Source organism: Vibrio sp. R15-SG3-ISO1A, assembly GCF_059833955.1.
Genome location: NZ_JCBDGH010000090.1, coordinates 1 through 57671, shown reverse-complemented (window position 1 = coordinate 57671; position 57671 = coordinate 1). Strand labels below are relative to the sequence as shown.

Sequence of the window (57671 nt, the reverse complement as noted above, 5' to 3'; positions counted from 1 at the left end):
AGCGGTCTAATCGGTGTTGGTATAAGCGATGAAACGCGTGAACTCTCATACAATGTTTGGCAAGGTCAAATTAGGGAGCTAGAGTGTACCTAGCATGATGGGAGATTCAATCAAAACTCACCCCGATGTAGAAGTAGAAGTAGAAAATGTAGAGGACGCCATGCAAGACCCACAATTTATTCGACTCAGCGTATTTATCGGTGTACTGCTCGCGTGTGGGCTGTGGGAGTTGTGTGTGCCGCGTAAAACCTTGACCCAGAGTAAAGCGGTGCGTTGGCTCAATAACCTCACGCTTGTGGCGTTTAACTCTGTTGTTCTTAGCCTATTGCTGCCAACCCTCGCTTTTGGCGTTGCTTTGTACGCGCTCGAGTATCAATTTGGCGTCATGCATTGGCTGGAGGTACCTGCTTGGCTCAATGTTGTCCTATCTGTGTTACTGCTCGATTTAGCCATTTATATTCAGCACCGCCTGTTTCATCGCATCCCTTTGCTGTGGCGATTGCACCGCATGCATCACGCGGATCAAGACATCGATGTCACCACCGGGGCGAGATTTCATCCGCTAGAGATTCTTCTCTCGATGCTGATTAAAATGGCCTTGGTATTGAGCCTGGGCGTGTCGCCGATTGCTGTAGTGGCGTTTGAAGTGCTGCTCAATGCGAGTGCGATGTTCAACCATAGCAACGCCAAGCTGTGTCTTGATTGGGAGCGAAAGCTGCGTCACTTCATCGTCACACCAGACATGCATCGAGTGCATCATTCAGTCATCCCTCGTGAGACACACTCCAACTTTGGCTTCTTTCTTTCAATATGGGATAGAGGGTTTGGCACTTACATCGACCAGCCCGCTTTGGGCCACGATGAAGTGAAGATCGGTTTACCGATCTTCAACCAAGCACGCGAGCAGTGGCTCGATAAAATGCTGTCTCAGCCCTTTCGCCGCCCCAAAACCTAACTATCGATATTTCTCTCGCTTATTTTTCTCAGGACAAGCGGTACTTATGCAACATTGTCTGTTGTTGGCCCGCAATGTCGGCCACTTGTTCTGAGCTTTCAACCATCGATTCCAGCTGCAATTTGGTCTGTTGACCCTGATCGGAAACCTGAGTAATGGATTGGCTCACATCAGCGGTGGCGCGCTCTTGCTCTTCAGTGGCTACCGTGATCTGCTCGACGCGCAATTTGATTTGGTTAACCGCTTGTTCGATGTCGGCAAAGGTGTGTTTCACCGTTTCACTCGACGCCAGTGCGTGGGTCATTTCCGCTCTAGTATCAGCAACGGCTTGGCGCGACTTCTCCGCCGCAGAGACCAACTCCCCCATACGCTGACTAATTTGCGTGGTTTGCTTAGAAGTATCGCTGGCCAGTTTCCTCACTTCATCTGCGACTACCGCAAAGCCTCGCCCTTGCTCACCTGCCCTTGCCGCTTCTATTGCAGCATTGAGTGCCAGCAAATTGGTGTTTTCTGCAATTCCGGCGATCATATCCACCATTTCACGAATCTGTTTGACGCGATTATCTAACTCGACCATCGAAGATTCGTTCAGGTTTAATGTCTGTTCTAGCGATTGCAATCTGGCTTGATTATCGACAATAGCGCTGACGCCTTGACTTGAAAACTGCGCGGCGGCTTGAGACTCGCCGTAAGATTCATTGGTCACCTGCGCGATTTCACGAATCGATGCCTCTAATTGGGTCACTGTGGTCACCATGCTCGCCAACGCTTCGTTTTGCTGAGTCAAACTTTGATTGGATTGCTCAGCGGCGTCGTGACTGATTTCAGCGGTTTGATATAAGGTTTCGCAGTTGCGTGTCACTGTCGAAATAGACTCATTGGTTGATGCAATGACTTGATTGAGCTTACGGGCGATCTCTTTAAATTCAAACGGCCCGACTGAAGTAATCGATTGAGAAAAGTCATGCTCTGTGAGTGTGGTAAGGCTAGCGAGTATATTCTTCAAGCCGCGACTTGTCCAACTGCGTAGTGCCAACCAAGAGACCACCACCAATGTCACCAAGAGGGCACTACTTAACAGCATGGTCGAGACAATTTGACTCATCGCCGTGTTAACCACCGCCTGGCTATCGTTCATTAGCCCCTCGGATGTGTCTGAAAGCTGATTCAAAAGAGTAACGGTTTGATTCGCCAATACCGCTGCTTTTGCTACGTTCGCTCTTTGCGTATCGGCCAGTTCAAGTTTGTCGAGGATCTGTTGTAAGACGCCACCGTCTTCAAATCCCGCTAAAACCATCTCATACGGCGCGATCAAGCTGGCAAATTCAACCACATCCGGGTGCCAGTCAGCGAAGTCATCGTACGCTAAGGTGATGCCGGCGATCCGGTTGCGCATCTCTTTGTATTCGTCCATCGCCTGATCCAAGTTGTCTTGCATCATCAGCACGAGAAAAGTGCTCTCCATTGAACTGGCACTGGCAATAAATCGGTTCGCCGCATCACTTGATTCTGGGTTATCTATCGCCAAAAATGAGCTGATTCGGTTCATTTCAGGACCGATTGAACTTAATCCATAACGAAAACCGCTGACGTCTGTGTTGATCTGCGCTTGACGCTGAAGAAGGGCCGCTTGTGTTGCGAGAATTTGTCGCGTCAATTGACTCAGCTGATCAATATTGTCCGCCAGCGCTGTTTGCTCTTCAGTGGAAATGGCTTGATCAAACTCGTTGGCAATAGTGAATACATCTTGCGCATATTGGTGTGATTGACTAATGCGCTGTTCAACCTGCTCTTGAATCTGCGTCAACTCCGTTTGGCTTTCGACTTGTGTGCCATAGCTCAGTTGCTTGAGCTGGTCTAAAATGGTTTGTGTTAACTTAGCGTTTGTCATCGCTAATGGCAGCGCTTGGTTTGATAAGCGGTGAAATTGTGCGTCCACTCTCTCTAAGCCTTTCACACTGGTGACAGACTGGACGATCACCAGTATGGTGATGGAGAGAAACACCGCACTGATGGTTTGAATCAGTGATAACGATTTACGATGTTTAGTGTGCGCAGTCGCGGGTTTGTTTTGAGTCATAGTTTGGAACCGACTTCATACAAAAGTTTAGATGCGCGTAGTGTATGACGTGATTATGACAACCACGTGTCAGGAGTGAATGTGAAGAAAGTCGTAAGGATACCCACCAGCACAATAGCGACAACATTGATGGCGCTAGCGCTTTTCGCCTGCAGCAGTGCGCCCCAGCGCTCGGCGCAGGCACCGCTTAACCAGCCGTTAAGCGCACACGAACAAACCGTTAATCAGTCATTTATGCAAGTTTATGAGCAGTGGAAGGGGGTGCCCTATCGTTTAGGCGGCAGCTCATACTCTGGGATTGATTGCTCGGCGTTTGTGCAGATAGCCTATCGCGACGCGCTTGAATTGAGTCTTCCGCGTACCACCAAAGCTCAGGTGAAACTCGGCGCACAAATAGACTACCAAGACGCTCAAGTCGGTGATTTGGCGTTTTTCAAAACCTCGTGGAATGTGCGTCACGTGGGGGTTTATGTGGGTAACAAGCGATTCATGCACGCCTCGACATCCAAAGGCGTGATCATTTCTCGCTTAGATAATCCATATTGGGCCTCGAAGTTCTGGCACTTTAGACGCATCGAAACGCCGCCAGCGTAGGCATGGCGTCTACTCAAGACAATATAAATTGGATATGCCAAAACAACAAAACCGCCCTATTTGGGCGGTTTTGTTTATTGTCGCTACCGACAGGCTCGAATCGTTGCGTTAGTCGTATTTGGCGACAGCGCTATCGAACAAGTTTTTCAACAGAGCAATAAACTCATCAAGGAAAGTGATTTGCTCATTGGTCGCCGGTTTAGTCCACACACCCGCCAACACTTCACCTAAATCTTCAACAACAGAGTCAGCTTCTTTGAGTAACTTGAAACGGACACTGGAGTGGAGTTCAGGATTTTGCTCAAAAATGGCCATGATGTTACTTGCCACCATATCGGTCACCACGTCTTCCACGCTCTCTGTTCCGGTATCACCATCAGCCGCTGTGAAAATATCAATATTAAGTGCTAAATGTTCAATTAATGCTAAGTAACCATCTGTGTCAACGACCACAATCCACCCTCTTACTTATGTCGTTCCATACAGTAATAATACTAAGTCATTTTTTTACCCTTTCACAACCAATTCAGGCTAAGAATCCATGCTTATGTTGTTTTTTTGCACCAAGCTGGAATTCACTGTTCGATTAGAGCACGGTCACACTTTCGTTAACCGTACGTTTAAAGTCTCGAAATGATTGAAATTTTTGCACTAGAAACCAGTAATTGTGCGTCAACTCTTCTAAACTGGATTTATAGCAACGAGTTGAGGGCAGATTATGTGGCAAGCGATCTCTAAGCACCTTTCCGATACCCTAATGTTCAATTTCGAAATCCTCGAAAAAACACGCATCAGCGGCGGCGATATCAGTGATTGCTATATGATCTCTGATGGCGAGCAACGTTATTTCGTCAAAGTGAACACTCGTGAATTTTTGCCTAAGTTCGAAATTGAAGCGGAAAACATCCGTATTATGCGGGAGAGCAATACCGTTTTTGTCCCAGAGTTGATCGCCGTTGGCAAAAGCAAGACTCACGCCTTCATCATCCTCAACTATCTGCCGACTAAGCCGCTCGACGATGCCGAAAACAGCTACAAGTTTGGTCAGCAACTGGCACGTTTGCATCAGTGGGGCGAACAAAAAGAGTATGGCTTTGATGTCGATAACTATATTGGCGCGACCTTGCAACCCAATCCGTGGACGAAAAAATGGAACCACTTTTTTGCAGAGCAGCGTATCGGTTGGCAACTGCAACTGATGAAAGAGAAAGGGATTAATTTGGTCGATATTGATGAATTTACCCAAGTCATCCGCGACCGCTTAGCCAATCACCACCCTAGCCCTTCGCTACTTCATGGTGATTTGTGGCATGGTAACGCATCGCTCTCTGTGTTTGGTCCGATTTGCTACGATCCGGCATGCTATTGGGGTGATCACGAGTGCGATATTGCCATGACTGAGTTGTTTGAGGGATTTCAGCCTGAGTTTTACCAAGGTTATGAAAGTATTTTACCGCTCGATCTTGGCTATTCCGAGCGTAAAGAGATCTACAACCTCTACCACCTCTTAAATCACTACAACCAATTTGGCGGGCACTATCTCGAGCAAGCACAAAAAAGCATCAACACGATTCTCAGCTACTGATCTTGACTAATCTCTACGCCTCGACGTTACGTGTAGAGAAGATACGTTAAATCTAACCAAAAGGCCGCGTAGATAAACTCTGCGCGGCCTACTTCTTTGGTGGGATTTTTCCTTAGTAGGTCAAATTTTTTACTTAATTCACGTCAAACAGCAACAAGTCAGCGTATGCTTTATTCATCGCCAAGGCGGTTTTGTTGCAAGGAGTCTGTTATGCGTGAATACACCGAAAAACGTATCTCTTGCCCTCATTGCGGGCACCATATTGCCATTACGCTCGACGCGTCCAATGGCAGTCAAAACTTTTATGATGACTGCCCTGCCTGTTGTCACACGATTCATCTCAATATGATGGTCGACGAGTTGCACGATACGGTTGAGCTCCAAGTCGACGCCGATGATGAACAGATTTTTTAACGCTCGAGCCTAAAGCACAGCACGGATTGAACGCAACGAGCGCTCAGGACTGGTCATCCACGATCGCCTAACGAGGTTAGGTACGACTTGCCAATACGCGCTCGACGGTATCCACAATCGCTTGGGTTTGCGGATCAAACTCAACATTGATGGCATCACCCACTTGACGGCGGCCAAACAAGGTACGCTGCATGGTTTCCGGGATCAGGTGCACCGAAAAGCGCGAATCTTTAACCTCACCAATGGTCAGCGAACAACCGTCTAGACCAATATAGCCTTTGGCTAATACGTATTTGAGCCACTCTTCAGGCAACTCAAACCAGATAGTACGATTGTTAGGCGTATCAATGATCTCAACGATCTTGGCCATTGCACTGATGTGACCCGACATAGAATGACCGCCAATTTCATCGCCAAACTTAGCCGCCCGTTCGATATTGACTTGGTCGCCCTCGTTCAACTCACCAAGATTGGTCAAACGCAGCGTCGCCTGCATTAAATCGAAACTGATGTTTGCACCGTCGATGTGTGTGACCGTCAAGCAGCAGCCGTTATGCGCGACCGATGCGCCGATAGCCAGTCCTTCTCGCATCGTCTCTGAAAGTGCAATCACATGAGTTTGAAAGTTCTCTTTTTTTTCAATGGATACAACTTGCGCCGTTCCTTGTACAATTCCCGTAAACATACTCACTTCCACCTGTTTTGTCGGGCTCACCTTGCTCAGTGTGCAAGATAAGACAGTATTGATACGTATTTTGATGGCGCTTAGTGTGACACTTCTTTATCATCGCGCACAAGCGTACTATTCACTTCTATTATAATAACGACCGTAAGTTGGAGATTTCCGTGCAACGTTATCAATCAGAGGCCAAAGCCCTCATCAAGTTGGCCACACCTGTCTTGATCGCCTCCGTCGCTCAAACCGGAATGGGATTCGTCGATACCGTGATGGCCGGGGCTGTCAGTGCCACCGATATGGCGGCGGTGTCGATTGCCGCCAGTATCTGGCTACCGACCATCTTGTTTGGTATCGGTTTGCTTATGGCGTTGGTGCCGGTTGTCGCGCAGCTCAATGGCTCTGGTCGTCAGCACAAAATCCCATTTGAAATTCATCAAGGCATCATTATGGCGCTACTACTCAGCGTGCCGACTGTGATCGTGTTGCTGCAAACACAAACCATTTTAGGCCTAATGGACATCGAACCCGTGATGGCGTCCAAAACCATCGGTTATATGGATGCGGTGATGCTTGCCGTTCCGGCCTTTTTGCTGTTTCAAACCTTGCGCAGTTTTACCGATGGCATGTCGTTAACCAAACCCGCGATGGTGATTGGCTTTCTCGGGCTTTTACTGAATATCCCTCTCAACTGGATTTTTGTCTTTGGTAAATTTGGCGCCCCGGCGTTAGGCGGCGTTGGGTGTGGCGTTGCCACCGCGATTGTCTATTGGGTCATGTTTGCCATGTTGCTTTTCTACGTCGTGACCTCGAAACGCTTAGCGCATATCAACGTGTTTGGTCAGTGGTGCGCGCCTAAGCTGGCTGCTCAAGTCCGCTTGTTAAAACTTGGCTTTCCCGTCGCTGCCGCGATGTTTTTTGAAGTTACACTGTTCGCGGTCGTCGCGCTGTTGGTTGCCCCTCTTGGGCCCTTAGTCGTCGCCGCTCACCAAGTGGCGATCAACTTCAGTTCGCTGGTCTTTATGTTGCCCATGAGCATTGGCGCTGCGACCAGTATTCGCGTGGGTCATAAGCTGGGTGAAGAGAGTGTGGATGGCGCCGCAGTGGCTTCTCGTGTCGGCATTATTGTCTCAGTGACACTGTCACTAGCCACGGCCGTCCTCACTGTCGTCTTTCGTGAACAGATCGCACTGCTCTACACTCACAACCGTGCGGTGATCGATCTTGCCCTGCAACTGCTGCTACTCGCGGCGATTTACCAAGTGACTGACGCCATTCAAGTGGTCGCTGCGGGTGCGCTTCGTGGCTATAAAGACATGTCTGCGATTTTTAACCGTACCTTTATCGCCTACTGGGTGTTAGGGCTACCCACCGGTTACATTCTCGCGATGACCGGTTGGATTACCGACCCCATGGGCGCACACGGCTTTTGGATGGGATTCATTGTCGGTTTGTCCTCCGCTGCGTTGATGCTGGGTCTGCGCCTCAAGTGGATGCACCGCCAACCTGAACAGTTGCAGTTAGAGTTTGCATCGAAATAAGGACGTGTTTGCTTATCACCTGTTTTCTTCTTAAGACCAGCTACATGCTGGTCTTTTTGAACCATACTTGGGCTCATACGTAACAACTTATCAATCAAACCACCAGACAGTAATCCATGACTCCTCGCTATGATGTCAATGAAACAGCAAAGAACAATCGGACAATGCCCCTATCCCTGGGCCCTCACATCCGAACACTCATCATAGGGTTGGTGGTGATAGGATGGCTCGCGCTTTTATCAGGCTGCGACTTTGGCGCGCATTCTACCGGTGGACGATTTGACGACTATTTAAGCCGTGTTGCGAATGTTCAAGATAAACCCGCGCTGGATCCGCCAGATGCGGTTTATTGGTCGCTCCCCGCGCAATCAGACATTCGAATCGACATCGCTGCCACAACCATTGGCTTGCTCGACAGCTATGAGTTAAGAAAATGTGGGCTCTTTCATCTGATCGCTGAAAAAAATTCGTCACTAGGCAAAGTGCAAGACGAGTTCGCCAATTTCGATTATCAAACAGAGTTATTAAGAGGTATTCAACGCTGCATCAACGCTGAGTCTCTTTCTCCTGCGCTCATAGCAACGCTCTCGACACTCTTACCTAGCAAAGAGGCGCAGCTTAGAAGCCATTGGTTTAACTTGCTCTACACCAGCGATGCGATGCGGCGCCAACTTCAAGTTCAAGATTGGCTCTCACCGAGTAATGGATTTCCTGACGAGCGTTTTGTCAGTGCGTTGCAAACCTTGGCAGGCATTTCCGAATTGATTGAACCACGCAGTGCGTGGCAATACGCCCATCCAATCCGACCTCATCAAGAGGTGCTGGACAAGCAATTGTGGTTGGGGAATCTACTGTTTTCTCTGCAAAACAGTAGATTGTGGCTCGATACCATCACCAAGCAGTTACATCAGAATGATGATGTGATTGTGTGTGGCGCCGGCCGTGACACCACTCGGTATCGCTATCTACGTAACGTATTCCAATCTATCTATATAGAGAAAATTCAACCCGAACTGAGCTATTACGATAAACTCTACTACGCGCTAGAACCTCATCTCACTTTTCTCACTGAAGTCCCCCTTGACCCGGCGTACCCTATTGACACGGCCTACCAAGCATATCGCCAAGCCACGCTAGAACACGTCAAGTATTGGCAGCAGCTTTTTGCGCGGTGTGGGGACTCTCCACGCTGATAGCTGGCTGGAAAGTGAGACCTCTTACTCTTGGTGGACGCGAATAAAACGCGCGAACTTGGGCACACCATTTTGGGTGAGTCCGTTGTAGCGAAAGGTAACGGTACTGCCAAGTGGTGGTGGATTGCGGCGCTGTTCATCGTTAAACCCGCTACCAATGTAAAACTCTATGCCGTTCGGCATCTTGACCAGCAGCGCGCCGAGCATGCCTTTGTATTTTCCCTTACCCACTTTATGACCAAGCACTTGCGCTTCGGTGTCTTGATATTTTTTCAGTTTGAGCAGGTCTGTGCTGCGACCGGCTTGATAACGACTGGTGATTTTTCTTAGCATTACCCCTTCGCCGTTATCACTATCAATACTATCTAGGTAGCGCAGCAGTTCATCTTCATCGCCTATCGGCGTGTGTTCAACATAGCGGATGTGAGGCCGATCAATGGTCTCGACTAAGGCAATTAAGTTGTAATAGCGTTTTTGATAATTGCCTGCCGAGGTCGGCAAATCAAACAGCATAAAGTCGATCTGTTTCCACGCTGCGTCGTGAGGTGTGGTATCCATCACTGTCTGTTGCACGATGTGAAAGCGCCCTCGCCCTGCCCACAACTCGCCCTCCACTGGATAATCCGGTAGTGACTCGGTAAACCACGCTGGCGCATGGATCGGATTGCCACTTCGAGTCAGCAAGGTATTGCCCGTCCACATCGCGCGAATCCCATCGAGTTTTTCACTTTTCCAATACGCCTCAACATCGACATTTGCATCATAACTGTTGGCGAGTGGCATTTGCAGCCAGGGATCCGCACCTGTGGGTTCACTCGCTTGGCTTGTCAGTGCCGTGACGATGGCCAAAGCCGTTAATGTGTAACGTAAATGCATAACATTCATCCATGTAAAAGCGTTACGCACATCATTGTTCAGCCTACAAGCTTATGCAACTGTGAACAAAATTCGTTCGAGCCACTTCATGTTGACCTAAACTTAGAACGTTATCAATTGCAGTTGAATTGCTTGTCAAAATGACAAAAGCAAATTTCTCAAAATGAGAAAATGACAGAAGATCAACTTAACTCATTAAAATATATAAGAAATAAAATTGGCACGCTCCATGCTCTACTACCGATAAGCCAAACACAACCCACACACTTATCGAGGGATTGACCATGGAAATGCAAACTCTAGAACTCAACGCCAATACTATTTCACTGATTATTCACGGCAACATGGACGCAGAAGGCAGTCGCAGTGCGCAGCCTTACATTGACTCCATTATCGACGATGAGAACAAAACGGAGATCGAAGTGGACTTTAAAGACGTGCAGTTTCTCGACTCTTCAGGCATCGGCGCGCTGGTGTATTTGTACAAGCGTTTAGTCGAGCGTAATCGCCAAATGCGTATTGAAAATGTCAGCGGGCAGCCACTGGAAATCATGAATCTGCTGCGCATTAGCCAGGCGATTCCTGTGAATTCAAAGCTGCATTAATGTCGCACTACCCGAGCAATAAGACTCTAACAAAACAGGAGCGTCGGTATGGCAACCCAACTTCGTACTTTGGCGGTGATTGCCACCACAACCTTAATATTCGGGTGCAGCAGCTACCCAGATGAAGGTCAAGGTGGCTTGGCCGAGCAATATTTGCAATCGAGCTTTTCTCCAGTGATGCCAGATGAGCCACTTGGCCCAGAGCATGGGCTGAGGTTCGACTGGCAACTTGCCAAACTGCACCTTGATTCCCTGATTCGAGAAGGCGCTCGCTGGTGCTTTCCTGCGGCGGTGGTTCAAGCGGTTGAAAAACAGAATCGAATCGCACGTGAGCTTGAGGGCGGACTTTTGGTCGACGCCGCCAACGATTTGGTGATTCAGCGCAAACGTCTCAATGAACTTGAGCAGCGTTTAGATTATGTCACTGCTCAAGCGAACTGTGTGCCTCCTCAGGACGAACAGCAATTTCAGGAGCATTTGAGCACTGTGGAATCACTGTTCGATCTTCTCAACGTCGACAACCAATTCGCCCACAACTCTACAGAAATCAACCCCAAATACATGGGGCATCTCGCGCAAGCCGCGAACGTTCTGCGCACTCATCCAACCTTGACGCTGCGCGTGACCGGCCATGCCGATGCCGATGGTTCCAGCCAATACAATGAAACGCTCGCAATGGGCCGCGCGAAACAAGTTAAACGCTATTTAACCATTTTTGGCTTAGAGCCCAACCGAGTTCAAACTCAGTCGGTCGGTGACACCCTGCCCCTTTTCGAAGGCGATAGTGCTGGTGTCAAACTCACCAACCGCCGCGTAAGTGTCGAAGTACTTGACGCAGAAGAGGTGACGCAAGGAGGCCTGCATGGCATGGAGTAAATGGCTTATCGCACTATGTCTCGCATTTAGCGTTCAAGCTTGGGCGGTAGAGCGCGTGCAAGTAGGCGATCTCATTCAAGTCGACTTACCTGGAGAAGAGACGCTCAACAAAGGCTTCCAAGTGGACAAACGGGGGCGAATCTCTCTGCCTGAAGTGGGCGCACTGTATGTGGCAGGCTACAACGAAGCGCAGCTCGAATCCGCGGTGCGACAATCGCTTGAGCGGGTGTTTCGCGATCTTTCCAACCTCACGGTGTTTATCGCTGAGCAACAGATCCTTGTCTCAGTACAAGGTTATGTCAACTCACCCGGCGAATACACTCTGGCAAAAAGTGCCGATGTACAAATGGCCATTTTCGCAGCGGGCGGTCTACGTTCTGGCGCTCAGTTGAACAACATGTTGCTTAAGCGCGGCGCTGAGAAACAGTCGTTTAATTACAAATCTTTTCTTGATACGGGCGATGAAAGTTTGCTGCCCGAACTGGCATCCCTTGACACCATTTTTGTCCCAGCATCTCCGCTGGTAGGTAACATAGAACAAGAGTTCGATGCCGCCAAGCTCGCCAATTCCGGTGACAGCGCCGACGCGCGCACCGCCATCAAGGTGTTTGGCGAAGTGAATGCACCGGGCTCGTTTAGCTACAAAGCACAAACAGATCTGGTTGATATTCTAATGCGTGCTGGCGGCGTGACTCGCTATGCCTCTGTTGAGCAGATCCGCGTCATCAGTGAAAACTCGCCGCAAAAATTTAATCTCAAAGCCTATCTCGACAGCGGCGACACCTCGCTGCTCCCTACGATCAATCCAGGCACGACCATTTTTGTACCCAAGCAAGAAGAAGAGATTCGTGCGGGGGCCAACGTGGTTTACATCATGGGCGAAGTGGCAAGTCCCGGCGCGTACGAAAGTAAAAACGGCGCCTCTTTTATGGATATTTTGGCCAATGCAGGCGGACCAACCCGCTTTGCCGAGTCTCGCCAGATCCGTCTCATCAAAGCCAATGGCGATGTTGTCAAATTTGACCTAACGGCGTTTACAGAAGGTTTAAATCCGCAAGCCATGCCTGCCATTGAGTCTGGCGACGCCATTTTCGTACCGGAAAAAACCGATATGAATGAAAAGTCGTGGCTTAAAATAGCGCCTAACCGTGCGGTGAGCGTGATTGGTGAAGTAGTGAGACCGGGGCGCATCGAATGGTCAGACGAAATGGATTTGATGGACTTGCTTGCCCATGTCGGTGGCCCGACATTGCGCGCCGACACCTCAAAGATTGAAGTGGTGACCGCCGATGGAACGTTGCATAAATTTAACCTTGATACCTTCATTCTTGAAGGCGCGCCAAGTCAGGCACTGCCTCGCATTAGCGCCGGTTCGATTGTGCGTGTACACGATCTTCCGCAAGATCCCAGTGACAACAAGTCGCAATGGGTGCGCCAGAGCTCCGATGCCTCTATCTATGTATTTGGCCAAGTCAACGCCCCCGGTCGCTACCGCTTTACCAAAGAGATGCATTTTCTTGATATTCTCTCCGCGGCTGACGGCCCAACCAAAGACGCCGATATTCACAACATTCGTGTCACCCACAGAGACAAACGCTACGCTAAAGTGAGCAAACTTAACCTTTCGCTTTACTTTGAGACGGGCGACGAAAGCCTGCTGCCTAATGTGACGATGGGTGACACTATTTATATCCCCGAGAAAGATAAAGTGTGGTTGGATACGCCCAAAGAGTCCACCGTGCGCGTGCTTGGGGCGGTCAATAGCCCGGGTCGCTATGTGTTTGACGACAACATGACCATTCTTGACCTACTGGCTGAAGCCGGCGGCCCGTCAGACAGAGCCTATCTAGAGAAGATTTCCATCGTCAACATGTCCTGCTGTCAGGGGCAAGCAAGAACCTTTGACCTGGTTGATTTCAGTAAAACCGCCAATATCTACCAACTGCCTGTATTGCGCGCGGGTGACACCATCTATGTGCCCGATCGCAATGAGAGCTTTCTTGAGAAAGCACGTGTGGGTTTAGAAGATATTCTGCGACTCACAACAACCATAGTATTGATAGGAGCGCTGTAATGACGATTCCTGCGACTCATGCTGAAATTGAGCAACTCTATCTCGCCGCTGAAATGCAAGGCTGTCGCTCGATCTGTATTACCTCGTGCAATTCAGGTGACGGCGTCACGTCTGTTGCAACAGCTTTGGCAGAGCGCTATCTGCTCTCCGGCCTCAAAACCTTGGTGGTGGATTTAAACACCTTCCACCCCTCGCTTATCCCGAGCCTATCAGCGATAGACAATCAAGATATGCCCGGCATGTTGCTTGAACACGAAGTGAGCCACAAGCTGTTTACCGGTGTGCCAGCCCCCACCACCACCGAGGCACTGCTCGAGTATCGAGACCCGCGCTGTATGAAAGCGCTCATGACGCAATGGCTGAGCTGTTACGACCGCGTGGTATGTGATACCTCGCCAATATTACTGATTAACCGAGGGAATATTCCCGCGCAAGTGGCCGCCACCGCCTGCGATCAAACCGCGATTGTGGTGCTCGGTGGCAGCACCACCACCGGACAACTTGAGAAAGCGACACAACTGCTAAGCAACGAATCCATTTCGCTGCTTGGCAGCGTGTTTAATTTAAAAATTCAACCGACACTCGCGCAAGAAATGGTGCGAGAGCTCAATCGCATTCCTTTCCTTACCCCAAAATTTCGCCGCTATCTGCAAAATAAACTCTTTAGCAACGAGCTGCTCAATCAGCATTGATTCATTCTCTGCTTGCTGAAAGCGCGATCGACGTAACTCTTTCGTTAAATTAAACCGCTGACGGAATATTTTCGACTATTCTTAATGTATATCAGCCGGTTAGAAGGAAGCGATGTGAGTTTAATCGATGAGAGTATCATTAAGCAGATGATCCAAGATACCAGTGCAGATGTGGTGCCGATGCTGATCGACCACTTTGTTGAAGAGACCCAATCACGCATTCAGCGCATCATGCAAGCGGCCAACGACAACGACAAATCTGTACTTGAATTTGAAAGTCATACTCTGGGCAGTGCCTCGTTAGCGCTCGGCTGTCGGCGTCTCTCCAACCTTGCACGAAAAATCGAGCACCTCTGTCTGGATGATAAAGCCGCACCTGCGTTCGCGCTGTGTCCTGAGCTCAACCAGCTGACACAGGAATCGATCCAAGCCCTACAAGAACGACAACAACAGGGCTTTTGAGTGCTCGCTTCACACCAAGCGCTCAGTACTCGCAGCCAATACCAAGGACTTAACCAAGGAATCAATCATGCGATCTAAAGTACTTCTTATCGAGGATTCAACGTCCCTCGCGATTTTGTATAAGGAATACGTCAAACATGAAGACTTTGATATGTTTCATGTTGAGACAGGGCGGGACGCAATGGCGTTTATTGAGCGCCACGCGCCCAATCTGGTGATTCTCGATCTCAAATTGCCCGATATGGATGGTGAAGACATTTTAGATTGGATCAATGAAAAGCAGATCCCAACATCGGTGGTGGTGGCCACCGCGCATGGCTCCGTCAATCTTGCGGTGAGCCTAGTGCAAAAAGGCGCGAAAGACTTTTTAGAGAAACCGATCAATGCAGACCGACTGATCACTTCCATCAATCTGCACATCAAGCAAGCCAAGCTTGAGCACCTTGTTGAAGACATTGAAGCCAAGTTCGACCGACCTCAATTTCATGGTTTTATTGGCTCTAGCTTGCCGATGCAAGGCGTCTATAAAATCATTGATTCGGTCGCCCCCACCAGCGCGAGCGTGTTTATCGTCGGTGAGAGTGGTACGGGTAAAGAAGTGTGCGCTGAAGCCATTCACAATGAAAGCAAACGACGCGACAACGCCTTTATTGCCATTAACTGCGGCGCGATACCCAAAGATCTGATGGAAAGCGAGATTTTTGGCCATGTCAAAGGCGCCTTTACTGGCGCGACGGCGGATCGCAAAGGCGCCGCGTCAATGGCCCACGGCGGCACCCTATTTTTGGATGAGCTGTGTGAAATGGAGCTGGAAATGCAAAAGAAACTGCTGCGTTTTCTGCAAACGGGCACCTTTACGCCCCTCGGCGGTAGCAAAGAGATGAAGGTGGATGTCCGAATCATCTGCGCGACTAACCGTGATCCTCTCAAAGAGGTTGAAGAAGGCCGCTTTCGAGAAGACCTTTACTACCGTGTCCATGTCGTGCCGATTGAAATGCCGCCGCTGCGCGAACGAGGCAACGATATTGTCACGCTCGCCAAACATTTTCTCACCCTCTATGCCAAAGAAGACGGCAAAAAATTCACCTCTATTCGCCGGGAAGCCGAAACGGCGCTCAAGCGCTACGCCTGGCCGGGCAATGTGCGTCAATTGCAAAACATCATGCGTAACATTGTAGTGCTCAATGACGATACCCAATTGCAATACGATCATTTGCCAGAGCAAATTACCCGCGGTAAAACCGCCGCACGAGTTGCCACGCCCGTGCATGTCTCTAGCCCTGCCGCCACGCAAACTGTGCCGCCCTCACCTCAGCCAGAACTCGGCGTCGCCGCACAAAGCGCTGACGAGCCTATCACTCATGTTGAAGATAAACCAATCTCCATCCGGCCCATGTGGCAAATCGAGCGAGAAGCCATTCAGCAAGCGATTGAGTATTGTGATGGCAACGTGCTCAATGCCGCTGTTTTGTTGGAGTTGAGCCCTTCGACCGTCTATCGCAAAAAGCAGGCATGGGAAAATGATGAGCAGCAAGAGCTCACCTAAAACCGTCTGGTTGATGATCGATTCACTCACCTACGGCGGCATCGAAACCCATGTCTTGCAGCTGGCGACCGGACTTATCCGCAATCACGTACCGGTTCGCGTGTTCTTGGTCAGACGCTATGGTTCAGCCAGCCCACTCGAACAAAAACTTCGTGATATAGGTGTCGACGTCGACTGTCTCTCAGACAGCGGTCAGTCGCCCCTGTTTGCCTTAATTGAAAGAGTAAAACAGAACGCACCGCAGTGCGTGCATTGCCACGGCTACAAAGCAAGTTTAATGGGGAAAGTGGCGAGGTTAATCACGGGCGTGCGTCAACTCTCCACCTACCATGCTGGCGAAGTGCCCAGTGGTAAAGTGTGGCTCTACGATGCTCTAGACCGCTACAGCGCGTTTATGTCTCACCACACACTCTGTGTCAGCGATGCAATTCGCGCTCGCATCCCGTTTCGTTCTAAGTTACAAAACAACTTTATCGACACGCAAGGTATTGCGGCTTCAGTCGGTCATCAAATCGCCTATGTCGGTCGGCTCAGTTTTGAAAAAGCGCCAGATCGCTTCGTCGGCCTTGCCAAAGCACTTCCTAATCACCATTTTGATGTTTACGGTACTGGGCCAGAAGAGGCCAAAAGCCAGCAGCCGCGACTCGCTAACCTCACCTTTCATGGTCATCAAGCTGAGATGAATAGAATCTGGCCCGACATCGGCGTATTGGTCATTCCTTCGCGCTTTGAAGGATTGCCCATGACAGCGCTGGAAGCGATGGCACGGGGAATCATCGTCATCGCAATGGATGTCGGTAATTTGAGCCGACTGATTAAACACGGTAAAAATGGCTTTCTCGTTAGTGATCCTGCCCAATTACCCGATACGCTGTGCCAAGTGCTGGCACTTGATAACGCGCAAGAGCAGGCTCTGCGTCACAGCGCCGTAGAGACAGTTCGTCGCCACTACTCCCTGCGCGCGGCATTGCCGACGCTACTCAAACTCTACTATGGACCTCACTACCAAAGTGATTGTCAATTTGAGAATTTAAACTGAACCTCATCCTACGCAGATAAATAACCAATAAATTCAATTATTTACACACAAAGCACAGTTGGCACCCTCCTTGCTATATGGTTGTTATGCTCATTAACCGCTAAGGAGAAGCCCCATGGCCAAGCGTATTCTTTTTGTTCATTACGGCAGTGATTGGATTCGTGGCAGCGAAAAGTGTTTGCTCGACCAAATCAAATACGTCGCGCGCCTCGGCTATTACCCAATGGTGTGGACCAATAACCCTTCGCTGGCAAAACAAGTCGAGCTGATGAGTCTACGCTGTCAGTTGGATGAGTTCCCGCTGCTACTCGGTTGGAGTAAGCCGCGCTTGGATGTCTCAGCTTGGTCAGGATTAGTCAAAAAGGCCACCGTCATGCTGCACAAGTTGAATGTTGACCTTATTCACGTCAACAGTGGCGCGCCCTGTCAGTGGATGATTCCCGCTTCCCGCGCGACGGGTACGCCATTGGTTACGCAGCTTCACTGCCCTTACACGGCCCGCGATCGCATGACGCTGGGCATTCACCTTTCGCCGCATGTGATTACCGTTAGCCGATACGTGGCGCGCACGCTCTTGCGTGATGGCTTTGATAAACGCAGGCTCTCTGTTATCCACAACGGTATTGATGTCACCGCACTTGAAACCCAGCCTGAAGTGAATGTGCGCGAAGAGCTTGGCCTCGGGGCTGATGATTTTCTTTTTGCCACTGTCGGCTCGCTCATTCACCGTAAGGGCATTGATCGCATCATTACCTCCCTTCGCCATGTGGTGCTTGAGTATCCAAATACGAAGCTGGTTGTGATTGGTGATGGCCCACAACGCGATCACTTAGAGCAGCAGTGTGACTATCTGCACCTACAAGAACACGTTAATTTTGTGGGCGAGCAGAGCCATGTCGTGGGTTGGTTGAAAGGGTGTGACGCCTTTATCAGCGGCGCTCGAAGTGAGGCGTTTGGACTTGTGGTCGCCGAAGCCGCCATTGCACAGATCCCCGTCGTGGCGCCTTATGAAGGCGGCATTCCTGAGTTTGTTCTGCATGGTAAAACCGGCGTCCTCTACGTGAATCAAGGCTACGGCCCGATGGCGAATGCGATGCGCAATGTCATCAACAGTGAAGCACTGCGTGACAGCTTAGTAGCAAACGCCTATCAGCACATCACTGAGCATTATGACACCTCGGTAGCGTGCGCCAATATTGAGCGCGTATATCGCAAGCTGATCAAGCAAAAGCTGCCGAAGAAAGTGGGTGTGCTTCGCACTCTACTGCCCATCAAAACCGCCATCAGCAACCGACTCAGCTTTGGAGGTCAACATGGCTAAATCACCCCGCTCATCAGCCCTCGTGTTTGATCCGATTCCCTTTAAGGGCGGATCCAAAATTGCCACCGCCGTTGCCCTTGGCACCTGTAAAGTCAATTCAAAGCGCTTTGTTATCGCCACCGTGGACCCAACGTTTTGGCGCAATTCGGATTTTTATCGTACCCACGATGTGCAAGTGGTGCGTCTCTGGATCCCCGGTTCACTGCTCAAGCAGCACAACGGTGCGCGCTACTGGTTGTGTCAGCTTTGGTTTATGCTTGCCTTGGCGATGATTTGCGTGACCACTCGTCAGCTCAAGCAGGTGGTCGGCGCGTCTGGTCCTGGGCTGGATATGCCGCTTTATTTGCTCAAGCCCTGTTTTCGTTTTGAGGTGATTCAGTTTATCCACGGCAATGTCGGGCTGTCACGCTCGATTGGGTACTGCTTAACCCAAGCCGATTCGGTGCACTATTTGCCCTCGACCAAAGCCAGCCTTAACCAAGCGTTAAGCTGCTACTTACAAAGCGCGGTCGGTCAGCAAGAGGTTAACGCACTGAGTGAGTGTTACCTTAGCGGCGAGCGCTATGTCGAATTTGTTAATGGCTTGCAAGAGTCTCACTGGCCAAGCGCTTGTCAGCACAAGACACCCGTCTGTTTTTGGGCGGCATCACTGCTTAAATGGAAGGGTTTGGATCTGTTTGTGCAAGCGCTTAAAACCGCACATCAGCGCACCCGCTTTGCAACCCACATCTGCTATTTGATTCCGACATCGACCACACTGCCAGTTTCGCGCGCACCGGTATTATTGAAATACACCGAATGGCACCATGATCCAGACAATCTCGACACCCTGCGCCGTGAGAGCAACATATTTGTCTCGACCAGTGTCAATGAGCCTTTCGGTCTCTCGATTCTTGAAGCGCTCGCCGCAGGGATGTGCGTCATCCTCCCTCAAGATGGATCTTACTGGGATCAAGTGCTGACCGACGGCGAGCACTGCATCAAATATCCGGCGGGCGACACCGAGGCGCTCACCCACGCCATCGAGCAAGCTGTGACGAAAAAGGCACTCTTTTCTACATGTTGTCAAGGCGCGCAGCGCATCGCTAAACGCTATACCGCGACACATTGCTATCAAGCCTTCGCGAACACGCTCAGCGCTGCGTAACCCTAATATCAAGCGTAAACAATGAGATAATCAATACGACAACACAGAGGATGTCACTATGACCAATCAGAATCCGATAGCACAGATGGGACTTTATGCCCTCAGCCTTATCGCAATGAAAGGTTCAGCGCTGATCGCCCTGCCGTTTGTCGCCCGATACCTCAGCCCTAATGCGCTTGGTCAATTAGAACTGATTGGTTCGGTGACCATGTTTCTAAGCCTGGTCGTCGGGTTAGCCATGCATGAAAACCTCTATCGATTTATTGCTGTTGAAGAGGCGCGCAATACTCGCAAACGTCTCGCCAGCAAACTCTACAGCGTGACTATTCTGATTTCTCTGCTTCTCAGCGCCTTTGCGGGTGTGACGCTATTTGCCTCGTCACCCAGCGATTTATCTGCACAGCACATTGCTCTCATCGCCTTAGCTGTGAGCTACGAAGCGCCGCTGGCCATCTGTTTAGCTTGGCTGCGTTTGAACGATCAAGCGAGTCTGTTCGTCAAACTGACCCTTGCGACTGTGGCCGTTCAGCTTGGCGGCCTATTTACGTTGCTGCAATTTACCACCAGTATCACTGCCATTGTGGCCTGGAATGTAACCTGCACATTGGGCCAATTCCTCTTTCTGCATCTATCGCTGCGCTTTCGATTGTCACTGCCAAGCAGAGCGACACTGCTGCGTTACCTGCGCTATTCAACGCCCATTATGCTTTCTGCGATGGTGGCGTTTGGTATGAGTGGTGCTGAGCGCTGGTTTATCGCGGCGGGCAATAATCTCGATCAGCTTGGTCTTTATGCGGTTGCCGCTAAATTTGCGCTGGCGGTGGGCATTTTGATTCAACCGTTTCATATGATGTGGATGCCCAAACGCTTTGCGCATCTGGAAAAAGGTCAACAAGGCTACGTGGTGCGCATGACTCAGCTTGGCGTGCTGTGCCTCACCCTAATCGCGGTGAGCGTTGGCGTGTTTGCCCAGCTCTTTATCAAGGTGGCGATGCCCGCTAGCTACCAGGACGCGGCATTACTGTTGCCTTTGGCAATCATCATCATGGTATTAAAAGAGCTTACCGAGCTGACCAACATCGGGCTACTGGCGGCAAAGCAATCGCGATGGTTGCTGCTGTCGAACGTGATCGCGACAACAGCCGCCTTACTACTATGCGCATGGTTTTACGAGATGGGCGCAGGCGCGATTCTCATCTGCCTCGGCTTTGGTCAAGCTGTACGCTTTGTGCTTGTGCTCACGCTAAGTCAGCGTCATCACCCACTACCATTTCATCTCGCTTGGCTAATCCAAGTCATCACACTGAGCGTGGTGACGGTATTGACGCCTCTCTGGCTCGAAGATCAAGGGCTGTATATGGCGATCAGCGCGTTGAGCTTAATCGGTCTCTTCGCTTTGTCTCTCTTCGCCAAACTGTTCTCTTTAGTGGACTTAGTGGCGCAAAAAGTGCTGATTTCCAAGCTAAGCACTATGCTTAAACGAAGCCCAGCGCATTAACCATGCGGCAGGTCGCGCTGACAATGTGCCAATGTCCCTAACCCATTTCACCTCACTGATAGCATGGGAGCCAAACGATGGTGGTTGCAAGTAAATGGATGACACTCAGCGCCATGACGGTGCTCTGCCTGACGCTGTTTGCATTGTGGCAGTTTCTCCCTCACCCAGCCGTGATCGTGGTGCTGTGCTTTTTGCCGTTTGCGCTGCTGTTTGTGCTGCGATTTTCCTTCTGGTTGGTGATGTTTTTTGTTCTGTTTTCGTTTTTTCGCATCCATGAAGCGCTCCCAGCCCTCTACTCACTGAAAATCCCGTTATTGCTTTCACTTGGCGCGCTATCGGCGCTGCTTTGGCATGCCATCATTACCCGTAAATTGGAGATGTATTGGCACCCAGCCTTCACTTGGCTGAGCGTGTTCTGGGCGTTGGTTATTTTTGGCGCGGTGACCTCATCGAACCCGGGAATTGCAATTGAATACATCAAAAACATCTATTGGAAGATCATTATTATGACGTTCGCCGTCGCGTGGTTGCTCGACAATGAAGAGGCGGTAAAACACTTTTCAATTTGGATTGTTATTGCAGGAACCCTGATTGCTATCGTGGCGATATCCAATTCACTGTCCGGGGTTGGATTGGTAGAGGGGACGCGGGTCACTATAGGTCGCCATTTGGGGTCAGTACTTGGCGATCCGAACGATCTCTCTCTGGTGCTGATGTTCCCGTTGGCGTTTGCCGTCAGTTTAGCCACCGCCAAAGAGATTGGCCCGCTGCGCTATCTCGCCTTTGGGGCCATGCTGCTTACCATGTGGGCGGTGATCGCCACACAGAGCCGCGGCGGCCTGCTTGGTTCATTGGCGGTATTTGGCATCTTCGGTCTAAAAATGATTCGCTCCAAAACTTTACTGATCACGCTGGGCGTAGTCGCCATGCTGGTGCTGTTTGCGTTGGCGGGTGTGTCAGATCGTCAATCGGGCGGAGCGGCAGAGGAAGGCATCGACGCCTCCGCCATGGGCCGGCTCTACGCGTGGGAAGCAGCGTTTAAAATGGCGCTGGACAACCCGCTGACGGGCGTGGGTTTAAACAACTTTTTCCCCAATTACTTTTTCTACAGCTCGCATTGGGATGGAGTCAATCACGCGGTGCACAGCACTTGGTTCGGCGTGCTGGCTGAAACCGGGTTTCTCGGTTTGATTGTCTTTTGCGGCATTATCGTTAAATTGATTCTCACCAGTCGCAGCGCACTCGCCATTTTAGATAAGCCAAAGTGCGACTGTTCCACCTATTTACGTGCAACGACCTTCGCCACCTATGCCGGTCTGGTGGGCACCATTGTCTCGGGTACCTTCCTTACCCAAGGCTTCACTTGGCCGCTGTATATCCTCGCCTCAATATGCATCGCCACCGCCAAATTGAGTCAAAACTATTCTCAAATTGAGAATGCCGCCAACGAACAAACGTAAGCCACTGAAATTTAGGTTTTTATATTTTGGCACACTCTGTGAAGTGTTCAGGGATACACACTCATAACACCTTCAGAGGCAACTATGTTGGCGACCCATTTAAACACCTTCAAACTGTGGCTGCGCGATGGCGATAGCCCCTCGAAACAGCGTGCTTTCCAAACGCTTAAAGCGATTCGTGCTTGTGACCTTCCCTTTCCCACCGCGCTTTGCCGTTTGATGTACCACGCTCATCGCACTGTCTCACTCACAGTACAAACACTGCTGCGCGTTCTTTGGCACACGCCAATTTTTAAAGGTCGGGTGAACCAATGCGGTAAACGCTTGTATTTGTACGGAGGCGTTCCTTACGTGTCAGGCGCGCTAGAGATACATATCGCCGATGACGCGCGCATCAGCGGCCACACCACCTTTTCTGCCCGCCCTCAATCTCAACGCCCCACACTGGTGGTGGGCAGTAATACCGACATCGGCTGGCAAACCACCATCGCCGTGGGCAGCAGAGTGATCATCGGCGATCACGTTCGCATTGCGGGGCGTGCTTTTCTGTTTGGCTATTCGGGCCACTCGTTAGATCCGCAACTTCGCGCGTTAGGCGAAGGGGATTTAGACAAAGACATCGGCGATATCATCTTAGAACGCGATGTCTGGCTTGGCACCAATGTCACTGTCTGCCCTAGTGTGACGATCGGCCAAGGCACCGTCGTGGCCGCTGGCAGCGTCGTCACCAAGTCACTACCGGCGTTTGTGGTCGCGGCGGGCAACCCTGCCAAAGTGGTCAATTCCTTACCCTTTAGCGACAAATCTTTTAGCGATAAAACCTCTAGCGAAGAGAAGGAGTAACCCATGCGCGATTTGATTGTTTTCGGTGAAGACTTCACAGGCCTGCCTTCGAGCACGCAGCACCTCATTCGCACATTGGCACAGACGCGCCGCGTGTTGTGGGTCAACTCTATTGGCCTGCGCCAACCCAAATGGACTTTGAGCGATCTCAAACGCGCCGGGCAAAAGCTGCTTGGGCGAGGCAAAGGAGGCTATGCCAGTCAAACGCGTCAACATCCAAATATTCAGGTGATCAATTTACGTACCGTGCCTGCGCCGCGCTCTGCTCTAGCAAGACGCGTTGCGCGTGACATGATGATTGCGCAGCTCAAACCGTGGATACAAAAACTCAAGTTACGCTCGCCAATTCTCTGGACCTCTCTGCCAACGGCGGCTGATTTGTGCGGCCATCTTGGCGAGTCAGCGGTGGTGTATTATTGCGGCGATGATTTCTCCTCTTTGGCGGGAGTGGATCACGCCTGCGTCGCCCAGCACGAAGCGACACTGGTCGAGCATGCGGATTTGATCCTCACCTCCGCCGCTGCCCTACTGACGCGATTTCCCGCCAGTAAAACCCACTACTTACCGCATGGTGTTGACCTCGAACTGTTTGAGTCCTTCACCGAGCGAGCCCAGGATCTACCCAATGACGGCAAACCGATTGCCGGTTTTTATGGCAGCGTCTCCAATTGGCTCGATTACCCCTTGATTGATGCTATCTCTGCGCGTCATCCAGAGTGGCATTTCGTCTTCATCGGGCCGCAAGAACTCAGCCATAATCCACTACCAAAGCGCGATAACGTCCACTATCTCGGCCCCAAAGCGCACCATGAATTGCCTCAATATAGCCAGCACTGGTCGGTTGGATTGCTGCCTTTTGTTGATAATGAACAAATCGCGGCATGCAATCCTCTGAAGCTGCGTGAATACCTCGCCGCGGGTAAACCTGTGATCTCAAGTCGTTTTCCTGCCGCCTTGGATTACAAAAATCATCTACATTTAATAGACGGTGTCGAATGTTTTTCTCGCGCGCTCAGAGCGATAGAAACACAACGCACCCATAAGCCAGCGGCTAATCTGCGCGAAGAGAGCTGGCAAGCAAGAGGCAAGGAAGTCGCAACGCTGCTGGAGGCGCTATGAATGAGCTTAAACTGCGGTTAATGCAGATACTAAACGGGGCGTGGCGGCAGCGCTACGTCATCGTTGTGCCTATTCTGATCATGCCGTTTGTTGGGCTAGCAGTCAGCCACCTTGCCCCCGTCAAATACACCTCGCACACCAGTATGCTGATCCAAGAGACCGCCAAAATGAATCCGTTTTTGGAGGATTTAGCCGTCTCGTCGATGATCAAAGAACGACTTACGGCCTTAAGCACCTTGCTTAAAAGCCGCCATGTGTTAACCGCAGTGGCGACCAAGCATCAGTTGATTGACGACAATACGTCACCCCAAGAGGCAGAGTTTATTATCAACAAACTGGCAGAGAGTCTCAGCGTGACGCAGCCTGGCAAAGATTTCTTGCAGATCACCTTTACCGCAAGTTCGCCAAGCGGGATGAAAGAGCTGTTAGAGTCCATCAGCGATCAGTTTATTGACCAGCTGTTGGCACCTGAGCGCTCAAGCATCGAAGATTCAGCCAACTTCCTCGCCATGCACATTGACAAACGTCGCCAAGAACTCGATGACGCCGAACTCAAACTGGCCAAGTTTCGCAACCAATACGCCTCCGTCACTCCTGAAATGCAAAGCCAAGCCCTCGGCAGACTGGCATCGCTCAAGCAAAGCTTGGCAGAAAAACAAGCGGAGCTGGCCGGGGTAAAACGCAGCTTAGGTTCTTTGGATGAGCAACTGTCAAAAACCAATCCTGTGGTTGGCAAAATTGAGGATCAAATCATTGAGATCCGCAGCGAACTGACGCTACTGAAAGCGAAATACACCGATAACCACAGTGCAGTGAAAGGTAAAGAGCGTGAATTGCAGCGCCTTGAAAGCGAGCGCGAGGCGTTGTTGTCCGTCAAACAAAACGCCGTCTCGAGCGATCAATTGTGGGACATCGCCAGCAGTACAGATTTGGATGATATCCGCCGTATGCAGCCCTTATTAGTCACCCAACTGCAAAGCCTGCAAGTGGAACGTGGACGCTACGAATCACTGAACGAAGAAACAAAGAGCCTTGAAGTGATCATTGCCGATCTTGAACAGCAAGCCAATCAATTTGGTGACAACGCGCGTGAGATGTTTCGTCTTCAGCGTGATGTCGCCAACAAGCAGCAGCTCTATGACGAGTTATTGCAGCGCTATGAAATGGCGCAGCTCACCGGATCGCTCGGTATGTTTGAGCAAAGCAAACGGGTCAAAATCATTGATTTGCCCTACACACCGACCACACCCAATAACCTCCCCACTATCGTATTTATCATCGCGGGGTTATTCGCAGGCATCGGCCTAGGTTGCGGTATTGCCACGTTTATTGAGTTGTTTGACACCTCCATTCGCACCCGCCAAGAGATCCAAGCGATCACCGGCAGCCCCGTCATCACCTCTATTCCTAAGATCGCGAACTATAACGAATTTCAAATTGACAATGGCCGTGTGTCAAAATAGGAATAGATTTTAACTTGCTGAAATATAATCAAATAAAAGTCGGCACACATACTGCAGTTCCATAGTAACCATCACGGAACGATCATCAGTATGAGGTGCCTATGACCACACAACGTAAACTTACCTTTCATGTTGTTCAACATCTCACCCCCGGCGGGATAGAGACATTAGCGATTAACATGACCAAGCTCGAGTCTCCCGAACATAAAGTCCTCATCATCAGCCTTGAAGGTCAACTTCAACAAGTGATTGACGCCTGGCCTGCGCTTGCAGAGATTCAAGACAAACTACTGTTTCTTGGCAAAGGTCCGGGGGTAGAGTTAAAGACATGGCGCACGCTCTACCGGCTATTTCGAATCATGCAGCCGGATGTAGTGCATACCCATCATATTGGTCCACTGCTTTACGCCAGTGTCGCGGCACGCATGGCGGGGGTGAAACATCGAATTCATACTGAGCACGATGCGTGGCACCTTGAAAACAGCAAGTCACGCTGGGTACAGGGCGCCGCACTCGCTTTCGCCAAGCCGTGGCTGGTGGCCGATGCGCAGCATGTCAAAGGGGTGATCGACGGCCACTTTGGCTATTCTCGCTCCACCGTGATTCACAACGGGATTGATTGCGCACGCTTCAAACCGGCCGCAAAGCCACTGGCTAGACAAGCGCTCGGTTTACCGACCGATAAAAGGCTCATTGGCTGTGCGGGTCGCTTAGAAAACGTCAAAGGACACGATGTCGCAATACGTGCACTGGCAACACTGCCAAGCCACTACCATCTCGTCATTGCCGGCAGAGGCAGTGAGCGTGAGTCATTGATTGTGCTCGCCCGCGATCTAGGCGTCGAGTCTCGGCTCACTCTACTTGGATTGGTAGAAGATACCGCGCGCTTTTACCCATGCTTAGACGTATTTGTTCAACCTTCACGCTTTGAAGGGTTTCCTCTCGCGACGCTGGAAGCGCAAGCGTGTGGCATTGCTACTGTCGCGACCGATGTCGGCGGCACTGCGGACACCTTGTGTCCACAATCTAGCCTGCTGATTGAACCAGACAACGTCACCGCCCTCAGCGAAGCCATTTTGGCTCTAGAGCGCCGAGCACTCCCCCTCTCACCGCGCCCGTTTGTTGAAAGACAATTTGAGATACGCGAGATGATCAAAGCCTATCAAATGCTTACTAAGGAGGCATGCGCATGAGCGATACGATGTTAATTGCGCTATTTGCCCTGTCCGCCAGTTTGGTGATTTACCATCATATTGGCTATCCACTTCTATTGGCGTGGTATGCGAAAAACCATCCCGTCAACGCGCCGCGCCATGCCAATCGTGGTTTTAAAGCGCAGAAAGAGGATGAACAATGTGCTTCCATCACCATTTTGGTTCCCGCTTACAATGAACAAGCTTGGATTGCGGAAAAAATTCGTAACCTAGCCTGTTTAGATTACCCCAAGCACAAATACCAAGTGATGATTCTGTGTGACGGCTGCACTGATGACACCGTGGATATCGCCCAGCAAACGGTGCAAGAGGCCATCTGCGCCGATACCCACTTCGAAATCAAGAATTTTGCCACCAACCGCGGTAAAGTCGCGGTGCTGAATGAGCAGATTCCTTTGGTGACTACGCAACTCACCGCGCTCAGTGATGTCTCTGCAATCATCTCTGTGGATGCGCTGATACTTGCTAATACTCATTTCCAAAACCGTCAGGTTGGCGTGGTCAATGGTCACTACCAGCTGTTTGGCAGCCAGCATCAAGGCGAAAACCGTTATTGGCAGTATCAGACCAAAGTCAAACAGCAAGAGGTCAGCTTAGGTTCGACTTTAGGCGCACATGGCGCGTTTTATCTCTTTCGCACTTCTCTTTTTGATTCTCTCGATGAGAATACCATCAACGACGATTTCATTTTGCCGATGCGCATTGTGAAAAAAGGCTACCAAGCGGTCTATGAACCTGAGCTCGTCGCGCTCGAACTCGAGCCCACTGACCCAGACAATGATTTCAAACGTCGCCTGCGCATCTCAGCAGGAAACATGCAGCAAGTCATACAGTTAGCAGACATGCTCTTACCCAAATACCGCGGGGTTGCTTTTGCTTTTCTCTCTGGCAAAGGGCTCAGACTCGCCACGCCGTATCTATTGATTGTCTGTTTTGTTACCTCTTTACTACTTGCAAGCTACCCGCTGTTTAGTTTGGCATTGTTCGTGCAATGCCTCTTATACACAACCGCTGTGTTGAGTTACTTTTTTCCCATCCTCTTTCGTCACAAGGTGTGCAAAGTGATGTTGTATGTGGTGATGGGTCATTACGCAAATTTTGTCGGTGGTCTGCGCTATCTATGTGGCGTCGGCGCCAAAGGTTGGACTGGTCAAAACCAGTAACAGGAGTTCATTATGTCTGCTTACACTACGATTAAACATTCTAAACGCGCGTTCGACGTTACCGTTGCCCTGATTGGTCTGGTCTTATCCGCGCCCATTTTTGTGTTGGTCGCCCTCGCTGTCAAGCTCACCTCTCCAGGCCCGGTGCTCTACAAGCAGTTGCGAGTAGGTCAATCCAGCCCCGACCGAATGGCGCTGTTCGAAATCATTAAGTTTCGTACCATGTATCAAGACGCGGAGAAAGTGAGTGGCGCGGTCTGGGCTATCGACAACGATCCACGAATCACTCCTGTCGGCCGTTTCCTTAGAAAAACCCGCCTTGATGAGATCCCCCAGCTGCTTAATGTCATCAAAGGGGAAATGTCACTGATTGGCCCGCGCCCAGAACGCCCAGTCTTTTATCAAAAATTGGAGACCGCTATTCCCTACTTTGCCGACCGCACCTATGGCGTTATGCCCGGCATCACAGGCCTTGCGCAAGTGAACCAAGGTTACGACTCCTGCATCGACGATGTACGCCGTAAAGTCGGCTTCGACCACAGCTACGCACTCTCTTTGTCGTCAGTGAAGTCTTGGTTACTGATGGACATGGCGATCATGACCAAAACCGTCAGCGTAATGTTCAACGGCCGAGGCCGCTAACACGTGACCCAATGCACACTTTACCGCCAATGGCGTCTAAAACGGCGCCAATTCGATTAGATATAAAGCAAACGCACTCAAATCATTGAAATTAGGCTTGCACAGGGAATTAAGACTGGTTAATATTCTCGGCGTTCCAAGGGAATGCGTCCGTAGCTCAGTTGGTTAGAGCACCACCTTGACATGGTGGGGGTCGGTGATTCGAGTTCACTCGGACGCACCATTCCTTTCTGAATCAAGTTCAGTGGAACAAGAATTTGGGTCCGTAGCTCAGTTGGTTAGAGTACTACCTTGACATGGTAGGGGTCGGCGATTCGAGTTCGCCCGGACCCACCAAATTCGTTCTTAAAGAACAAGCACAAAGCCCGCATCTTGCGGGCTTTGTTGTTTTTAATCACTGTAATTTTGTGTTGATTAAATCCTAAATTCTTACCCTACTCCCGTAATTACTAAGTGCATACACATTCATTTTTTATTCACCTACAACAATCAACTTAATACTCAAAAATGCTCGGTGTCCATCTGGTGTCCAAAATGGTGGCTAAATAAAAATTGTTTGGTGACCAAAACGGTGTCCAAACTGAAAGTTGTAGGACTCAATTTCGGTGTCCTTGAGATATAGAAGTCACGTCATTTATTACAGTTGCAAAGAGTCATTTTTGGTTCAACCCACCGCAGAAGGAAGGCCTCCAATTCGGTGTCCATGAAATATAGAAGGCTCCCCCACGTTGCTGTAGCCAACGCAATCGCTCACATCGCCAGACGTAAAAAAGCCAAGCTAAATCCGCTTGGCTTTCACAGTATCGAAACTGTTTACTCAAGAAGCGGTCGATTCAAGCTCTTGTTCAGCAATCGAGAGCATGGCGAACTCTTCTTCTGCGGTACCCGCTACTAAGTTATTGCGGCTATAGAGACCATAGTAGGCACCACCAATCACGAACAAGCCGAGTGTCATCATAAAGGCAGAGGGATCAAACGCGTACACCCCTGTCATGGCAATCAGTGACAACACCAAACAGATCGTCGATGTGATCACACCGCCCGGTGTTTTGTATGGTCTTGGCAATTCGGGCTGTTTGACTCTAAGCAGAATATGACTCAGTGCCATCAGCGCATAGGACACGGTCGCACCCACTACCGCCATGGCGAGGATCAAATCGCCCTCTCCGGTTAATGACACCACAAAGCCAAAGATCCCAGGGAAGATTAACGCGCGAGAAGGGACTTTATTTTTGCTCGTCAGTGACAAGCTCTTCGGTAAATAACCGGCTCTGGACAAAGCAAACACCAGACGACTGTAGCCATAAATTATAGAAAAGAAAGACGCGACCAGACCGGCAAGCCCTAACACGTTGACAATGGTGGCTATCGTCGGATTACCTGTCAGTTTAAGTGCATCCACTAACGGCACCGCACTGCTACCAATCACGTTTGAGCCTACGGCACCCGCCAACAGAAGCACAACTAACGCCGCAGTAAACAGCAGAAATAACATCGCGCCTATGATGCCTTTAGGTACATCTTTCGCGGGGTCTTTAGCTTCTTCAGCAGCCAGTGGCACCCCTTCCACCGCGAGAAATAGCCACATCGCAAATGGCAACGCTGCCCAAACGCCATACCAACCATAAGGCAGCGCCTCTGTGGCTTGCGCGCTTGCTGGGGCAATATCGAACAGTTTACTGGCGTCAAAATGACCAATAAGCACCGCGGCGGTCAATAGGATGGCGAACACCGCAAGACCGCTGATCACCATCATCACTTTAAGTGCTTCTCCAACACCCGCTAGGTGCACAGCGATAAAGGCGGCATAAAAGAGTGCATAAACCCAAGGCCCATCAATCCCGATCAGTTCATTGACGGCAGACCCAATGAAAATGACAATGGCCGCTGGTGCCAACGCGTACTCAATCAAGACGGCAAGCCCAGTGATAAACCCACCCGTTGGGCCCATGGCTTGTCGTGCAAAACTGTAGCCACCGCCTGCGGCTGGAATCGCGGCAGACATTTCCGCTAAAGAGAGAACCAAGGTTAAATACATGACTGCCATCGCGACGGCGGCAATCAGAAATCCGCCCCAACCCGCTTGGGCAATACCAAAGTTCCACCCTGCGAAATCTCCCGAGATCACATACGAGACCCCTAGTCCTGCTAATAGCACCCAACCGGCGGTGCCTCGTTTCAGTTGCCGTTTGGCAAGGTATTCTTGATGTTTCGTCATAGTGATTCCCTTTACTGTTTTGAAATTAGAAAGTTCGATTGATGTTGTTCACCGAGCGTCATGCCATCTTGCTGCTCATCCATACTGGATCGGTCTTTGAGATTAACGCCTGTCAGCTTGAGCGAACGCGCTTCTTCGAGAAGATAACTGGCACGAAAAGCAGCGTCGGAATAGTTCAAACCTTGCGGCCGAATGTTTGAGATGCAGTTTCGCTCAGAGTCTTTACTGCCTCGCTTGGCGCCCCAGGTGAGGTACATCCCCATGCTATCTGGCGAAGTGAGCCCTGGGCGCTCACCAATCAGAACGACAACCATATTGGCATTGAGGCACTGGGCTACATCGTCACCGACTGCCACTCTTCCCTGCTCAACAATCGTGATGGGGGCGATGCGCCAAGGCGCGTTGTGTTGGCTGGTAAGTCTCACAAGCAGAGCTTCTAGCAGTGGCACTGCATGACGCTGGATCGCCACCGATGAGAGGCCATCGGCCACAACGAAGGCCAAGTCATAAGCGTGTTGGTCATGTCGATGCTGCGCGATCACCTCCATGCTCTCTTTGCTCAGTTCACGGCCAAAGTCGGGCCTTTGCAAATATTCGAAGCGGTCGTTGGCTTTTGATTTCACCACAATGGGCTCTCGTCCTATCTGTGAAGTCATTACGCTTGATTGAGTAATGTCCTGCGCCAGTTTGTTAATGTCGAGCGCGCAATGCACCGCATCCATCGCCTTGGCATGGTCAAAACTAAACGACAGCCATTCGTTGGTCGGCACACTGCTTCCGCAACGGCCGAGTGCAATGCGTGCGGAGGTGAAATCTTTCAGTTTCTGCCACGGATTCTCGACCACACTTTCTCGAGCAGGATGAGACTCAAATCTGATCACTTTACCCATCAACTACGCTCCCTGGATTCGATTCATTGCGTTGGAAAACGACTTCGCGACTTGATTACTGAGGCGCACACCGCTGACATCTTCAAAGATCTGCATCTCCATTAACCAACGTTCAAACTCTGGTGCGGGCTTTAGTCCGAGCACTTTTCGCGCATAAAGCGCATCGTGAAAAGAAGTCGTTTGATAGTTGAGCATGATGTCATCAGAGCCAGGGATCCCCATGATGAAGGAGCACTCAGCCACACCAAGCAGCGTCAGCAAGTTATCCATGTCGTTTTGATCCGCGTAAGCATGGTTGGTGTAACAGATGTCGCAACCCATCGGCAGCCCGAGCAGCTTGCCGCAAAAGTGATCTTCTAATCCGGCGCGAATGATTTGCTTCCCATCGAACAGGTACTCAGGACCGATAAAACCCACCACGGTATTCACTAGCAATGGATCAAAGTGACGAGCGACAGCGTAAGCGCGTGTTTCACAAGTCTGCTGATCCACACCGTGAAAGGCATTGGCCGACAGCGCCGTGCCTTGGCCTGTCTCAAAGTACATAACATTGTTGCCCACTGTGCCTCGCTTTAGCGAGAGTGCGGCATCTTGAGCCTCTTTTAGAATATTGAGGTTAATACCAAACGTGTCGTTGGTACCCTGCGTGCCACCGATAGATTGAAAAACTAAATCAACCGGCGCGCCCATTTCAATCGCTTCGATGGTATTGGTCACATGGGTCAGAACACAGGATTGAGTAGGAATGGCGTAATGTTGAATAACATCATCCATGAGGGTCATCAATTTGACCGCTTGCGGCACGTTGTCTGTCGCCGGATTGATGCCGATCACCGCATCGCCATTGCCATACATCAAGCCATCGAAAATGGTCGCGGCGATCCCGTTGAGTGAATCTGTGGGATGGTTAGGCTGAAGGCGTGTGGATAGACGTTGGGGTAAGCCGATCGTGTTGCGAAACGCCGTCACCACCTCACACTTCTTCGCGACGAGAATCAAATCTTGATTGCGCATGATTTTGCTCACTGCCGCGACCATTTCAGGGGTTAGGCCAGGCCGAATTGCGGTCAAAGTGTGGCTATCGGCTTCATCACTCAACAACCAGTCTCTCAAGCCACCCACCGTCAGGTGAGCGATCAACTTGAACGCCTCACGGTCGTGTGTATCGATGATCAAACGCGTGATTTCGTCGTCCTCATAAGGAATAAGAAGATCATCGAGAAATGTGCTCAGTGGCAAGTCCGCCAGCGTCATCTGCGCAATTGCGCGCTCGGTGGCGGATTCTGCGGCCACGCCAGCCAAACGATCGCCTGATCGCTCAGGTGTCGCTTTGGCCATCAGTTCCGTCAGTGAAGCAAAGGTATATACTGTCGTTCCTTGCTGCCGTCGATAAATCGCCATCCGTTACCTCTTTTTGGCTATTGGTGCAGTTCTTGCTCTCTTCATTCCCGGTGAGAGAATGATCTCTTTAAGCGTGTGTTTAAACGGAATGAAGCGAAAACTGTTCCAATCAACTATCAAGAATTGGCAATCTTTAACTCCTTTTTATTCAATGAGTTAATGATGGGCGCCCCACAATGGCGCAAAGTGAAGATTAGGAGTATTACAGGATGGATCTCGATACCCCAACCAGTGAACCAAGCTTGTGCACACGTCACTGTAATGATGCAAATCAGCAAGCAGGCCAATTGATTAACTGGCATCAAGAGTATGATCAACTCAGCGAGGGGAATTTTAGTGGGATGATACAAGAGCGACGGTTTCGTCATCTGCATGTGTTTCGTGAAGACAGTAATCGTTCACTGCGTCAGCAATGCTCGATTGAAGAAGGGATATGGTTAGGTCTCAGCGTCGAGGCTAGTGCGATTACTGTCAACCAGCGGCCGATGAATGCTTCTGATATTCTCGTGCGTGATAGCAACAGCGAGTTTGAACTCGTCACACCGCGAGATTATGCCATCTACGGTATCGTCGCTGACCAGTCAGTGCTTGATCATGTACTGTGTGAAACCGACCATCAAGGTTCCGGTCTCAACCCCGCATTACTTGGAATCACAGACGAGTCATCCGCCAATCTCCTCAGACGTTACCTCAGTGTCCTGCTCAATCCAGAAAGGCATGTATGGTCAGCTCACACTCATCAGCGATTATTGTGTGATTTCATTAGCGAATTACTATCTCGCAGCTCTGTACCAACCGCTCGGGTGGCGGCCCCTCAGCAACAACGTCTTATCCAGAGCGCCATCGATTACGTCACTCAAGCGCCCTCTCATCGCCCCATCACCGTTAGTGATCTCTGCCAAGCGACACATGTCAGCCGGAGAACGTTACAATACGCCTTCGAGCACTATTGCCAAGTGTCACCCAAACAGTACATCAAGCGCGTCAGGCTCAATCAAGTAAGGCGTGCCCTGCAGGCGCCATTCGAGGATGGTTCGATTTCAGACATCGCTTTTCGCTTTGGCTTTTATCATATGGGAGAATTTGGCCGTAGCTACCGTCAATTGTTTGGAGAGTCGCCGTCTGAGACGCGAATGAGTGGCACTCGTGACTGAGCACGGCGAACTCTTTCCCTATCGAAACGCTGTCTATTAAGACTATTGGCCATTCAGTTTTAACTCTGTGAAGGTCACGCTGTTGTAATCACCGTTGAGTTTGTCCACGGCAAAATCACCCGTGCCCTCGCAACCCGGCCCCCATATTGGGTGACTGTCCTGAACGCTACATTGACCATAGGCGCCTGCTTTAAAGTAGAACGCGTCTTTGGCGTAGCCGGTAGGTGAGTCCTTGTCATCAATCCCCTTACTCAAATCAATCTCATAAGTCACGGTGTCATGACGGTCCGTTTCAAACGTTAGAGACATGGTAGTTCCGTTAACTTCAATTTGATAACTGAATGACTCACCCAAGGCGATGCCCGCTTCACCAGGCTCGGCATCATTTTCCCAAGTGTTACCCCAGACTGGGTAGGCGATGTCTTCTCTATTCGGATCGTCTTTGGCTAAATTTCGTTCATAGTTCCAGAATACTGAACCCATTTTATGATTTGGAAACTTCTTGTAGAAAATTTTGATCGGTTCGTTTCCGTGACCAAAACCTGTCTTGGCTTTGATTTGCTCGTTGTCTTTTTCAGCGTGAATCTGCCCGACAACCACGGAATAGGCGGGATACTTATTTGGATACTTAGCATGAAGAGAGACATGATTAACCTTGAGCGTCGCTTCGAGTTTACCACCAATAGCACTGAATGATTCGGCGTCTGGATGGCTCGATAGTGCCCAGTTGTTTAAAGGATCATGCGTTCCGATGGCAAAGTTCGCACCTCTTGCCATTTGGCGCAACTCTGAACGAGCATTTTTAGAGTTTTTGGTGGTGATGGCTTTATTGTGCACTTCAAACACCAAATGCCCTTGGCGATCGAGGTAGAAAAAGTCAGAGTGTGAATAACTCATCATCGCAACACCTTCAATCTCATCGACTCGGCCATCTTGGTTAATGTCTGAAGGAATGGTGATCTTCCAGTGGCGCATGTCGAACTTGTCTGCAGGGACGGGATAGTTCACACCATTATTGGCCACATCAGCAAGCGTAGGTAAGGACAGAAGCAGCGACGTCGCCACTAACATTTGTTTCATTTTGTTACTCCTTTTTGTGTTATTGTCCTACATACTAATGATCATTTATTGTTCAAAAACAACCAAGAACGAAAAAGCCAATCCAACTCACAGTACAAAGTTGTATTTTGCCACGCAGATCAAAATGCCACCAAATCAGCCTAAATTACGCATTAAAGTAAAAATAAAGTCCAAAAATGGTGATTTTGGCAACAATTAATATGAGTAAAATCACAATTCAGTTTAAATTCCACTCAATTATGCTGGCTTGCCGCACATATAAACTTTTGTGTCATTGTATTACAAATAATTCAAGAAAATACTGATGAGGAAGTTTGAAAGACACTTCACTCTACCGACCAAAATAAAAAGGATGACAACATGAAACAGACGATTCTGACGGTGGCTGCCGCCTCGATGATCTTGGCTTTCGGTGCGCAAGCTCGAACGCTAACATTAGGTCACGCGATGAACCTAGAGAGCGCTGCCCATGCAGGGATGGAAATCTTTGCGGCGAAAGTGAAAGAAAAATCCAATGGCGAAATGGACGTAAAAATCTTTCCTAATGGCATGCTTGGGTCAGAGCGAGATCAAGCAGAGCAAGTCGTGACAGGCGCCATCGATATGGCGAAAATCAACGGCTCGTTGGCTGAATCGTTTGAACCCACTTACAAAGCGATTTCTATCCCATTCTTGTTCCGTGATGCAGACCATATGCATACCTTTATGCGCAGTGAGACAGCACAGCAACTTCTCCAGTCTAGCGAAGGAAAAGGGTTCATCGGGCTCACACTGTATGATTCTGGTTCACGCAGTTTCTACAGCTCGAAACCCATTCAAACCCCCGACGATCTTGCTGGCCTCAAAGTCCGTGTTCCAGAATCTCCAACCATGATGGAAATGGTGAGACTGCTCGGTGCACGCGCGACGCCCGTTCCGTTTACGGAAGTGTATACCGCGCTTCAGCAAGGCGTAATTGATGCTGCAGAGAACAACATTTCCAGCTTAGTCGAAATGAAACACTCTGAAGTCGCGAAATACTATTCCATGGATCAACATATGATGACGCCTGATCTCATCATGATTTCAGAAGTGACATGGAGTAGCCTCAATGACGCTCAGAAAGCCATAGTCCGCGAAGCTGCCGCCGAATCGATGGAAGAAGAAATTAAGATCTGGGCTGATATCGACAGTAAGAACAAGAAATTAGCCGAAACATTGGACGTAAAATTTGTTGAGGTCGATAAAGACAAGTTCCGCGAAAAAGTCGCGCCGATGTTGGACAGTGCCAAGCAAGACCCTGTCTTAGGCACCTACATTGAAGCCATCCAAAAGCTCTGATTGACCCTTAAAGTAACAAGCCCCACCATCGCGGTGGGGCTGCAACTTTGAATCATTGTAAATAGGAGTTTCAATGGTTTCTGCCCTTAACACGTTAAAAACGACGTTAGATAAAGTGATACTCATACTGTGTGGCGTGGCCATTATTAGTCTTGTCATTACTGTGACTTGGCAGGTGTTTAGTCGCTACGTACTTAACGATCCCAGTTCTTTTACTGATGAGCTTGCCCGGTACACCATGATATGGTTCGGTCTGCTGGGTGCCAGTTATCTGTTCGGTAAAAATGGCCATCTGGCCATCACCCTTTTTGTCGGTTCAGTGGGTCCTAAATACCAAAAATACTGCCATCTACTCATCAACTTGGTGTCGTGTGCCTTTATCTATCTTGCCATGATCAAAGGTGGCAGCCAGCTCATTGGTCGGACGATGCTGCAGTTTTCGCCTGCTCTACAGATCCCGATGGCTTATGTCTATTTCATTTTGCCGCTCTCAGGAGCGTTAATGCTGGTTTACCTTCTTCTCAACACCTTACTGCTCTTCAACCAACAAGAGCGTCGCATTAAAGGGTAATGATATGGATATCTCTGTAGGTTTTTGGCTTTTATGCCTCTTTATCGTCATGATCAGCTTCAGTATTCCGATTGCGATCGCCATCGCAATGTCCTCACTGGTGATCATGTGTACTATCCTTCCTCCTCACGTGGCCTTTATGACCGCAGGTCAAAAGATTGTGACTGGCATTGATAGCTTCAGCTTGCTTGCCATTCCTTTTTTCATTTTGGCAGGGAACATCATGAATCGAGGGGGAATAGCCAACCGGTTGGTCGAGTTCGCAAAACTCTTGGTTGGGAAAATGCCCGGCTCGTTGTCACATGTGAATGTGATTGCCAATATGTTGTTTGGCTCGGTTTCCGGCTCAGCGGTCGCCGCGGCGGCAGCGGTAGGAAAAACACTAGAACCAGAGCTGGAAAAGGAAGGCTACGACAAATCGTTCGCTACCGCAGTGAATGTGGCGTCGTGTCCATCAGGCTTATTGATTCCACCCAGCAATTCGTTGATCGTCTTCTCTGTCGTCAGTGGTGGTACGTCCATCGCGGCACTGTTTATCGCCGGCTATGTGCCTGGCATTTTAATGGGCCTCAGCTGTATGGTTGTCGCCTACTTTATTGCCAAGAAAAAAGGCTATCGAACCTTGTCGCAACCAAATACAGCGAGAGAAATTCTCACCATTACTTGGCGGGCAATACCGAGCTTGGGGTTGGTCGTGGTCGTCATTGGAGGGATTATAGGGGGGATCTTTACCGCCACTGAAGGCGCGTGTATCGCCGTTTTGTATTCGTTTTTCTTGTCATTATGTTATCGCACTCTCGGCGTTAAAGAGCTAAAAACCATCTGTGTGGAAACGGCTGAAATCACAGGGATTATGCTGTTCTTGATTGGTGCATCAACAATTATGTCTTGGGCGATGGCCTTCACTGGTTTGCCTAATCTTATCAGTGAATGGATGTTATCGATTTCGGACAACCCGATTATTATTTTCATTTTAATGAACGTGATTTTGCTCATCGTGGGGATGTTTATGGACTTAACCCCTGCCGTGCTCATCTTCACGCCTATATTTATGCCCATCGCAACTCAACTCGGTATGCACCCGATTCACTTTGCGATGATGATCATCTTCAACCTCTGCATCGGGATAGCGACGCCCCCAGTAGGGACCGCGCTATTCGTCGGCTGCAGTGTCAGCGGCGCAAGGATAGAGAGCGTAATACGTGCAGTTTTGCCTTTTTGCGCGGTATTGATCATCACTCTCCTGCTCATCACCTTTGTCCCTGACATCAGTTTGGCCCTGCCCCGAGCATTCGGTTTGATTAACTGAGTTTAGCCCCCCGTCACGCCATGTAACGGGGGGACTTTGCTATTCCCTAAAACCCACTACCAATATTAATATACAGAGCACTCTCTTCGTCACTAAACGCGACATCCATACCGAGATGCAAACCGTAGCGTCTGGCAATTTTGTGCACTTGGTTTTGCCTCCTAGCTGAGTTAGACGCACTACATCCATTCAACCGCGCCACAACTATAGATCTAACTGCCCAAGCGGCACCGGTTTACTGTACAGGTAGCCTTGGTGCAAGTTGACCCCTTGTGAGAGAAGGTAATCGGCTTGTTCCGCGTACTCAACCCCTTCGGCGATCATGGTCAGGTTGAGTGCTTTGGCTAGATTAATGATGGCGTTAAGCACGGGTGCGCTCACGCTGTCGACGCCGATGGTATCAACAAAGCACTTGTCAATTTTAAGCACATCGATTTTGGTCTGCTCTAACACCGCGAGTGAGGTTTGTCCGGTGCCAAAATCATCAATCAACACTTCGAGGCCTTTTTCGCGCAATTTTGCTATGCCCTCTCGGGCTTGACCATCAAGCAATTGACGCTCGGTCACCTCTAAACCTAATACAATGTTGCGCTTTGCGAACTGGTCGTGATGATTCACCAAAAATAGTTGCTTCTCCGCTGAGGCAAAGTAACCCGGCGGGAAATTGATCCCTAAGTGGAACGGCGCATCAAAGTGGCGATCGCACCAATCATTCCATGCTTGCTTGACCACCACATCGGTCAACTCATTGATTAAGTCAAACTCCTCCATCACGGGAATAAACACATCCGGATAGATCAAACCTCGAGTGGGATGCTGCCAACGCACCAACGCTTCCACCCCGACCGTTCGACCACACGCCGCATCCACTTGCGGCTGATAATGGAGCACAAACTCATTGCGACGCAGTGCGAGCTTAATTTCTGCGTACATGCTGCGCTCTGCGCTCAGCTGAATTCTAAGTAAAAACACCGCGATATACAGCACGATTAACGCCAGTACTGCAAGACTCACGTAATACAGCGTGGTCTGTCGAATTAACTCGCTGCTCGCCTCGACGAGAATTCGATGGCCAAATTGACTGGACTCTATCGAATACACGAACCAACTGTTTGGGATACTCGCACCAGCAGGAGCAACTTTGCCGTTTACGATTAACACCGCCGTATTGATGTTCGGCTCCGTCAGATAGCCCAAACGTGCCCGCATAAAATCTCTATCCACCAGCGACACTGCGTGGTAGATCTCTCCATCAATCACACGTGAATTAATCACCGCTAGTGAGACATCCACAGAGTTAGGGAGCGGCACCACCTCAATGGTCTGATTTTCCACCGGTTCGGTCAGCGGAAACAACGCACTGGTGTTGCTCAATGATGAGCAGATCACTTGGCCATTGCGGAGGGTTTGCTGCTCTTCCACCTCTCGCTCATAGCGCATGTTTTGCTGAATCACATGACAGAGATTGGGCGCGATGAGTGCAGCGCGGTTTTCATCAAGAATACCGTTGATGATGCGCTCGTAGGTGACCATGTAATGGTCACCGATATCTTGCAGGGTTTGGTGAATTTTTTGCGTGGCAAAGTAGACTGAGGCAACGAAAATCAGCAACGGCGGGATGACATACACCGCGAAGCGCGACGACGCTTTTTTAACCTGACGATATCCAACCATAGCCAACTCAACTTACTGTTTATAATAATATTATAAACATAACCTCAACATCGAGGTTATTCAATTTTCCTGTGCAATTTCACGCTTTGTTTGCGCCTAGCTGAGTCGTTTCAATACGATGGTTTGATCAAGCTGCTGATGAAAAGGTTGATAGTCGAGTCCCATATCAAACAGATATTCTGTCACCAAGCTTCGTACGCACCCTTGCAATTCCTTTGCGCTCCAAGGTTTTTCAAAATAGTGACTCACCCCGGCGGTGTTGATAGCGGTGATGGTGTCGGTGTGGGTCGCTTGTCCAGTGAGCAAGACTTTCTTGGTGTGCTTAAATCGGTTGTCATTGGTGATCTCGGTTAAGAGTTCTACCCCTGTCATTCCAGGCATAACATGATCTGAGACTACGACTGCGATAAACTCGCCCTGTGCATCAAGCTCATCCATTAACTCCAGCACTTCCTCACCAGATTCACAATCTAACACCGTGAGCCATTGGTTGAGTGGCTCTAAATCCTGAACGACCGCACTTAATACTTCTCGTTGGTCGTCAACACAAATGACATTCAGCTTATCCATTGCTCTCTCCTAACGGTAACTTGACGCGAAAAATGGTGCGTGAAGGATCGCTTTTGACCACCACACTACCGCCATTTTCGCTGACGATTCTTTTAACGATGGCAAGCCCAAGGCCCAAGCCAAACGATAAGCCACCTTTTTTGGTGGTGAAATTGGGCTGAAAAATTTTGCGCCGGGTCGGCTCATCAATCTCTGGCCCATTGTTAGCGATGGTGACCAAAATCCTCTGGTTGACCACCTTAGTGTGTATCTCAATCATCGGGTCGTCTGTGCTGCGCATCGCATCACACGCGTTTTTGATGATGTTGCTCCATACCTGAACAAATTCGGTCGAGGAGCCTTGAATCCTTGGTAATTGAGCAGGCCGCAAGTGCACATTCACTCGGCGTAAATCACTTTGCAGCAACGCAAGGGCTTTGTTGAGGGTGTCGTTAATGTCGAGCAGCTCCAACGGCTCATTGTCCGTGCGCCCAAGCTGTTTCACCGATTTAACGATGGCAACAGAATGGCGCGCGGCACTGCGCAAATCGTGCATACCCCGCCCCATCTGCCAATATTTCAATGCAGAATTGACATCGCTTAGCCACTCGCTTGGCACCTCATCACTGGCCAACGCTCGTGCGAGCGCACTGGCGGTTTTGCTATCAACGCGATAGCGCTGCTCGATGTTTTTTGCCAAACGGCGAATCTCTCGTGACGAGATCATTTGCCCTTGCCGCAAGCCAAAATCAAAGTGCGCCTTATAAGCAGGTTTGACCTCAGAGAGCAGTTCACTCAGTTCTTGTTGCAGGCGCTCCGTTTTGCTACTGACAACACCAATCGCATTGTTGAGTTCATGGGCGATCCCCGCAGCCAGTTGACCCAAAGTGGTCATCTGCTCGGCGGTATGCAGCTGTTGCAACGCTTTTTCTTTGGCTAGCGCTTCTTGGGTCGCTCGGTGCTGGCGGCGATTGAGTTCATTGACCATCACCGGCATAAACTGCGCATTGAGAGGCCCCAACCGTTCTGGCTCCACCGCTGCCGTGGTGCGATCAATCCAAGCCAGTTTGACGTCCGTTTTGCTGATGACCGTTGAGGAGGCCATCCACGTCCCGGAGAAAAAACTGTGCACGCCAATGAAGGCACTTGGCCCAGCGGTAAACACCTTAATGCGTTTGCCTTTGGATTCGGATTCAACAAACCCCTCAAGATCACCTTCTCGAACATAGTAGAGCCGATCGTTACTGCCATTTTGTTGCAAGATCACCTGATTCGCCGCCAAATCCATTTGGCGTTCTGGATCTGAAAAATAGTGACGAATCAGCTCGTCCATGACGTTATCCAACATGGCCGATAAGATTTAAAATCCACACCAACACAAAGCTCAGTAATACGCCCACCACGCCAAGAATCACCCCGACTTTCGCCATCTGGTTACTCTGTACGTGACCGGTTGCGTGCGCCAGCGCGTTGGGCGGCGTACTGATGGGCAGCGACATGCCAAGGGATGCAGCGAATGTCACTACAAGAATCAAGGTCACTTCACCGCCCAATGGCGCCAGTGACGTCATCGAGGTGCCAAGCGCGGCCATAATAGGCATCAACAAGTTGGCGGTTGCAGTATGAGACATGAAATTCGCCATCAACAAGCAGAGCATTGCGGCGCCAAACAGGACAACGTAAGGAGAGAAAGCATCAAACGGAATACTGTGAACAACACTTTGTGCTAATCCGGTTTTGTCCAGCGCGAGACCGAGCGCAATACCACCGGAAACGAGCCATAGGACATCCCAAGAGATCTTCTTCAAATCTTCTTTGTTGATGATGCCTGTGAGCGAGAAGATCGCGACCGGAATCAGCGCCACGGTGTAGGAGTTCATACCGTGGCTTGAGCCCATCAACCACAATACAATCGTCAGCGTGAATGTCGCGTACACTAAGATTGCTTTCGGAGTTTTGAGGAACTTTCCTTTGATCGACAGTTCAATGCGTTGCTGCTGCGCACGGTAGAGGCTGTTCATTAACACCCATGCGAGCGCCATCATCACCACGACAAACGGCACACCAAATGCCATCCACTCACCAAAACTGATGCTGTTCTCCCCCACCAGATACTTCAACGCGATCGCGTTAGGCGGCGTACCGATTGGCGTACCGATGCCGCCGATATTGGCCGCGACCGGAATACAAAGTGCAAACGCCACACGCGCTGGATCTTTGGGGCCAAACAGCGCAATCACCGGCGTTAAGATCGAGAGCATCATCGCTGTGGTGGCCGTGTTGGACATAAACATGGAAAAGATGCCCGTGATCAGCATTAACCCGAGCATCACATACTTAGGATCATGGCCAAACGGTTTGAGTAATACTCGTGCTAAGTTCACATCCAACCGGTATTTGGTTGCGGCCATCGCCAAGAAAAAACCACCCAAAAACAGCATGATAATTGGGCTTGCGAAGGTCGCCATAATGTCAGAGTAGTTGAGTAAGGTACCAAAGTGCGCCTCACCCTCATTGGCGCGAAACCAATAAATACCCTTGTTGGAAACCAGCAGTAATTCCAACACAATAATCACCACTGACGTGGCATAGATGGGGATCGGCTCAAATACCCAGCACAACGCAGCCAGTAAAAAAATCGCCGTTACACGTTGTTGTACTAGCGTAAATCCGTCAAACGGGAAAGCGGACAGAGGTAAGGCGAGAACGATCAGTGGAATCACGATCGGTATAATGAATTTCAAGTACTTTTGCATGACACAGCTCATCCTGAGAATAATTTCTCGCCGCAGTATCAGGCTTTAGAAAGCTGACGACCCTAGTGTCGGATCAATCTTTTTGCAACTATACCAATGAGTTATTTGGAATGTGATCTAGAGCTCACTTTTCACGTGCTACGCGACAACGTGGCTGACATCAAGCGCTCAATGTGCTGTTATCCGTGCTCGCCAGAAAAACAAACGTGCAGATTTAGCCACAATCGAATTAATTTCGTGACATTGGGGTGGTTAATTTAAAATTCAATGGCGATATTGTTGCCATTTTTGCACATGTAAAATGACAAACGTGATATTTATCACACTTATGATTTCGCGCAGAATACATTCCGTACAGAGAACAACTTCTCCCATGTGAACAAATTCTGAGGAAATCAAAATGAAAAAAGTATTATCAGTACTCGCCCTTACCACACTGACTTCAAGCATGGCTTTTGCTGCTAGCGACTACACACTGAACGTTGAACCTAACAACAACCAAGCGAAAGTTACCGTATTGAAAGATGGCCAACCGGTCAGCAACGTACCGGTTAAAGTCGTCGGCAACGGCACCAAAACTCACATTTCAGGCTCAAAAGGCACCTTCGTTGCGGCAAACTTGTTCGATAACGGCCGTACCTTCACCTTTGAACTGGTTGATGACAACGGCGAAGTCGTTCGCGAACAACGTTACCTCACTTCATTCTAAGTTAGACGGTTGCTGTCCACAGCTGTCTGCGTGAATCGTCACAGTGAGACGCGCCTTGTACGGCCAGTCTGCTCAGTATATCAAAACGCCCAGTATCAACTGGGCGTTTTTTATTGCTCGGACGTTACGGTTCGCTCTGCTTTCACTCAATCTACTTGGTGTATGTTAGCTAAAGTACTGCTCCCACACTGGCGGCGTCCCGATGACTTGCTGAGCAATATCAATAAAGGCTTTTGCCAAAGGCGAAACGTTGCGGTGAGTATACAGGGCGTAGACATCACCAAAAGAGGGCATGTGATAATCGGGGAGCAACTGAACCAACCCCATCTTTTCGATTTCTTTAGAAATCATAAACTGACCAATCATGGCATACCCCATCCCTGATTTAACGCTGTCTATCACTAACTGAGGCTCATTGACGCGATATGGCCCAGTCATGGTGAAGGTGTCCAAGCGCAAGTTATCTTTCGAGTGAATCTGCAATTTATCAATCACAATACTGCTGTTGGCGTAAATAACCGCTGGGAGCGCCACCAATTGCTCAGGGGTCTCAGGCAGACCATGCTGCTCAACAAACTCTTCAGACGCCACCAGCGCCAATTTGTTGTCCGCCAGTCGTTTCGCCACCATGGACGAATCGCGCATTGGGCCGATGCGAAACGCAAGATCAATACGCTCTTTGATCACATCAACACGCAAATCATCCAGCACCAAGTTGACGGTCGCTTTCGGGTATTTCTCCAAAAACGCTTCCACCACCTTTTGAATGTACTTACGCCCAAACAGCGTGGTGCTTGAGATCCTCAAGTTGCCGACCGGCTCGCTATGGTAAGACTCGGCAATTTGCTTGGTCTCTTCGAGCAGCGAGCTGACTTTATTGGCTTGATCCACAATCTGATAGCCGACATCGGTTAGCGACAACGAACGGGTAGTTCGGTTGATAAGCCTTACCCCTAAATGCTCTTCAAGCTGTTTCACCTGCTTAGAGAGCACTGAACGGTCGAGATTGAGTCGGTCTGCCGCTTTGGCAAACGAGCCCGCTTTCGATACTTCCAGCAACAGCTCCATCCTACTGGCCAAATCCATTCACACCTCTAATTATCTATCCACCATTCATTTCGCCATAGTAGCGGAGCTACACAAAAAAATTAAGCCCGCCAAATGGCGAGCTTAGTGGGTATCCTGAATAAACAAGGTGCAAGTCGAAGGTGTTACACTTTGAAAAAGCCAAGTTCTTCTTTTTGTGTGACTGCGAGTTTTGACAGCTCAGCCGAGGCTTGCAGCGTTTCATCCACACCCGAGACGTTCTTTTGCACCAGATCGTAGGCGTGAGTGGTGTTTTGGGAGATGTCCTCGGTGACGCTAAATTGCTCTTGCGCGGCAGTCGCCACTAACGTGTTGATTTCAGAGATGGCGTCCACCGCGCGATAAATCTCTTCAAATGAGGCTTTGACGCGATCGGCGAGCTCGACTGACTCCTCAATCAAACCAACATTTTTGCTCATATTGTGCTGCGCCACATCAGATTGTTTTTGCAGCTTTTCAATGATCTCTTTGATGCTTACGGTAGAATCTTGCGTTTTGGATGCCAAACTGCGCACTTCGTCGGCCACAACGGCGAAGCCTCGCCCATACTCACCCGCACGCGCCGCCTCAATGGCTGCGTTCAGCGCCAGCAAATTGGTTTGCTCCGAAATGGTATTGATGACTTCAATCACGCTACTGATCTCTAGCGCAAACTGGCGCAAATCACTGACAATTTGCGCGCTGTCATTGACAGAGTCGCTGATAGAATCGGTCAAGGCGATATTTTTCTCCAGAGTCAGCTTACCGTTGGCGACATTCTCACGTGCACCTTTGGCAACCTCTTCCGCTTGCACCGCTTGCTGACTCACCTCTTGAGAGGTAGAAGACAACTCATTGATGGCTGTGGATATTTGCTCCATCTGCGCCAACTCTTGATGTGCGTTGGATTTGGTGTCATTCATGATGACGTTGAGTTGCTCAGACGCCGAGGAGACGCTTTCCGAGATGCCGTGTGTGTTCTTAATCAGCTCAGAGAGTTGCAGTTTGAGCTTGATCAGAGAGAGATAAATACCCGTCTCTTTGCCCGTTTGCGGGATCTCTTGACTGAAATCCCCTTTGGCCATCTCTTCCATCAAATGCGCAATTTCATCGGGCGTACCGCCAACCGGGACTAATACCAGTTTGTCGACCAACACAAACAGCACGCCAATCGCTAGCAGCAGACTCACAAAGCCTATAACAGCTGATGTGATCAATTGATCGTTCGCATTGCGCTCAATTTGCGCATCACGGATGAAGGTAACAAACTTCCATCCACTGACGTCCAGTTTTGTCCAAAAAGCGGTGAAGTCGGTCGCCTTACCATCCACGACTGCCTCGTATTGTAGGATCTGGGTATCCTTGTTGAATTGTTTATAGAGCGGGCGCTCTTGGTAGATGTCTTTTCCTAATAGATCTTGATACGGGGACAACAAAATAGTGCCATCTTCACCGTATAGGAACATGTCATTGCGACCTTTGATTTTAGTCAGCAATGAATCGAGATAGATCGAGGTGATCACAGCCACTTGAGGATTGATTTTGTAGGCCAATACCACCACTTCTTTTTGTGTCACAGCTGAGACAAAAGGCGGCGAAACGAAAAATGTCTTCCCTTGTGTGAACAGTGCAGTGTAATAAGAGCGGCTGAGCTCTTTAACGTTGAAATCCATTTGGCGACCTTCCACGTTGTATATGCCGCCATCCACATCAATAATATACGCGCCCTCAATAAAAGACTGCTGTGTGCGATAAAGCATTTCCAACTGCGTCACAGCTTTGGTCGATAAACCTTGGTCAGTGATATCACCAACGCTCACCTTAACGCCCGACAAGACGTGTTGGTAGCCAGTGAACTTCTCAGTGAGGTAGGTTTCTACTGCAGCATTTTTCTCCATCAGCACTGTTTGGCTGAGTGCCACGCTCTCCTCTTTGAATGATAAAAATCCAGTCACCGTCAGCAATGCTACGATGACAACAATCATACTGCCAATCGCCGCGGATATTTTCAGTTTGAATGAATTCACACTCATTTCCCTTTGTCATTATTGAAATATGCACTAAGGGTAAATCGATGCTGCCAATCCTTTATTGATCGGAGTTAATCTTGATGCTGAAACTATCATTCCGAGTGATAATTTAACCATTCAAATGACGGGGGAGTCTTGCAGCGTAGATGGAATCTGCTAGGATGTGCGCCCTCTACTCGATAAAGTGTTCACCATGAATCGTAAAAAACGCATCAACCAGGTTTTGAAGTCAAAACAGAAAAAAGCGAACGCTAAGTTGCACAAAAGCAACAAGCCGCGTTACATCTCTAAAGCCGAGCGCGCCAAGCTTGAAAACGGGGAAGAGAACGCAACCCAAGTATCAGACAATGAGACTGAGCAGAGCGCAGCCAATTCAGAATCAGCGACGCAGTAATAGATCGTGGTCGATGGCGATGAATCGATCACTCGCCTCTATCAAGCTTTGGGCTGTCAGTGCCTCGACACCGTAAACGTCAACGGGCGTATTAAAACGCTGCTTAATACGCTCCAGCAACAAGGTAAAATCCCCATCCCCTGACAGCAGAACGACTCTATCGACTTTGGCCGCCGCCTCATAGACATCGAGCGCGATACCCACATCCCAATCCCCTTTCGCACTGCCATCTTGACGCTGGATAAAAGGTTTTAACTTCACATCAAACCCGATACCACGCAAGATATGGTGGAACTGGCGTTGTTTAGGATCATGAGAAGCGATGGCGTAAGCATTGGCGATCGACACTTGACGCCCTTGCGTCGCAACGTACCAAAATTGGTTGTAATCGAAGTGAGCGCGGAACTGCGCGCGCGTGGTGTAATAGATGTTTTGCACATCCACAAAGAGTGCGATGGTTTCCATCAAGTGCATCCAACCTGGTGATTTAGCAATGGTTCGGCACTGTAACAGAATTCGATGAGGTTGAGAAATCGGTCTATTGGCAATAACAATAGCGGCAGAGAATCCCTGCCGCTATTGCTCGTCTAGCCAACGAGTTGTTAATTTAATACGGTGTAACCACGGTTGGTCATGCAGTTACGCATCACGGTTTGGCGTTCAGCTTCATAGTTTTTCTGGTTTTCACGGCGATCTTTACTGCCACCAAGCACACCAACCGCTAAGCCCACGCCAGCGCCCTTCTTCGCACCTTCCGAACCTGAACCACCAGCGATTGCCGTACCCGCCGCGCCCAGCGCTGCGCCTTTCGCTGCGCCACCGACAGCACCACGTGATTGGGTGTCTTTTTGCACTTGATTGGCCAACTCTTCACATTGATGCTTATCGTAGATGAAGTCTTTCTCATCAACGCCGTTTTTATCAATAATCAAATTGGCGTTTGCGCCGGCTGCCATGACAAGGGTGGCAAATAACGTGGTCATTCGTTTCATCGTTGCTCCAACAAAGCGTTCGCGTTAATTCGTTGTTAAGGAGAATAAGCAACCCTGCGCCGCTTCACTAGGAATAACGATTATTCCGTCTTATTTTCTGGTGCAAACCAATGCAATGAACGATGCAATTGTGTGACGCTGCCGACCACAATCAGCGCGGGACTCACGGCTTGTTCGGCGAGATTCGCCAGATCTGCGAGTTTACCCGTTAAGACACGCTGCTCTTTACGAGTGCCGTTTTCGATGATGGCGCAGGGCATGTCGACATCCATACCCTGCTCAATAAGATTGGCCTGAATGTGGCGACACTGTTTTAAACCCATATAGAAGACTAACGTATTGTTTGGCTGTGCCAGCGCGGACCATTGGATCTCTTGTCCGTTCTTTTGAACATGACCCGTAATAAACTGCACGCTCTGGGCATGGTCTCGGTGCGTCAAAGGAATCCCCGCGTAAGAGGTCGCACCTGCGGCGGCGGTGATGCCCGGCACCACTTCAAATGAGATATTGTGCTCGGCGAGCGCTTCCAACTCTTCGCCACCACGGCCAAAGATGAATGAGTCACCACCTTTAAGGCGCACGACACGTTTGCCTTGCTGGGCTTTTTCGACCAAGATTTGATTAATTTGATCTTGCGGTACACAGTGAAAATCGAGCTGTTTACCCACGTAAATCCGCTCTGCCTCAGGGTTAGCGATGGCGAGGATCGCCTCTGACACCAATCGGTCGTAAACCAAGACCTCCGCTTGCTGGATAACTCGATACCCTTTCACTGTCAGCAAATCCGGATCGCCCGGGCCCGCTCCGACCAAAGAGACAAAACCACCTTGATTTGTGTTAACGGCGTTTGTAGACATAACCACCACTCTTAAAAATTCGCGATAAAAAGTGACAATCGCTCTATTGGAATCATCACTTGTTATCGAAATTCAGCCCCGCGGAGAGCGGGGCTGAGTGACATTATTTCGCGTTCGATACCGGAGTTACTTGCGCGTTCGTCTCTTCTGCGTCAAGCGCTGGCGCTGTTTTCGCGTGAGTGAGGTATAGTGGGATGCAGGTAAACACAAGACCACCGACAATGTTACCTAGAATTGTTGGGATCAAGTTGAAGTTTAACCATGTCGCGACACCAAAATCCGCACCCAGCATCATACCTAGCGGGAATAGGAACATATTTACTACTGCGTGCTCGAATACTAGCGCGAAGAAAATAAAGATAGGGAACCACATAGCGGCGATACGACCACTTAAACGGCGTGCGGTCATGTTACCAATCACACCGAGACACACCATGAGGTTACACAAAATGCCGCGCACGAAGCAGGTGATCCAACCATCCATACCTAATGATTCAAAACCCGCCGAGCGTGCTGTTGATGCATTGATGATGGTTTTAGCGACGGCGCCGCCATCATTGGTGAAGTTGGAGGTCAGTGACAGTGCAATGATGTAAGCGATGAAGATAGAGCCCACTAGGTTGCCCAGGCCAACGAGCCCCCAGCAGCGAAGGACGCGACCCCAGGTGATGCCTGGACGGTTTTCAAATTTCGCTAGCGGCGCTAAGCCAAAGACACCGGTCACTAAGTCGTAACCCATAATACTCAAAATCACAAAACCCACAGGGAACACCATCGCCCCGACTACACCCAACCCAGTTTGGGTAATCGTCGTGAGCGCCAGAACCACCGCCAGTGACAGGATAATACCCGCCATAAAGCCACGGATAAGTAAATCTCGCGTATGGGTGTTGGTTTTCGCTTCACCAACATTGATCATCGTTTGCACGAATTCAGCAGGCTTGAAATCAGACATCATTGTCTCTCCATAAAGTTTAAAAATAAAAGTGAATAGGGAAAGGCTCCCGGCTGTCGCAGCCCTGCGCCAACAGGGAACCTTTAATCTATTGACTCTAAGAAAGAAAGTAAGCGATAACGCTAGCCCTCAATCTCTACCGCCCCTTTCACGACGCGGGCATTAAACGCTTTGACGCTGAAGCGCTCATCTTCCATACACACGCCCGTTGCTAGGTTGAAATGCTGCTTTTTCAGTGGGCTTGCCACCCAAAGCTCGCCTTTGTGCTCACCGATAAGGCCTCGTGATAACACGTTGGAGCGCGCGAAGGGATCCATATTGCTGATAGCAAACACCTCTTCTGCTTCTGACGGACGAAAGATTGCCACTTGTTGCTCCTTCACTAGCGCACATACGCCCGTACCAGGAATGATGTCTGTGATGTCACATACTTTTTCAAATGCCATGATGATGACTCCGCTCTTATTCAGTCACTGCTACGTGAAGGATGTCGCCCTTCACCTCTGGGTGTTTTTCGGTGTAAGTGGCTGGGCGGTGCTGAGCACGCTCATCAACAAACACGACGTTGTCATCACGCTTATCTGAGTTGATGAAGTGTGAGAAGCGTTTTAGCTGCGACTCATCGTTGATGGTATCCGTCCACTCACAGCGGAACGCGTCAACCAATTTCGCCACGTCATTTTCTAACTGCTCGTTGATACCCAGTTTGTCTTCAACAATCACTTCACGCAGGTAATCAACGCCTCCTTCCATATTCTCTAGCCACACGGATGTGCGCTGCAGTGGCGCAGCCGTACGGATGTAGAACATCATGAAACGGTCAATGTATTTAATGAGCATTGCTTCATCTAGGTCGCTTGCGAGCAAATCAGCATGGCGTGGCTTCATACCCCCGTTACCACAGACGTACATATTCCAGCCAGCATCGGTCGCGATGATGCCAAGGTCTTTACCTTGCGCTTCCGCACACTCACGCGTACAGCCAGAGACACCGAACTTCATCTTGTGTGGCGTACGGATGCCTTTGTAGCGGTTCTCGATCATCACGCCTAGCCCAACTGAATCTTGAACACCGTAGCGACACCAAGTGGAGCCCACGCATGTCTTCGCCATACGCAGTGCTTTGGCGTACGCTTGACCGGTTTCGTAGCCTGCGGCAATCAGCTTCTTCCAAATGGCCGGAAGGTCATCTTTTTGCGCGCCAAATAGACCGATACGCTGCGCGCCCGTCACTTTGGTGTAAAGGTTGTACTCTGCTGCCACTTCAGCCAATACTTTCAATGCTTCTGGTGTGACTTCACCACCCGCCATACGAGGGATAACCGAGTAAGTACCGTCTTTTTGCATGTTACCGAGGAAATTATCGTTGGTATCGTGTAGCTTAACCAGTTGTGGTTTTAGGATGTGCTCACCCCAGCAAGAAGCCAGAATAGAACCCACTGCTGGCTTACATACTTCACAGCCGTAGCCTTGACCATACTTCTCTAGAAGCTCATCAAACGTTTTGATCTCTTCAATGCGAATCAGGTGGAACAGCTCTTGGCGAGAGTAGGCAAAGTGCTCACAGATATCGTTCTTCACTTCGATGCCAGATTTTGCCAGCTCAGCGTTCAGCACTGATGTGACCAGTGGGATACAACCACCACAGCCAGTACCTGCACCGGTTGCCGCTTTAATGTCAGCAATCGTGTGATGACCTTCAGCCACCGCTTGTGCCACTTTGCCTTTCGTTACATCGAAACAAGAACAGATAACCGCACTTTCTGGTAGCGCGTCTGCACCCAGTGTTGGCTTCTCTGCACCAGCGTGCGCTGGCAGGATCAGCGTATCTGGGTGCTCTGGCAGGTCAATTTCATTCAGCATCAACTGAAGAAGATCGCCATAGTCAGACGTATCACCAACCATCACCGCGCCAAGCAGTTTTTTGTTGTCTTGGGACACAATCAGACGCTTGTAAACTTCTTGCTCGTCGTTTTGGTAAACGTAGCTCTTACAACCTGGAGTACGACCGTTGGCATCGCCAATAGACCCGACTTTCACGCCCAGCAGTTTCAGTTTGGCCGACATGTCAGCACCTTCAAACTTGCTGTCGTTACCAAGCAGGTGATCAACCGCAACCGTTGCCATCTTGTAACCTGGCGCCACTAAGCCGTAGAACATATCGTTCCAAGCGGCACACTCACCGATCGCATAGATGTTCTCATCAGAAGTCTGCGCAAAGTCGTTGATGGCGATACCGCCGCGAGTCCCGATCTCTAGCTCCATTTGGCGCGCCAGTTTGTCTTGCGGGCGAATACCGGCCGAGAACACGATAAAGTCCGTCTCAAGCTCAGTGCCATCGGCAAAACGCATCACGTTACGTGCATTTTGGCCTTCTGGTGCAATCTCAAGTGTGTTTTTGCTGGTGTGAACGTTCACGCCCATGCTTTCAATTTTGTTACGCAGTTGGTCGCCGCCCGCTTGATCGAGCTGCTCAGCCATCAACTTAGATGCAAACTCAACGACGTGTGTTTCAACGCCGAGCGCCTTCAATGCGCCTGCTGCTTCAAGGCCAAGTAGACCGCCGCCGATAACCACACCGACTTTGCTCTTCTTCGCACAAGCTTCAATTGCTTTTAGATCTTCAATGGTGCGGTAAACAAAGCAATCTTTGCTTTCGCGACCTTTAATGGGTGGCACAAATGGGAAAGATCCCGTCGCAATAATCAGCTTGTCGTACTGAATTTCACGGCCAGAGCTTGAATAGACGGTGCGTTTGTCTCGGTTGACGTTAATTGCGCGCTCACCGAGTAAGACGTTGATCGCGTGTTTTTCGTAGAAGCCTACTTTAACGAGAGAGAGTTCTTGCGCGGTATGGTGAGAAAAGTAAGAAGAAAGGTGGACACGGTCATAGGCAACACGAGGCTCTTCGCAAAAAACCGTGATGTCAAACTGTGAGACATCCGTCTTATCGACCAAATCTTCCAGATAACGATGGCCAACCATGCCGTTGCCGACGATGACCAGTTTCAACTTGCTCATAATACTTCCTAAGAGTTAGGTGCTTATATCTGAGCGCATTGTTTATCGATTGGCTGATTTATTTCATGACGTAAATCAATTCAAAAATCAAACTACCCTAAAGGGGTAGACGTGAACTACAGTGAATTCAAACACCTATCCGCCATTTATGCTTTGAGATCACACTAACACTGTAACAGTGCACCTAATTTCATTTTCATTAGTGTGATCTTACTTCACGCCTGAACTTGATTAGTGAAATTAATGGCATAATATGTCTATTAATCAAACAAAAGTATAATAAAACAGCGGTTAACAGATGGCTTCAGGGAACGAACTCGATATTTTTCGACCGTCGCGGCAATTGCGACGGGCAACGTTATTTTGGCTTAGTTTAGTGTTGGCCGCCATGTCGATGCTGGTGGCCATCGTGAACGTCTATGTTGGGCCGTTTTATACGCTTGCCTACATAGAAGCGATGTTTTGCACCTTCTCTCTTTACGTGGGTTACTGTTGCTATCATGGCAGGCACTCGAACACCTTAGCAGTGCTCTACATTTATAGCGTGGTGGCCATCATCAGCGTTGCGACCTATAGCCACCCAGTCGCGCACGGTTTGTTTGTTTGGGCGTTCCTTTACCCGGTTCTCTTTTATCTGATTCTTGGTCGTCGACAAGGCTTCATTGCGACGGCGATTGGATTCTCTTTACAGTTGGTGATCATCTCTCAAAAAAGCGGCGATACCGCCCTACTTGATTACTTCCACCTCTCAATTAACTTTGCACTAGCCTTTGCTGCCGTATGGATCACAGCACACGTCTTGGAGGTCAAGCGTAAAACCTCAGAAGCTTCCTTAGGTCACCTGGCCTCACGGGACGCTTTGACGGGTGTCTACAACCGCCATGCGTTGGTGCACAACTTCGAGCGTTATCGTCGTGAGAGCCAAACACTGCCCCTCTCTTTGCTGATCTTAGATTTGGATTACTTTAAGCAGGTCAATGACCAATTTGGCCACGATGTCGGAGATAAGGTGCTGATACAGACGGCAGCACTGATTGATGCCTTAAGCGATGAGCATCTGGTCTATCGCATTGGGGGTGAAGAGTTTTGTGTTGCTCTGCACAACACGGATTTACCACACGCAATGCAAAAAGCCGAACAGATTCGCGCTACGATTGAACGCGCAAACTTTCACTCTCGTGAAGAACCAATTCATTTAACCGTCAGTATTGGGGTTTACCAGTGCGACCACTACCACGATCTTGAAAGTGTGCTGCGTGAAGCCGACAAAGAGCTCTATCGCGCCAAACAAAATGGCCGTAATCAGGTCATGGTTTGCAATGAAGCGGCGGCCTCATAGGGCCGCTATTCTGCTGTGTCTGACTCGTCGTCAAACACGACGTTGTAGTTTTCTGTGTAAGTACAGTGTGGTTGGCGGCTACAGGTAAAGAAACGCCGACCTTTGAACTCCCCTTGGCTGGCGATCTTGATGTTCATTGGGCTGCCGCAGCGTTTGCAAAAACGCACCTCTTTATCCGATTCAATCAGATCAATATGTGCGGCGAGCAATCGACGCAGTCTCCCGACTTGATAGCTGTGCTTGACCGATGCACCGATGAGCGGGATCCCGGCAGATTTACATACGTGCATCAAGAGTTTCTGGCGCTCGACCTTACCTTTATTGAGCTCTTTGCCGTCATCAAGCTCAATCACGGCCCGCACATCCAAAGAGCGAGGATCGCACACCACATAGTCAAAATAGCTGCGCGCAATGCGGTTGTTGGCGATAAACCACTGCTTTTTGTCGGTGGCTTTCGGCGCTATGACGTTCGCCATGTTCACTTTACTCAACACCACCGCTTGCTGACCAACCGCGCTGATAAGGGCATTGTAAAACGCCGTCTCTTGCATGTTGAGTAGCGCGCCCTTGCGTTTGTAGGCGCTGTCTTTGAGCTCATCTTGCTTAAGAAATCGCTTTTGCACGATGAAAAAGAAGATCACTAGTATCGCAACAACGATGAAAACACTTTCCATTCCATTCACACCAATAGCTTAACTTTTCAATACTTTACCACAACTTCATTCCGTCGCAGCAGATTTGTAGCAGCGCTCAGGGCGCCCGACCGTGCCGTAGTTGAGATCCGCCGTCAGCTCACCCGTACTGATTAAGTGTTCCAGGTAGCGCCGAGCTGTGGTGCGGCTTGCGCCAATCTGTTCGCCCGCCTCATCCGCGGTCAAACTCTCGGTTTGCTTGAACAGTGCACGAATTTTATCCAAAGTGACGGCGTCAATGCCCTTTGGCAATCGGGCCACATTGGACGTCGCGAGCGTGGACGCTTGCAGCATTTTATCCACTAAGCGTTGATCGATACCGTCACTGTGCGTCAGTTGTTGCTGCCTATCTCGATATTTGCTTAACGCCGCTTCTAGGCGAGAAAAGACGACGGGTTTGAGCAAGTAATCCACCACACCACCGCGCATCGCCTGTTGTAAGGTTTCAACATCGCGCGCCGCCGTGATCAAAATCGCGTCACACTGGCGCTGTTTTGCGCGCAATTCACGCAAAATATCCAGCCCCGTTCCATCAGGCAAGTGAACGTCGAGCAGCACGAGATCGGGGGCCAGCAGCTCGAGTTGCATGTCAGCCTCCACTTTGCTTGTCGCAATACCAATGACCTCAAAGCCGCCCATCTGATCGAGATAACGTTGGTGAAGCTGCGCGATGGCTAAGTCATCTTCCACAATCATGATTCGTATCGCCGAACTCATCCTTGCTCTTCCTTTGGTAAATAGACTGTCATTCTGGTGCCAAAATCCTTGTTATCGGTAATATCTAATTGCCCGTGGTAACGTGTAGATAGCTCATTCACTAAGTATAATCCGACCCCGCGATTGGATTGGTCTTTACTCGACACACCGCGTTGAACAAGATCCTCTTTGCTTAGGTGTACAGGTAGCCCGCAACCTTGATCGCTCACCTCAAGAATGATCTCGTTACCATAATCACTGATCGACACTTCTATGATGCGCCTCGATTGGGCTAATTGGCCTTCTTGGCTAATTGCCTCTCGCACGGCATCGAACGCGTTGTCGATCAAATTACCTAAGATGGTGACTATGTCTTCGGCATTGATTCGCTTTGGTAACGGCTCGAGTCTTGTGCCTTCTTCTACCGCCAACTCCAATCCAAGCTCGCGCGCGCGCTCGGTTTTACCAAGCAGCATGCCCGCGATTAGCGGCTCTTTAACCGTCTCGCGTAAAAATTCGATCAAGACTTGATAATGCTCAGTCTCTTGGCCAATCAATGCAAGCACTCCCTCTAACTCCCCCATTTGCACCATGCCGCTGATGGTGTTGAGTTTGTTTCGATGCTCATGCGTTTGAGAGCGGAGCATCTCTGCGTACTCTTTGGTTTTGGCCAATTGCTCAGTTAAATCGGTGATATCGTCACGCAAGCGGAAACTGGACACCGCACCGACCACTTGGCCATCCAATATAATCGGGCTGCGATTGGCAATAAGACGTTTATTATTGAGGTAAAGATTGATGTCGTTATCGGTACGAGCAGTCGTCAACACAGTATGCAAGTCACTGTCTGGCAACACTTCACTGAGTGGCTGATTCAAACATGCCTGTTTGTCCAAACCTAAAATTTGGCAGGCACTTTTA

At 49.7% G+C, this 57671-nt stretch carries 54 protein-coding genes and 2 tRNA genes (1 of these 56 running past the window's edge); 32 read left to right on the top strand and 24 right to left on the bottom strand.

Annotated elements, in window-relative coordinates:
* Window positions 1–49, bottom strand: partial view of a tRNA-uridine aminocarboxypropyltransferase gene (locus AC6R0L_RS16425; protein WP_500629809.1) — the start only. It extends 704 nt beyond the left edge of the window; the window shows 49 of its 753 coding nt (coding positions 1–49); the start codon lies at window positions 47–49; its stop codon lies beyond the left edge, outside the window.
* Between the two features lie 111 nt (window positions 50–160).
* Between AC6R0L_RS16425 and AC6R0L_RS16420 the strand changes: the two genes are divergently transcribed.
* Window positions 161–955 (top strand): sterol desaturase family protein, encoded by a 795-nt coding sequence (locus AC6R0L_RS16420; protein ID WP_500629831.1) that lies wholly within the window; start codon window positions 161–163, stop codon window positions 953–955.
* A 28-nt stretch (window positions 956–983) separates the two neighbouring features.
* Here AC6R0L_RS16420 and AC6R0L_RS16415 read toward each other — a convergent pair whose 3' ends face one another.
* Window positions 984–3035: a methyl-accepting chemotaxis protein gene (locus AC6R0L_RS16415; RefSeq protein ID WP_500629808.1), complete on the bottom strand. Its 2052-nt coding sequence runs from the start codon at window positions 3033–3035 to the stop codon at window positions 984–986.
* Window positions 3036–3164: 129 nt separating this feature from the next.
* Between AC6R0L_RS16415 and AC6R0L_RS16410 the strand changes: the two genes are divergently transcribed.
* Window positions 3165–3629, top strand: coding sequence for a C40 family peptidase (locus AC6R0L_RS16410; RefSeq protein WP_500629830.1), 465 nt, complete (start codon window positions 3165–3167; stop codon window positions 3627–3629).
* Between the two features lie 108 nt (window positions 3630–3737).
* Here the strand turns inward: AC6R0L_RS16410 and AC6R0L_RS16405 are convergent, their stop codons facing one another.
* Entirely contained in the window at window positions 3738–4082 is a 345-nt protein-coding gene (locus tag AC6R0L_RS16405) for a DUF3802 family protein (protein ID WP_334555320.1), read from the bottom strand.
* 265 nt (window positions 4083–4347) lie between these two features.
* On the opposite strand from AC6R0L_RS16405, the gene AC6R0L_RS16400 reads away from it, so the two are divergent.
* Window positions 4348–5214 (top strand): fructosamine kinase family protein, encoded by an 867-nt coding sequence (locus AC6R0L_RS16400; RefSeq protein WP_500629807.1) that lies wholly within the window; start codon window positions 4348–4350, stop codon window positions 5212–5214.
* A gap of 210 nt (window positions 5215–5424) precedes the next feature.
* Entirely contained in the window at window positions 5425–5628 is a 204-nt protein-coding gene (locus AC6R0L_RS16395; protein ID WP_334555318.1) for a CPXCG motif-containing cysteine-rich protein, read from the top strand.
* 76 nt (window positions 5629–5704) lie between these two features.
* Here AC6R0L_RS16395 and AC6R0L_RS16390 read toward each other — a convergent pair whose 3' ends face one another.
* Window positions 5705–6313 (bottom strand): riboflavin synthase subunit alpha, encoded by a 609-nt coding sequence (locus AC6R0L_RS16390; RefSeq protein ID WP_500629806.1) that lies wholly within the window; start codon window positions 6311–6313, stop codon window positions 5705–5707.
* A 119-nt stretch (window positions 6314–6432) separates the two neighbouring features.
* On the opposite strand from AC6R0L_RS16390, the gene AC6R0L_RS16385 reads away from it, so the two are divergent.
* Together AC6R0L_RS16385 and AC6R0L_RS16380 are read left to right on the top strand one after the other, a co-directional pair.
* On the top strand, window positions 6433–7845 hold the full coding sequence (locus AC6R0L_RS16385; RefSeq protein ID WP_500629829.1) for an MATE family efflux transporter: 1413 nt from the start codon (window positions 6433–6435) through the stop codon (window positions 7843–7845).
* A gap of 215 nt (window positions 7846–8060) precedes the next feature.
* A complete protein-coding gene (locus AC6R0L_RS16380) occupies window positions 8061–9038 on the top strand; it encodes a DUF3080 domain-containing protein (protein ID WP_500629805.1) in 978 nt (325 codons plus the stop codon).
* Between the two features lie 24 nt (window positions 9039–9062).
* On the opposite strand, the gene AC6R0L_RS16375 is transcribed toward AC6R0L_RS16380, so the two are convergent.
* Window positions 9063–9914 (bottom strand): DNA ligase, encoded by an 852-nt coding sequence (locus AC6R0L_RS16375; RefSeq protein WP_500629804.1) that lies wholly within the window; start codon window positions 9912–9914, stop codon window positions 9063–9065.
* 284 nt (window positions 9915–10198) lie between these two features.
* Between AC6R0L_RS16375 and AC6R0L_RS16370 the strand changes: the two genes are divergently transcribed.
* From AC6R0L_RS16370 to AC6R0L_RS16280, 19 genes are all read left to right on the top strand, one after another.
* A complete protein-coding gene (locus tag AC6R0L_RS16370) occupies window positions 10199–10519 on the top strand; it encodes an STAS domain-containing protein (protein ID WP_500629803.1) in 321 nt (106 codons plus the stop codon).
* Between the two features lie 48 nt (window positions 10520–10567).
* Window positions 10568–11395, top strand: coding sequence for an OmpA family protein (locus AC6R0L_RS16365; RefSeq protein ID WP_500629802.1), 828 nt, complete (start codon window positions 10568–10570; stop codon window positions 11393–11395).
* Entirely contained in the window at window positions 11382–13469 is a 2088-nt protein-coding gene (locus AC6R0L_RS16360) for an SLBB domain-containing protein (protein ID WP_500629801.1), read from the top strand. Before AC6R0L_RS16365 ends, AC6R0L_RS16360 begins: the two co-directional genes overlap by 14 nt.
* Window positions 13469–14161 (top strand): P-loop NTPase family protein, encoded by a 693-nt coding sequence (locus tag AC6R0L_RS16355; RefSeq protein ID WP_500629800.1) that lies wholly within the window; start codon window positions 13469–13471, stop codon window positions 14159–14161. The genes AC6R0L_RS16360 and AC6R0L_RS16355 overlap by 1 nt, the downstream gene beginning before the upstream one ends.
* 114 nt (window positions 14162–14275) lie before the next feature.
* Window positions 14276–14623: an Hpt domain-containing protein gene (locus AC6R0L_RS16350; RefSeq protein WP_500629799.1), complete on the top strand. Its 348-nt coding sequence runs from the start codon at window positions 14276–14278 to the stop codon at window positions 14621–14623.
* A 67-nt stretch (window positions 14624–14690) separates the two neighbouring features.
* Complete coding sequence (locus AC6R0L_RS16345; protein WP_500629798.1) at window positions 14691–16169, top strand: sigma-54-dependent transcriptional regulator; 1479 nt, start codon at window positions 14691–14693, stop codon at window positions 16167–16169.
* Window positions 16144–17208: a glycosyltransferase family 4 protein gene (locus AC6R0L_RS16340; RefSeq protein WP_500629797.1), complete on the top strand. Its 1065-nt coding sequence runs from the start codon at window positions 16144–16146 to the stop codon at window positions 17206–17208. Before AC6R0L_RS16345 ends, AC6R0L_RS16340 begins: the two co-directional genes overlap by 26 nt.
* Before the next feature lie 115 nt (window positions 17209–17323).
* Window positions 17324–18529, top strand: a complete 1206-nt coding sequence (locus AC6R0L_RS16335; protein ID WP_500629796.1) for a glycosyltransferase family 4 protein — start codon at window positions 17324–17326, stop codon at window positions 18527–18529.
* Window positions 18522–19676 (top strand): glycosyltransferase family 4 protein, encoded by a 1155-nt coding sequence (locus AC6R0L_RS16330; protein WP_500629795.1) that lies wholly within the window; start codon window positions 18522–18524, stop codon window positions 19674–19676. The genes AC6R0L_RS16335 and AC6R0L_RS16330 overlap by 8 nt, the downstream gene beginning before the upstream one ends.
* Before the next feature lie 58 nt (window positions 19677–19734).
* A complete protein-coding gene (locus AC6R0L_RS16325; protein WP_500629794.1) occupies window positions 19735–21174 on the top strand; it encodes a lipopolysaccharide biosynthesis protein in 1440 nt (479 codons plus the stop codon).
* A 77-nt stretch (window positions 21175–21251) separates the two neighbouring features.
* The gene (locus AC6R0L_RS16320) at window positions 21252–22634 is read left to right on the top strand and encodes an O-antigen ligase family protein (RefSeq protein ID WP_500629793.1); all 1383 of its coding nucleotides are present in this window, start codon (window positions 21252–21254) and stop codon (window positions 22632–22634) included.
* Window positions 22635–22718: 84 nt separating this feature from the next.
* Window positions 22719–23477: an acyltransferase gene (locus AC6R0L_RS16315; RefSeq protein ID WP_500629792.1), complete on the top strand. Its 759-nt coding sequence runs from the start codon at window positions 22719–22721 to the stop codon at window positions 23475–23477.
* 3 nt (window positions 23478–23480) lie between these two features.
* The gene (locus AC6R0L_RS16310) at window positions 23481–24596 is read left to right on the top strand and encodes a glycosyltransferase (RefSeq protein WP_500629791.1); all 1116 of its coding nucleotides are present in this window, start codon (window positions 23481–23483) and stop codon (window positions 24594–24596) included.
* Window positions 24593–26059, top strand: a complete 1467-nt coding sequence (locus AC6R0L_RS16305) for a GumC family protein (RefSeq protein ID WP_500629790.1) — start codon at window positions 24593–24595, stop codon at window positions 26057–26059. Before AC6R0L_RS16310 ends, AC6R0L_RS16305 begins: the two co-directional genes overlap by 4 nt.
* A gap of 101 nt (window positions 26060–26160) precedes the next feature.
* Window positions 26161–27252: a glycosyltransferase gene (locus tag AC6R0L_RS16300; protein ID WP_500629789.1), complete on the top strand. Its 1092-nt coding sequence runs from the start codon at window positions 26161–26163 to the stop codon at window positions 27250–27252.
* A complete protein-coding gene (locus AC6R0L_RS16295; RefSeq protein WP_500629788.1) occupies window positions 27249–28436 on the top strand; it encodes a glycosyltransferase family 2 protein in 1188 nt (395 codons plus the stop codon). Before AC6R0L_RS16300 ends, AC6R0L_RS16295 begins: the two co-directional genes overlap by 4 nt.
* 12 nt (window positions 28437–28448) lie before the next feature.
* Complete coding sequence (locus tag AC6R0L_RS16290; protein ID WP_500629787.1) at window positions 28449–29078, top strand: sugar transferase; 630 nt, start codon at window positions 28449–28451, stop codon at window positions 29076–29078.
* Window positions 29079–29224: 146 nt separating this feature from the next.
* Window positions 29225–29301, top strand: a tRNA-Val gene (locus AC6R0L_RS16285).
* Between the two features lie 36 nt (window positions 29302–29337).
* A tRNA-Val gene (locus AC6R0L_RS16280) sits at window positions 29338–29414 on the top strand.
* Window positions 29415–29895: 481 nt separating this feature from the next.
* Here the strand turns inward: AC6R0L_RS16280 and eat are convergent.
* From eat to AC6R0L_RS16265, 3 genes are read right to left on the bottom strand one after another with little or no spacing between them, the layout of a single operon-like run.
* Window positions 29896–31296 carry an ethanolamine permease gene (gene eat / locus AC6R0L_RS16275; RefSeq protein WP_500629786.1) on the bottom strand — a complete coding sequence of 467 codons (1401 nt, stop codon included), beginning with the start codon at window positions 31294–31296 and terminating at the stop codon, window positions 29896–29898.
* An 11-nt stretch (window positions 31297–31307) separates the two neighbouring features.
* Window positions 31308–32186 carry an ethanolamine ammonia-lyase subunit EutC gene (gene eutC / locus AC6R0L_RS16270; RefSeq protein ID WP_500629785.1) on the bottom strand — a complete coding sequence of 293 codons (879 nt, stop codon included), beginning with the start codon at window positions 32184–32186 and terminating at the stop codon, window positions 31308–31310.
* Between the two features lie 3 nt (window positions 32187–32189).
* On the bottom strand, window positions 32190–33587 hold the full coding sequence (locus tag AC6R0L_RS16265; RefSeq protein WP_500627686.1) for an ethanolamine ammonia-lyase subunit EutB: 1398 nt from the start codon (window positions 33585–33587) through the stop codon (window positions 32190–32192).
* 209 nt (window positions 33588–33796) lie between these two features.
* Here AC6R0L_RS16265 and AC6R0L_RS16260 point away from each other — a divergent pair, with 209 nt between their 5' ends.
* Window positions 33797–34741 (top strand): helix-turn-helix domain-containing protein, encoded by a 945-nt coding sequence (locus tag AC6R0L_RS16260; protein ID WP_500629784.1) that lies wholly within the window; start codon window positions 33797–33799, stop codon window positions 34739–34741.
* A 42-nt stretch (window positions 34742–34783) separates the two neighbouring features.
* On the opposite strand, the gene AC6R0L_RS16255 is transcribed toward AC6R0L_RS16260, so the two are convergent.
* Window positions 34784–35821, bottom strand: a complete 1038-nt coding sequence (locus tag AC6R0L_RS16255; RefSeq protein WP_500629783.1) for a polysaccharide lyase family 7 protein — start codon at window positions 35819–35821, stop codon at window positions 34784–34786.
* Window positions 35822–36181: 360 nt separating this feature from the next.
* Here AC6R0L_RS16255 and AC6R0L_RS16250 point away from each other — a divergent pair, with 360 nt between their 5' ends.
* From AC6R0L_RS16250 to AC6R0L_RS16240, 3 genes are all read left to right on the top strand, one after another.
* A complete protein-coding gene (locus AC6R0L_RS16250; RefSeq protein WP_334552255.1) occupies window positions 36182–37141 on the top strand; it encodes a TRAP transporter substrate-binding protein in 960 nt (319 codons plus the stop codon).
* Window positions 37142–37214: 73 nt separating this feature from the next.
* Window positions 37215–37712 (top strand): TRAP transporter small permease, encoded by a 498-nt coding sequence (locus AC6R0L_RS16245; protein WP_500629782.1) that lies wholly within the window; start codon window positions 37215–37217, stop codon window positions 37710–37712.
* Between the two features lie 4 nt (window positions 37713–37716).
* Complete coding sequence (locus AC6R0L_RS16240) at window positions 37717–39021, top strand: TRAP transporter large permease (RefSeq protein ID WP_500629781.1); 1305 nt, start codon at window positions 37717–37719, stop codon at window positions 39019–39021.
* A 204-nt stretch (window positions 39022–39225) separates the two neighbouring features.
* Here the strand turns inward: AC6R0L_RS16240 and AC6R0L_RS16235 are convergent, their stop codons facing one another.
* The 4 genes from AC6R0L_RS16235 to AC6R0L_RS16220 form a co-directional block, all read right to left on the bottom strand.
* Entirely contained in the window at window positions 39226–40695 is a 1470-nt protein-coding gene (locus AC6R0L_RS16235) for an EAL domain-containing protein (RefSeq protein WP_500629780.1), read from the bottom strand.
* Between the two features lie 96 nt (window positions 40696–40791).
* Window positions 40792–41265, bottom strand: a complete 474-nt coding sequence (locus AC6R0L_RS16230) for a response regulator (protein WP_487903462.1) — start codon at window positions 41263–41265, stop codon at window positions 40792–40794.
* The gene (locus AC6R0L_RS16225; RefSeq protein WP_500629779.1) at window positions 41258–42592 is read right to left on the bottom strand and encodes an ATP-binding protein; all 1335 of its coding nucleotides are present in this window, start codon (window positions 42590–42592) and stop codon (window positions 41258–41260) included. The genes AC6R0L_RS16230 and AC6R0L_RS16225 overlap by 8 nt, the downstream gene beginning before the upstream one ends.
* The gene (locus tag AC6R0L_RS16220) at window positions 42582–44000 is read right to left on the bottom strand and encodes an SLC13 family permease (protein ID WP_500627680.1); all 1419 of its coding nucleotides are present in this window, start codon (window positions 43998–44000) and stop codon (window positions 42582–42584) included. Before AC6R0L_RS16220 ends, AC6R0L_RS16225 begins: the two co-directional genes overlap by 11 nt.
* A 400-nt stretch (window positions 44001–44400) precedes the next feature.
* Here AC6R0L_RS16220 and AC6R0L_RS16215 point away from each other — a divergent pair, with 400 nt between their 5' ends.
* On the top strand, window positions 44401–44709 hold the full coding sequence (locus tag AC6R0L_RS16215; protein WP_487903459.1) for a hypothetical protein: 309 nt from the start codon (window positions 44401–44403) through the stop codon (window positions 44707–44709).
* Window positions 44710–44874: 165 nt separating this feature from the next.
* Here AC6R0L_RS16215 and AC6R0L_RS16210 read toward each other — a convergent pair whose 3' ends face one another.
* A complete protein-coding gene (locus AC6R0L_RS16210; RefSeq protein WP_500627679.1) occupies window positions 44875–45795 on the bottom strand; it encodes a LysR family transcriptional regulator in 921 nt (306 codons plus the stop codon).
* A gap of 125 nt (window positions 45796–45920) precedes the next feature.
* Complete coding sequence (locus tag AC6R0L_RS16205) at window positions 45921–47807, bottom strand: methyl-accepting chemotaxis protein (protein ID WP_500629778.1); 1887 nt, start codon at window positions 47805–47807, stop codon at window positions 45921–45923.
* Between the two features lie 190 nt (window positions 47808–47997).
* On the opposite strand from AC6R0L_RS16205, the gene AC6R0L_RS16200 reads away from it, so the two are divergent.
* Complete coding sequence (locus tag AC6R0L_RS16200) at window positions 47998–48198, top strand: DUF2986 domain-containing protein (protein ID WP_500629777.1); 201 nt, start codon at window positions 47998–48000, stop codon at window positions 48196–48198.
* On the opposite strand, the gene AC6R0L_RS16195 is transcribed toward AC6R0L_RS16200, so the two are convergent.
* The 6 genes from AC6R0L_RS16195 to nirB form a co-directional block, all read right to left on the bottom strand.
* Entirely contained in the window at window positions 48184–48663 is a 480-nt protein-coding gene (locus AC6R0L_RS16195) for a LabA-like NYN domain-containing protein (RefSeq protein ID WP_500629776.1), read from the bottom strand. The two genes, AC6R0L_RS16200 and AC6R0L_RS16195, sit on opposite strands and share 15 nt — an antisense overlap.
* Window positions 48664–48800: 137 nt before the next feature.
* Window positions 48801–49190 (bottom strand): glycine zipper family protein, encoded by a 390-nt coding sequence (locus tag AC6R0L_RS16190; protein ID WP_334552277.1) that lies wholly within the window; start codon window positions 49188–49190, stop codon window positions 48801–48803.
* Between the two features lie 80 nt (window positions 49191–49270).
* Window positions 49271–50047: a uroporphyrinogen-III C-methyltransferase gene (cobA, locus tag AC6R0L_RS16185; protein WP_500629775.1), complete on the bottom strand. Its 777-nt coding sequence runs from the start codon at window positions 50045–50047 to the stop codon at window positions 49271–49273.
* Window positions 50048–50150: 103 nt separating this feature from the next.
* Complete coding sequence (locus tag AC6R0L_RS16180) at window positions 50151–51005, bottom strand: formate/nitrite transporter family protein (RefSeq protein WP_500629774.1); 855 nt, start codon at window positions 51003–51005, stop codon at window positions 50151–50153.
* Between the two features lie 119 nt (window positions 51006–51124).
* Entirely contained in the window at window positions 51125–51448 is a 324-nt protein-coding gene (nirD, locus tag AC6R0L_RS16175) for a nitrite reductase small subunit NirD (RefSeq protein ID WP_334552280.1), read from the bottom strand.
* 16 nt (window positions 51449–51464) lie between these two features.
* On the bottom strand, window positions 51465–54023 hold the full coding sequence (gene nirB / locus AC6R0L_RS16170; RefSeq protein ID WP_500629773.1) for a nitrite reductase large subunit NirB: 2559 nt from the start codon (window positions 54021–54023) through the stop codon (window positions 51465–51467).
* Window positions 54024–54321: 298 nt separating this feature from the next.
* On the opposite strand from nirB, the gene AC6R0L_RS16165 reads away from it, so the two are divergent.
* Window positions 54322–55362 (top strand): GGDEF domain-containing protein, encoded by a 1041-nt coding sequence (locus AC6R0L_RS16165; RefSeq protein WP_487903153.1) that lies wholly within the window; start codon window positions 54322–54324, stop codon window positions 55360–55362.
* A 5-nt stretch (window positions 55363–55367) separates the two neighbouring features.
* Here the strand turns inward: AC6R0L_RS16165 and AC6R0L_RS16160 are convergent, their stop codons facing one another.
* The 3 genes from AC6R0L_RS16160 to AC6R0L_RS16150 form a co-directional block, all read right to left on the bottom strand.
* Window positions 55368–56036 (bottom strand): DUF2726 domain-containing protein, encoded by a 669-nt coding sequence (locus AC6R0L_RS16160; RefSeq protein WP_500629772.1) that lies wholly within the window; start codon window positions 56034–56036, stop codon window positions 55368–55370.
* A gap of 45 nt (window positions 56037–56081) precedes the next feature.
* Window positions 56082–56771 (bottom strand): response regulator, encoded by a 690-nt coding sequence (locus AC6R0L_RS16155; protein WP_500629771.1) that lies wholly within the window; start codon window positions 56769–56771, stop codon window positions 56082–56084.
* Window positions 56768–57671 (bottom strand): sensor histidine kinase (locus AC6R0L_RS16150; protein WP_500629770.1); only part of this gene is annotated, 904 nt, incomplete at its 5' end. The genes AC6R0L_RS16150 and AC6R0L_RS16155, both read right to left, overlap by 4 nt.

What these genes read in the sequence shown, in the direction of transcription:
- AC6R0L_RS16420 (WP_500629831.1), top strand. Translation starts at nt 161, where the DNA reads ATGCAAGACCCACAATTTATTCGACTCAGCGTATTTATCGGTGTACTG.
- AC6R0L_RS16415 (WP_500629808.1), bottom strand. Translation starts at nt 3,035, where the DNA reads ATGACTCAAAACAAACCCGCGACTGCGCACACTAAACATCGTAAATCG.
- AC6R0L_RS16410 (WP_500629830.1), top strand. Translation starts at nt 3,165, where the DNA reads ATGGCGCTAGCGCTTTTCGCCTGCAGCAGTGCGCCCCAGCGCTCGGCG.
- AC6R0L_RS16400 (WP_500629807.1), top strand. Translation starts at nt 4,348, where the DNA reads ATGTGGCAAGCGATCTCTAAGCACCTTTCCGATACCCTAATGTTCAAT.
- AC6R0L_RS16395 (WP_334555318.1), top strand. Translation starts at nt 5,425, where the DNA reads ATGCGTGAATACACCGAAAAACGTATCTCTTGCCCTCATTGCGGGCAC.
- AC6R0L_RS16390 (WP_500629806.1), bottom strand. Translation starts at nt 6,313, where the DNA reads ATGTTTACGGGAATTGTACAAGGAACGGCGCAAGTTGTATCCATTGAA.
- AC6R0L_RS16375 (WP_500629804.1), bottom strand. Translation starts at nt 9,914, where the DNA reads ATGCATTTACGTTACACATTAACGGCTTTGGCCATCGTCACGGCACTG.
- AC6R0L_RS16370 (WP_500629803.1), top strand. Translation starts at nt 10,199, where the DNA reads ATGGAAATGCAAACTCTAGAACTCAACGCCAATACTATTTCACTGATT.
- AC6R0L_RS16365 (WP_500629802.1), top strand. Translation starts at nt 10,568, where the DNA reads ATGGCAACCCAACTTCGTACTTTGGCGGTGATTGCCACCACAACCTTA.
- AC6R0L_RS16360 (WP_500629801.1), top strand. Translation starts at nt 11,382, where the DNA reads ATGGCATGGAGTAAATGGCTTATCGCACTATGTCTCGCATTTAGCGTT.
- AC6R0L_RS16355 (WP_500629800.1), top strand. Translation starts at nt 13,469, where the DNA reads ATGACGATTCCTGCGACTCATGCTGAAATTGAGCAACTCTATCTCGCC.
- AC6R0L_RS16345 (WP_500629798.1), top strand. Translation starts at nt 14,691, where the DNA reads ATGCGATCTAAAGTACTTCTTATCGAGGATTCAACGTCCCTCGCGATT.
- AC6R0L_RS16340 (WP_500629797.1), top strand. Translation starts at nt 16,144, where the DNA reads ATGATGAGCAGCAAGAGCTCACCTAAAACCGTCTGGTTGATGATCGAT.
- AC6R0L_RS16335 (WP_500629796.1), top strand. Translation starts at nt 17,324, where the DNA reads ATGGCCAAGCGTATTCTTTTTGTTCATTACGGCAGTGATTGGATTCGT.
- AC6R0L_RS16330 (WP_500629795.1), top strand. Translation starts at nt 18,522, where the DNA reads ATGGCTAAATCACCCCGCTCATCAGCCCTCGTGTTTGATCCGATTCCC.
- AC6R0L_RS16325 (WP_500629794.1), top strand. Translation starts at nt 19,735, where the DNA reads ATGACCAATCAGAATCCGATAGCACAGATGGGACTTTATGCCCTCAGC.
- AC6R0L_RS16320 (WP_500629793.1), top strand. Translation starts at nt 21,252, where the DNA reads ATGGTGGTTGCAAGTAAATGGATGACACTCAGCGCCATGACGGTGCTC.
- AC6R0L_RS16315 (WP_500629792.1), top strand. Translation starts at nt 22,719, where the DNA reads ATGTTGGCGACCCATTTAAACACCTTCAAACTGTGGCTGCGCGATGGC.
- AC6R0L_RS16310 (WP_500629791.1), top strand. Translation starts at nt 23,481, where the DNA reads ATGCGCGATTTGATTGTTTTCGGTGAAGACTTCACAGGCCTGCCTTCG.
- AC6R0L_RS16305 (WP_500629790.1), top strand. Translation starts at nt 24,593, where the DNA reads ATGAATGAGCTTAAACTGCGGTTAATGCAGATACTAAACGGGGCGTGG.
- AC6R0L_RS16300 (WP_500629789.1), top strand. Translation starts at nt 26,161, where the DNA reads ATGACCACACAACGTAAACTTACCTTTCATGTTGTTCAACATCTCACC.
- AC6R0L_RS16295 (WP_500629788.1), top strand. Translation starts at nt 27,249, where the DNA reads ATGAGCGATACGATGTTAATTGCGCTATTTGCCCTGTCCGCCAGTTTG.
- AC6R0L_RS16290 (WP_500629787.1), top strand. Translation starts at nt 28,449, where the DNA reads ATGTCTGCTTACACTACGATTAAACATTCTAAACGCGCGTTCGACGTT.
- eat (WP_500629786.1), bottom strand. Translation starts at nt 31,296, where the DNA reads ATGACGAAACATCAAGAATACCTTGCCAAACGGCAACTGAAACGAGGC.
- eutC (WP_500629785.1), bottom strand. Translation starts at nt 32,186, where the DNA reads ATGGGTAAAGTGATCAGATTTGAGTCTCATCCTGCTCGAGAAAGTGTG.
- AC6R0L_RS16265 (WP_500627686.1), bottom strand. Translation starts at nt 33,587, where the DNA reads ATGGCGATTTATCGACGGCAGCAAGGAACGACAGTATATACCTTTGCT.
- AC6R0L_RS16260 (WP_500629784.1), top strand. Translation starts at nt 33,797, where the DNA reads ATGGATCTCGATACCCCAACCAGTGAACCAAGCTTGTGCACACGTCAC.
- AC6R0L_RS16255 (WP_500629783.1), bottom strand. Translation starts at nt 35,821, where the DNA reads ATGAAACAAATGTTAGTGGCGACGTCGCTGCTTCTGTCCTTACCTACG.
- AC6R0L_RS16250 (WP_334552255.1), top strand. Translation starts at nt 36,182, where the DNA reads ATGAAACAGACGATTCTGACGGTGGCTGCCGCCTCGATGATCTTGGCT.
- AC6R0L_RS16245 (WP_500629782.1), top strand. Translation starts at nt 37,215, where the DNA reads ATGGTTTCTGCCCTTAACACGTTAAAAACGACGTTAGATAAAGTGATA.
- AC6R0L_RS16240 (WP_500629781.1), top strand. Translation starts at nt 37,717, where the DNA reads ATGGATATCTCTGTAGGTTTTTGGCTTTTATGCCTCTTTATCGTCATG.
- AC6R0L_RS16235 (WP_500629780.1), bottom strand. Translation starts at nt 40,695, where the DNA reads ATGGTTGGATATCGTCAGGTTAAAAAAGCGTCGTCGCGCTTCGCGGTG.
- AC6R0L_RS16230 (WP_487903462.1), bottom strand. Translation starts at nt 41,265, where the DNA reads ATGGATAAGCTGAATGTCATTTGTGTTGACGACCAACGAGAAGTATTA.
- AC6R0L_RS16225 (WP_500629779.1), bottom strand. Translation starts at nt 42,592, where the DNA reads ATGTTGGATAACGTCATGGACGAGCTGATTCGTCACTATTTTTCAGAT.
- AC6R0L_RS16220 (WP_500627680.1), bottom strand. Translation starts at nt 44,000, where the DNA reads ATGCAAAAGTACTTGAAATTCATTATACCGATCGTGATTCCACTGATC.
- AC6R0L_RS16215 (WP_487903459.1), top strand. Translation starts at nt 44,401, where the DNA reads ATGAAAAAAGTATTATCAGTACTCGCCCTTACCACACTGACTTCAAGC.
- AC6R0L_RS16210 (WP_500627679.1), bottom strand. Translation starts at nt 45,795, where the DNA reads ATGGATTTGGCCAGTAGGATGGAGCTGTTGCTGGAAGTATCGAAAGCG.
- AC6R0L_RS16205 (WP_500629778.1), bottom strand. Translation starts at nt 47,807, where the DNA reads ATGAGTGTGAATTCATTCAAACTGAAAATATCCGCGGCGATTGGCAGT.
- AC6R0L_RS16200 (WP_500629777.1), top strand. Translation starts at nt 47,998, where the DNA reads ATGAATCGTAAAAAACGCATCAACCAGGTTTTGAAGTCAAAACAGAAA.
- AC6R0L_RS16195 (WP_500629776.1), bottom strand. Translation starts at nt 48,663, where the DNA reads ATGGAAACCATCGCACTCTTTGTGGATGTGCAAAACATCTATTACACC.
- AC6R0L_RS16190 (WP_334552277.1), bottom strand. Translation starts at nt 49,190, where the DNA reads ATGAAACGAATGACCACGTTATTTGCCACCCTTGTCATGGCAGCCGGC.
- cobA (WP_500629775.1), bottom strand. Translation starts at nt 50,047, where the DNA reads ATGTCTACAAACGCCGTTAACACAAATCAAGGTGGTTTTGTCTCTTTG.
- AC6R0L_RS16180 (WP_500629774.1), bottom strand. Translation starts at nt 51,005, where the DNA reads ATGATGTCTGATTTCAAGCCTGCTGAATTCGTGCAAACGATGATCAAT.
- nirD (WP_334552280.1), bottom strand. Translation starts at nt 51,448, where the DNA reads ATGGCATTTGAAAAAGTATGTGACATCACAGACATCATTCCTGGTACG.
- nirB (WP_500629773.1), bottom strand. Translation starts at nt 54,023, where the DNA reads ATGAGCAAGTTGAAACTGGTCATCGTCGGCAACGGCATGGTTGGCCAT.
- AC6R0L_RS16165 (WP_487903153.1), top strand. Translation starts at nt 54,322, where the DNA reads ATGGCTTCAGGGAACGAACTCGATATTTTTCGACCGTCGCGGCAATTG.
- AC6R0L_RS16160 (WP_500629772.1), bottom strand. Translation starts at nt 56,036, where the DNA reads ATGGAAAGTGTTTTCATCGTTGTTGCGATACTAGTGATCTTCTTTTTC.
- AC6R0L_RS16155 (WP_500629771.1), bottom strand. Translation starts at nt 56,771, where the DNA reads ATGAGTTCGGCGATACGAATCATGATTGTGGAAGATGACTTAGCCATC.